This window comes from Kitasatospora sp. NPDC022785 (genome assembly GCF_055561295.1).
The window spans coordinates 149,910-199,406 of record NZ_JBVHHB010000016.1 but is presented as its reverse complement, the minus strand read 5'-3'; the positions used below and the strand labels follow the sequence as shown (position 1 = coordinate 199,406).

The 49,497-nt window shown below is 73.8% G+C and carries 50 protein-coding genes; 12 read left to right on the top strand and 38 right to left on the bottom strand.

The window, feature by feature from the left end; translation table 11 throughout:
- Positions 1 to 123: 123 nt before the first annotated feature.
- Positions 124 to 1,068, bottom strand: coding sequence for a carbohydrate kinase family protein (locus ACZ3YO_RS24305; RefSeq protein ID WP_465572790.1), 945 nt, complete (start codon positions 1,066 to 1,068; stop codon positions 124 to 126).
- Positions 1,069 to 1,130: 62 nt separating this feature from the next.
- The gene (gene metK / locus ACZ3YO_RS24300; RefSeq protein ID WP_465572787.1) at positions 1,131 to 2,336 is read right to left on the bottom strand and encodes a methionine adenosyltransferase; all 1,206 of its coding nucleotides are present in this window, start codon (positions 2,334 to 2,336) and stop codon (positions 1,131 to 1,133) included.
- A gap of 179 nt (positions 2,337 to 2,515) precedes the next feature.
- On the opposite strand from metK, the gene ACZ3YO_RS24295 reads away from it, so the two are divergent.
- A complete protein-coding gene (locus ACZ3YO_RS24295; RefSeq protein WP_465572784.1) occupies positions 2,516 to 3,736 on the top strand; it encodes an FAD-dependent oxidoreductase in 1,221 nt (406 codons plus the stop codon).
- Between the two features lie 84 nt (positions 3,737 to 3,820).
- On the opposite strand, the gene ACZ3YO_RS24290 is transcribed toward ACZ3YO_RS24295, so the two are convergent.
- Together ACZ3YO_RS24290 and ACZ3YO_RS24285 are read right to left on the bottom strand one after the other, a co-directional pair.
- Positions 3,821 to 5,425: a right-handed parallel beta-helix repeat-containing protein gene (locus ACZ3YO_RS24290; protein ID WP_465572781.1), complete on the bottom strand. Its 1,605-nt coding sequence runs from the start codon at positions 5,423 to 5,425 to the stop codon at positions 3,821 to 3,823.
- 140 nt (positions 5,426 to 5,565) lie between these two features.
- Positions 5,566 to 6,318: an SDR family NAD(P)-dependent oxidoreductase gene (locus ACZ3YO_RS24285; RefSeq protein WP_465553244.1), complete on the bottom strand. Its 753-nt coding sequence runs from the start codon at positions 6,316 to 6,318 to the stop codon at positions 5,566 to 5,568.
- Between the two features lie 212 nt (positions 6,319 to 6,530).
- Between ACZ3YO_RS24285 and ACZ3YO_RS24280 the strand changes: the two genes are divergently transcribed.
- A complete protein-coding gene (locus ACZ3YO_RS24280) occupies positions 6,531 to 8,015 on the top strand; it encodes an MFS transporter (protein ID WP_465572778.1) in 1,485 nt (494 codons plus the stop codon).
- A gap of 112 nt (positions 8,016 to 8,127) precedes the next feature.
- Here ACZ3YO_RS24280 and ACZ3YO_RS24275 read toward each other — a convergent pair whose 3' ends face one another.
- The 5 genes from ACZ3YO_RS24275 to ACZ3YO_RS24255 form a co-directional block, all read right to left on the bottom strand.
- The gene (locus ACZ3YO_RS24275) at positions 8,128 to 8,898 is read right to left on the bottom strand and encodes an SDR family NAD(P)-dependent oxidoreductase (protein ID WP_465553248.1); all 771 of its coding nucleotides are present in this window, start codon (positions 8,896 to 8,898) and stop codon (positions 8,128 to 8,130) included.
- 8 nt (positions 8,899 to 8,906) lie between these two features.
- Positions 8,907 to 9,605 carry an SDR family NAD(P)-dependent oxidoreductase gene (locus ACZ3YO_RS24270; protein WP_465572774.1) on the bottom strand — a complete coding sequence of 233 codons (699 nt, stop codon included), beginning with the start codon at positions 9,603 to 9,605 and terminating at the stop codon, positions 8,907 to 8,909.
- A gap of 39 nt (positions 9,606 to 9,644) precedes the next feature.
- Positions 9,645 to 10,871: a cytochrome P450 gene (locus tag ACZ3YO_RS24265; protein ID WP_465572772.1), complete on the bottom strand. Its 1,227-nt coding sequence runs from the start codon at positions 10,869 to 10,871 to the stop codon at positions 9,645 to 9,647.
- A complete protein-coding gene (locus tag ACZ3YO_RS24260; RefSeq protein ID WP_465572769.1) occupies positions 10,868 to 11,551 on the bottom strand; it encodes a TenA family protein in 684 nt (227 codons plus the stop codon). The genes ACZ3YO_RS24265 and ACZ3YO_RS24260 overlap by 4 nt, the downstream gene beginning before the upstream one ends.
- Positions 11,552 to 11,708: 157 nt before the next feature.
- Positions 11,709 to 12,326, bottom strand: a complete 618-nt coding sequence (locus tag ACZ3YO_RS24255; RefSeq protein ID WP_465553256.1) for a PadR family transcriptional regulator — start codon at positions 12,324 to 12,326, stop codon at positions 11,709 to 11,711.
- A gap of 133 nt (positions 12,327 to 12,459) precedes the next feature.
- Between ACZ3YO_RS24255 and ACZ3YO_RS24250 the strand changes: the two genes are divergently transcribed.
- A complete protein-coding gene (locus ACZ3YO_RS24250) occupies positions 12,460 to 12,906 on the top strand; it encodes a hypothetical protein (protein ID WP_396325725.1) in 447 nt (148 codons plus the stop codon).
- A gap of 140 nt (positions 12,907 to 13,046) precedes the next feature.
- Here the strand turns inward: ACZ3YO_RS24250 and ACZ3YO_RS24245 are convergent, their stop codons facing one another.
- Together ACZ3YO_RS24245 and ACZ3YO_RS24240 are read right to left on the bottom strand one after the other, a co-directional pair.
- Positions 13,047 to 14,249, bottom strand: a complete 1,203-nt coding sequence (locus ACZ3YO_RS24245) for a cytochrome P450 (protein ID WP_465572765.1) — start codon at positions 14,247 to 14,249, stop codon at positions 13,047 to 13,049.
- A 76-nt stretch (positions 14,250 to 14,325) separates the two neighbouring features.
- Positions 14,326 to 15,387, bottom strand: coding sequence for a methyltransferase (locus ACZ3YO_RS24240; protein ID WP_465553261.1), 1,062 nt, complete (start codon positions 15,385 to 15,387; stop codon positions 14,326 to 14,328).
- Positions 15,388 to 15,556: 169 nt separating this feature from the next.
- Here ACZ3YO_RS24240 and asnB point away from each other — a divergent pair, with 169 nt between their 5' ends.
- Complete coding sequence (gene asnB, locus ACZ3YO_RS24235; RefSeq protein WP_465572762.1) at positions 15,557 to 17,413, top strand: asparagine synthase (glutamine-hydrolyzing); 1,857 nt, start codon at positions 15,557 to 15,559, stop codon at positions 17,411 to 17,413.
- Between the two features lie 12 nt (positions 17,414 to 17,425).
- Positions 17,426 to 18,118, top strand: a complete 693-nt coding sequence (locus ACZ3YO_RS24230) for a class I SAM-dependent methyltransferase (RefSeq protein ID WP_396325721.1) — start codon at positions 17,426 to 17,428, stop codon at positions 18,116 to 18,118.
- 67 nt (positions 18,119 to 18,185) lie between these two features.
- On the opposite strand, the gene ACZ3YO_RS24225 is transcribed toward ACZ3YO_RS24230, so the two are convergent.
- The 8 genes from ACZ3YO_RS24225 to ACZ3YO_RS24190 form a co-directional block, all read right to left on the bottom strand.
- Positions 18,186 to 19,778, bottom strand: a complete 1,593-nt coding sequence (locus tag ACZ3YO_RS24225; protein WP_465572759.1) for an FAD-dependent monooxygenase — start codon at positions 19,776 to 19,778, stop codon at positions 18,186 to 18,188.
- A gap of 5 nt (positions 19,779 to 19,783) precedes the next feature.
- Complete coding sequence (locus ACZ3YO_RS24220) at positions 19,784 to 20,524, bottom strand: TenA family protein (RefSeq protein ID WP_465572756.1); 741 nt, start codon at positions 20,522 to 20,524, stop codon at positions 19,784 to 19,786.
- Between the two features lie 130 nt (positions 20,525 to 20,654).
- Entirely contained in the window at positions 20,655 to 21,506 is an 852-nt protein-coding gene (locus ACZ3YO_RS24215) for an NAD(P)H-binding protein (RefSeq protein WP_465572753.1), read from the bottom strand.
- Entirely contained in the window at positions 21,503 to 22,717 is a 1,215-nt protein-coding gene (locus ACZ3YO_RS24210) for an FAD-dependent monooxygenase (protein WP_465553272.1), read from the bottom strand. Before ACZ3YO_RS24210 ends, ACZ3YO_RS24215 begins: the two co-directional genes overlap by 4 nt.
- Positions 22,714 to 23,571, bottom strand: coding sequence for an LLM class flavin-dependent oxidoreductase (locus ACZ3YO_RS24205; RefSeq protein WP_465553274.1), 858 nt, complete (start codon positions 23,569 to 23,571; stop codon positions 22,714 to 22,716). The genes ACZ3YO_RS24210 and ACZ3YO_RS24205 overlap by 4 nt, the downstream gene beginning before the upstream one ends.
- A 31-nt stretch (positions 23,572 to 23,602) precedes the next feature.
- Complete coding sequence (locus ACZ3YO_RS24200) at positions 23,603 to 24,952, bottom strand: FAD-dependent oxidoreductase (protein ID WP_465572749.1); 1,350 nt, start codon at positions 24,950 to 24,952, stop codon at positions 23,603 to 23,605.
- Positions 24,949 to 25,200, bottom strand: coding sequence for a ferredoxin (locus tag ACZ3YO_RS24195; RefSeq protein WP_465572747.1), 252 nt, complete (start codon positions 25,198 to 25,200; stop codon positions 24,949 to 24,951). The genes ACZ3YO_RS24200 and ACZ3YO_RS24195 overlap by 4 nt, the downstream gene beginning before the upstream one ends.
- 5 nt (positions 25,201 to 25,205) lie before the next feature.
- On the bottom strand, positions 25,206 to 26,399 hold the full coding sequence (locus ACZ3YO_RS24190) for a cytochrome P450 (RefSeq protein ID WP_396325713.1): 1,194 nt from the start codon (positions 26,397 to 26,399) through the stop codon (positions 25,206 to 25,208).
- A 197-nt stretch (positions 26,400 to 26,596) separates the two neighbouring features.
- Between ACZ3YO_RS24190 and ACZ3YO_RS24185 the strand changes: the two genes are divergently transcribed.
- The 3 genes from ACZ3YO_RS24185 to ACZ3YO_RS24175 all read left to right on the top strand — a co-directional run bounded on the left by ACZ3YO_RS24185 (position 26,597) and on the right by ACZ3YO_RS24175 (position 30,480).
- On the top strand, positions 26,597 to 27,625 hold the full coding sequence (locus ACZ3YO_RS24185; RefSeq protein WP_465572743.1) for a methyltransferase: 1,029 nt from the start codon (positions 26,597 to 26,599) through the stop codon (positions 27,623 to 27,625).
- A gap of 205 nt (positions 27,626 to 27,830) precedes the next feature.
- A complete protein-coding gene (locus ACZ3YO_RS24180; protein ID WP_465572740.1) occupies positions 27,831 to 29,333 on the top strand; it encodes an MFS transporter in 1,503 nt (500 codons plus the stop codon).
- A gap of 136 nt (positions 29,334 to 29,469) precedes the next feature.
- Positions 29,470 to 30,480, top strand: a complete 1,011-nt coding sequence (locus ACZ3YO_RS24175) for a methyltransferase (RefSeq protein WP_465572737.1) — start codon at positions 29,470 to 29,472, stop codon at positions 30,478 to 30,480.
- A gap of 113 nt (positions 30,481 to 30,593) precedes the next feature.
- On the opposite strand, the gene ACZ3YO_RS24170 is transcribed toward ACZ3YO_RS24175, so the two are convergent.
- Positions 30,594 to 31,613 (bottom strand): methyltransferase, encoded by a 1,020-nt coding sequence (locus tag ACZ3YO_RS24170; RefSeq protein WP_396325709.1) that lies wholly within the window; start codon positions 31,611 to 31,613, stop codon positions 30,594 to 30,596.
- 221 nt (positions 31,614 to 31,834) lie between these two features.
- On the opposite strand from ACZ3YO_RS24170, the gene ACZ3YO_RS24165 reads away from it, so the two are divergent.
- Complete coding sequence (locus tag ACZ3YO_RS24165) at positions 31,835 to 33,445, top strand: FAD-dependent monooxygenase (RefSeq protein ID WP_465553290.1); 1,611 nt, start codon at positions 31,835 to 31,837, stop codon at positions 33,443 to 33,445.
- 129 nt (positions 33,446 to 33,574) lie between these two features.
- Here the strand turns inward: ACZ3YO_RS24165 and ACZ3YO_RS24160 are convergent, their stop codons facing one another.
- Positions 33,575 to 34,432, bottom strand: a complete 858-nt coding sequence (locus tag ACZ3YO_RS24160; protein ID WP_465572733.1) for an LLM class flavin-dependent oxidoreductase — start codon at positions 34,430 to 34,432, stop codon at positions 33,575 to 33,577.
- A gap of 146 nt (positions 34,433 to 34,578) precedes the next feature.
- Positions 34,579 to 35,769 (bottom strand): nucleotide disphospho-sugar-binding domain-containing protein, encoded by a 1,191-nt coding sequence (locus ACZ3YO_RS24155; protein WP_465572730.1) that lies wholly within the window; start codon positions 35,767 to 35,769, stop codon positions 34,579 to 34,581.
- A 292-nt stretch (positions 35,770 to 36,061) separates the two neighbouring features.
- Here ACZ3YO_RS24155 and ACZ3YO_RS24150 point away from each other — a divergent pair, with 292 nt between their 5' ends.
- Positions 36,062 to 36,799, top strand: a complete 738-nt coding sequence (locus ACZ3YO_RS24150; RefSeq protein WP_465553294.1) for an SDR family NAD(P)-dependent oxidoreductase — start codon at positions 36,062 to 36,064, stop codon at positions 36,797 to 36,799.
- Between the two features lie 69 nt (positions 36,800 to 36,868).
- Here the strand turns inward: ACZ3YO_RS24150 and ACZ3YO_RS24145 are convergent, their stop codons facing one another.
- Positions 36,869 to 37,201 (bottom strand): antibiotic biosynthesis monooxygenase family protein, encoded by a 333-nt coding sequence (locus tag ACZ3YO_RS24145; RefSeq protein WP_465572727.1) that lies wholly within the window; start codon positions 37,199 to 37,201, stop codon positions 36,869 to 36,871.
- A gap of 157 nt (positions 37,202 to 37,358) precedes the next feature.
- On the opposite strand from ACZ3YO_RS24145, the gene ACZ3YO_RS24140 reads away from it, so the two are divergent.
- On the top strand, positions 37,359 to 39,041 hold the full coding sequence (locus tag ACZ3YO_RS24140) for an FAD-dependent monooxygenase (RefSeq protein WP_465572724.1): 1,683 nt from the start codon (positions 37,359 to 37,361) through the stop codon (positions 39,039 to 39,041).
- Between the two features lie 116 nt (positions 39,042 to 39,157).
- Here the strand turns inward: ACZ3YO_RS24140 and ACZ3YO_RS24135 are convergent, their stop codons facing one another.
- The 10 genes from ACZ3YO_RS24135 to ACZ3YO_RS24090 form a co-directional block, all read right to left on the bottom strand.
- Positions 39,158 to 40,018 carry an NAD(P)-dependent oxidoreductase gene (locus tag ACZ3YO_RS24135; protein ID WP_465572722.1) on the bottom strand — a complete coding sequence of 287 codons (861 nt, stop codon included), beginning with the start codon at positions 40,016 to 40,018 and terminating at the stop codon, positions 39,158 to 39,160.
- 102 nt (positions 40,019 to 40,120) lie between these two features.
- Complete coding sequence (locus ACZ3YO_RS24130; protein WP_465553303.1) at positions 40,121 to 40,429, bottom strand: antibiotic biosynthesis monooxygenase family protein; 309 nt, start codon at positions 40,427 to 40,429, stop codon at positions 40,121 to 40,123.
- On the bottom strand, positions 40,422 to 40,739 hold the full coding sequence (locus tag ACZ3YO_RS24125; RefSeq protein ID WP_396323596.1) for an antibiotic biosynthesis monooxygenase family protein: 318 nt from the start codon (positions 40,737 to 40,739) through the stop codon (positions 40,422 to 40,424). The genes ACZ3YO_RS24130 and ACZ3YO_RS24125 overlap by 8 nt, the downstream gene beginning before the upstream one ends.
- On the bottom strand, positions 40,739 to 41,491 hold the full coding sequence (locus ACZ3YO_RS24120) for an SDR family NAD(P)-dependent oxidoreductase (RefSeq protein ID WP_465553306.1): 753 nt from the start codon (positions 41,489 to 41,491) through the stop codon (positions 40,739 to 40,741). The genes ACZ3YO_RS24125 and ACZ3YO_RS24120 overlap by 1 nt, the downstream gene beginning before the upstream one ends.
- A 33-nt stretch (positions 41,492 to 41,524) precedes the next feature.
- The gene (locus ACZ3YO_RS24115) at positions 41,525 to 41,986 is read right to left on the bottom strand and encodes an anthrone oxygenase family protein (protein WP_465572717.1); all 462 of its coding nucleotides are present in this window, start codon (positions 41,984 to 41,986) and stop codon (positions 41,525 to 41,527) included.
- A 21-nt stretch (positions 41,987 to 42,007) separates the two neighbouring features.
- A complete protein-coding gene (locus ACZ3YO_RS24110) occupies positions 42,008 to 42,466 on the bottom strand; it encodes an SRPBCC family protein (protein ID WP_465572714.1) in 459 nt (152 codons plus the stop codon).
- Positions 42,467 to 42,482: 16 nt separating this feature from the next.
- A complete protein-coding gene (locus ACZ3YO_RS24105; protein ID WP_396323600.1) occupies positions 42,483 to 43,706 on the bottom strand; it encodes a ketosynthase chain-length factor in 1,224 nt (407 codons plus the stop codon).
- Between the two features lie 2 nt (positions 43,707 to 43,708).
- On the bottom strand, positions 43,709 to 44,992 hold the full coding sequence (locus ACZ3YO_RS24100) for a beta-ketoacyl-[acyl-carrier-protein] synthase family protein (protein ID WP_465553312.1): 1,284 nt from the start codon (positions 44,990 to 44,992) through the stop codon (positions 43,709 to 43,711).
- The gene (locus ACZ3YO_RS24095) at positions 44,989 to 45,438 is read right to left on the bottom strand and encodes a cupin domain-containing protein (protein ID WP_396323602.1); all 450 of its coding nucleotides are present in this window, start codon (positions 45,436 to 45,438) and stop codon (positions 44,989 to 44,991) included. The genes ACZ3YO_RS24100 and ACZ3YO_RS24095 overlap by 4 nt, the downstream gene beginning before the upstream one ends.
- Positions 45,435 to 45,770, bottom strand: coding sequence for a TcmI family type II polyketide cyclase (locus tag ACZ3YO_RS24090; protein WP_396323603.1), 336 nt, complete (start codon positions 45,768 to 45,770; stop codon positions 45,435 to 45,437). The genes ACZ3YO_RS24095 and ACZ3YO_RS24090 overlap by 4 nt, the downstream gene beginning before the upstream one ends.
- 164 nt (positions 45,771 to 45,934) lie before the next feature.
- Between ACZ3YO_RS24090 and ACZ3YO_RS24085 the strand changes: the two genes are divergently transcribed.
- Positions 45,935 to 46,315: a SchA/CurD-like domain-containing protein gene (locus tag ACZ3YO_RS24085; RefSeq protein WP_465553317.1), complete on the top strand. Its 381-nt coding sequence runs from the start codon at positions 45,935 to 45,937 to the stop codon at positions 46,313 to 46,315.
- 87 nt (positions 46,316 to 46,402) lie between these two features.
- On the opposite strand, the gene ACZ3YO_RS24080 is transcribed toward ACZ3YO_RS24085, so the two are convergent.
- The 5 genes from ACZ3YO_RS24080 to ACZ3YO_RS24060 are packed head-to-tail and all read right to left on the bottom strand — an operon-like array spanning position 46,403 to position 49,261.
- Positions 46,403 to 46,855 (bottom strand): anthrone oxygenase family protein, encoded by a 453-nt coding sequence (locus ACZ3YO_RS24080; RefSeq protein ID WP_465572711.1) that lies wholly within the window; start codon positions 46,853 to 46,855, stop codon positions 46,403 to 46,405.
- A gap of 34 nt (positions 46,856 to 46,889) precedes the next feature.
- Positions 46,890 to 47,270, bottom strand: coding sequence for a SchA/CurD-like domain-containing protein (locus ACZ3YO_RS24075; RefSeq protein ID WP_396323606.1), 381 nt, complete (start codon positions 47,268 to 47,270; stop codon positions 46,890 to 46,892).
- Positions 47,270 to 47,533 (bottom strand): acyl carrier protein, encoded by a 264-nt coding sequence (locus ACZ3YO_RS24070; RefSeq protein ID WP_396323607.1) that lies wholly within the window; start codon positions 47,531 to 47,533, stop codon positions 47,270 to 47,272. The genes ACZ3YO_RS24075 and ACZ3YO_RS24070 overlap by 1 nt, the downstream gene beginning before the upstream one ends.
- Before the next feature lie 33 nt (positions 47,534 to 47,566).
- Complete coding sequence (locus ACZ3YO_RS24065; protein ID WP_396323608.1) at positions 47,567 to 48,394, bottom strand: AfsR/SARP family transcriptional regulator; 828 nt, start codon at positions 48,392 to 48,394, stop codon at positions 47,567 to 47,569.
- A gap of 33 nt (positions 48,395 to 48,427) precedes the next feature.
- Positions 48,428 to 49,261: a thioesterase II family protein gene (locus ACZ3YO_RS24060; protein WP_465572706.1), complete on the bottom strand. Its 834-nt coding sequence runs from the start codon at positions 49,259 to 49,261 to the stop codon at positions 48,428 to 48,430.
- Between the last annotated feature and the right edge of the window lie 236 nt (positions 49,262 to 49,497).

Sequence of the window (49,497 nt, the reverse complement as noted above, 5' to 3'; positions counted from 1 at the left end):
ACGGATCCTGCGCCTGGAGCATCGTGCCCATCGCACCGTCGGCCACCACCACCCGGCTGGCAAGTGCCTCACGCAACGCATCTGCGCGACTCTGCTGCTGTGCCGTTCCGTTCCGCGGCGTCATCAGGCGCCGACCGGGGTGTCGTCGGTGCGGCCGATCAGCTCCGCGGCCGAGATGCGGTACTCCTGGGTGCCGACCGTCTGCAACACCTCGGTGGCGAGGGCGCAGCCGAGGCGGGCCGCGCGGGGCATCGGCCACCGGCGGGCGAGGCCGGCCAGGAATCCGGCCCGGAAGGCGTCGCCGACACCCGTGGGGTCGGCGACGTGGTCGGTGGGCACGGCGGGGACGAGCAGCGGTGCCGCGTCGCTCCGGAGGATGCGGACGCCGTCGGCACCGAGTGTGGTGATCCAGGTGCCGACCTCCTCGAGGATCTGCCGCTCCGTCCAGCCCGCGGTCTGCTGGAGAAGTGCGGCCTCGTACTCGTTGGTGAAGAGCAGGTCCGCGCCCTGGACGAGGTGGCGGACCGCGGCCCGGTCGAGCCGGGCGAGTTGCTGGGACGGATCGGCCGCGAAGGAGAGGCCGAGGGTGCGGCACTCCTCGGTGCGGCGGATCATCGCCTCGGGGTCGTCGGGGGCGATGACGACGAGGTCGAGCCCGCCGACGCGGTCCACGACGGGGGCGAGGCGGATGTCACGGGCCTCGCTCATCGCCCCCGCGTAGAACGTGGCGATCTGGTTCTGGTCGGCGTCGGTGGTGCAGACGAATCGCGCGGTGTGCCTGGTCCGGCTGATCAGCACGGACTCGGTGTCGACGCCGGCGGCCTGCAACCAGGCGCCGTAGTCGGCGAAGTCGGCACCGGCCGCGCCGACCAGGACGGGACGCAGGCCCAGGCTTCCCAGCCCGAAGGCGATGTTGGCCGCGACCCCGCCGCGCCGGACCTCGAGGTCGTCGGCGAGGAAGGAGAGCGACACCTTGGACAGCTGGCCCTCGATCAACTGGTCCGCGAACCGCCCTGGGTAGACCATCAGATGGTCGGTGGCGATCGAACCGCTGACAGCGATACGCACGGCGGTGCCTCCTCGGGGCAACGGTGGGGCGACGGGTTCGGCGGGACTCGGTTCGGCGGGGCTCAGGTCAGGGCGACGGCCCGCAGCTTCTCCACCCGGTCGGCGCGCTCCCAGGTGAAGTCGGGCAGTTCCCGGCCGAAGTGGCCGTACGCGGCGGTCTGGGCGTAGATGGGCCGCAGCAGGTCGAGGTCGCGGATGATCGCGGCCGGTCGCAGGTCGAAGACCTCGCTGACGGCGTCCTGGATCCTGGCCACCGGAACGGTCTCGGTGCCGAAGGTCTCCACGAACAGGCCGACCGGCTCGGCCTTGCCGATCGCGTACGCGACCTGCACCTCGGCGCGGCGGGCGAGGCCGGCGGCGACGATGTTCTTGGCCACCCAGCGCATCGCGTACGCGGCCGAGCGGTCCACCTTGGACGGGTCCTTGCCGGAGAAGGCGCCGCCGCCGTGGCGTGCGTAGCCCCCGTAGGTGTCGACGATGATCTTGCGGCCGGTCAGGCCGGCGTCGCCCATCGGGCCGCCGATCTCGAACCGCCCGGTGGGGTTGACCAGCAGCCGGTAGTCGCCGGTGTCCAGGGCCAGACCGGCCAGCACCGGTTCGACGACGAACTCGCGGATGTCGGGGGCGAGCAGCGAGTCGAGGTCGATGTCGGCGGCGTGCTGGGTGGAGACCACCACGGTGTCGAGGCGGACGGCCCGGTCGCCGTCGTACTCGATGGTCACCTGGGTCTTGCCGTCGGGGCGCAGGTAGGGGACGGTGCCGTCCTTGCGGACCTGGGTGAGACGCTGGGCGAGCCGGTGGGCCAGCGAGATCGGCAGCGGCAGCAGCTCGGGCGTGTCGTCGCAGGCGTAGCCGAACATCAGGCCCTGGTCGCCGGCGCCCTGTCGGTCGAGCTCGTCGGCCTCCTCCTGACCGGCCCCCTCGACGCGGGTCTCGTAGGCGCTGTCCACGCCCTGCGCGATGTCGGGCGACTGGGAGCCGATGGAGACCGAGACGCCGCAGGAGGCGCCGTCGAAGCCCTTGGCGGAGGAGTCGTAGCCGATCTCCAGGACGGCCTCCCGGACCAGGGCGGCGATGTCGGCGTAGGCGCTGGTGGTGACCTCACCGGCGATGTGCACCTGGCCGGTGGTGATCAGGGTCTCGACGGCGACCCGGGACGTCGGGTCCTCCCGTAGGAGGGCGTCGAGGATGGTGTCGCTGATCCGGTCCGCGATCTTGTCGGGGTGGCCCTCGGTCACGGACTCCGAGGTGAAGAGACGGCGGGACACGCTTCCTCCGAAGGGTCGGCTGCCATGGGCTGGCGGGGCCCGCACAGCCTGGGAGGGCGTTCTTCAGCTCGGCTCGAGCCCGGCTGGAAGAGCCGCCGCGGGCAGGGGCCTCGAGCCGGACCTGAGCGGTGCGGCGCATCGTGCGGGTGTCCCGTACACGGCGGTGAGGAGAGGTTTCCATGGCGACGACGACGGGCCGGCCGGCCTTCCGGGTGCTGGTGATCGGCGGTGGGATCGGCGGTCTCAGCCTGGCGCAACGGCTGCGGCAGGCCGGGGTGGACGTCCGGGTGTACGAGCGCGACGAGTCGGCGGACGGCCGCCGGCAGGGCTACCGGCTGCGGATCAGCCCGGAGGGCGAGGCCGCGCTGCGGGCCTGCCTTCCGGCCCGGCTCACGGAGCTGGTGGCGGCGACGGCCAACACCCGGGACGATGCCGGACTGGCCGCCTACGACGAGCAGCTGACGGAGCAGTGGGCGCCGAAGTTCGAGGATCCGCGGGCGGACCGGGCCGACAAGATCGACGCCGTGGACCGGGTGACCCTGCGCCGGATCCTGCTGGCCGGACTGGCGGACACCGTCCACTTCGGCAAGAACTTCGAGCGGCTCGCGCAGACGCCCGACGGCCGGGTGACGGCCTACTTCGCGGACGGCACCGAGGCCACCGGCGACGTGCTGGTGGCGGCCGACGGCACCAACTCCCGGGTCCGGGCGCAGCTGCGGCCGGGGGACGCTCCCCAGGACCTCGGCATCCGGACGGTGTTCTCCCGGATCCCCCGGGACGCGGCGATCGCGGCCGGCCTGCCGGCGGCGCTGCAGGACCGGTTCTCCTATGTGATCGGCACCGACGGGCATCACCTCGGCCTGATGCCGATGCTGTTCCGCGAGCGCCCCTCGGCCGCCGCCGCGAGGCTGGCGCCCGAGGCGGAGCTGGCGGACGGCGAGGACTACTACATGTCCGTGTTCAACGTGCACCAGCAGGACCTCGGCCTGGCGGAGGAGGACTTCTTCGCGCTGGACGGCGAGGAGCTGTGCGCGCTGGTCGTCGAGCGCACCCGGGCCTGGCACCCGGACCTCCGCGGGATCTTCGGCTTCGCCCAGCCGGAGACGACGTTCGCCGTCGCGCTGCGCGCCACCCGCCCGGTGGAGGCCTGGGAGACCGGCCCGGTGGTCCCGTTGGGCGACGCGGTGCACGCGATGCCGCCGTCCGGGGGCGTCGGGGCGAACACGGCGCTGCGGGACGCGCAGGCGCTCGGTGCGCTGCTGGCCGAGGTGGCGGCGGGCCGGCGGGAGCTGGCGGACGCGGTGGCGGAGTACCAGAAGGGGATGATCGAGTACGCCACGGAGGGGGTCGAGATGTCGCTGAGGATCGCCGACTGGTCGATCAAGAAGGCCGCGGGCTGATCCGGGGCCGGACGACGCGGGAGGGGTGGGCCGGACGATCCGGCCCACCCCTCCCGTTCTATCCGGCCCGCCGGTCGCTCCCGGTCAGGACACCGTGCCCTCGTAGGCGCCGATGTTCGGCGCGGCGTCGGAGGGCACCGGGGCGCCGCCGCAGTCCCGTCCGCCGTTGAGGGCGATCCGGACGCCGGCGCGGACGGCCGGGGACCCGCACGTCAGCCGGTAGCCCTGCGGGCCCGTGCCGGGCGCGGCGAACAGCGGGTCGGCCTTGACCGCGTGGAGGTCGCCGGCGGGGACCTGGTCGATGTTGAAGTACAGGTTGTGGTCGAAGGTGCTCACCGGGTCGGTGATGGTCGAACCACCCGGCCGGCCGTAGAAGATGTTGTTGCGGTAGGAGACCACGGACTGGCCGTAGTTGCCGATCAGCGCCTTGGCGACGGAGGAGTACACCACGTTGTTGTAGAAGGAGAGGTTGGTCATGGTGACGCCGCAGCCGTTGAAGACCACCGGGAAGACGGCGCCGTTGTAGACGGCGTCGTGGTCGTTCTGGCTGATGTTGTAGCGGACGGTCACGCCGTCGCTGAACTGGCCCGGGGCGGTGCAGAAGGCGAGGAAGCCGCCGCCGTTGTCGTGGCTGTAGTTGTACTGGTAGACGACGTCCTGGTTCGAGCCGTCCGCGTCGAAGGCCATCATCGGCGGCGAGCTGGCGCCGTGCGAGACGTCGTTGTACTCCATCACGGAGTGGTCCGCGTTCCACACCCAGACGCCGGAGTGGTAGGCCGTGGCCCGCAGGCCGAACCCGTCGACGACGTTGTGGTCGATCAGCGGGGAGACGGCGTTCTGGACCACTATGCCGTCCCCGCCCATGTCGGCCAGGCGGTTGCCGGTGACCCGGACGTTGGTCATCGGCACGAAGTGGTTGGTGCCGGTCGGGAAGAGGTCCCGCTTGGACCACTGGGAGACGGTGGCGATGCCGTAGCCCTCGGTGGTGGTGACGGTGCTGTTCGCGACCCGGATGCCGTCGAAGGTGGTGGGCGTGGTCGAGCCGGCCGCCTTGAAGACGATGCCGCCGCTGGCCTCGTCGATCGGTCCGGTGCTGTCGATGCTGGTCACGTCGTGGACGTTGACGTTCTCGACGACGTAGTGGCTGCCGGTGCCGTAGTCGGTCAGCAGCACGTAGATGCCGGTGCGGACGGTACCGTCCTGGGCCGCCTTGTTGGAGACGTCGAGGTTGCGGATCTCCCAGCCCTGGCTGTTCTGCAGGAAGACCGCGGCGCGGGCGCCGCCGCCGGTGATCGCGGCGCGGGCGGTACCGCCGTACGAGCCGATGGTGACCGGCCGGTCCGCGGTGCCGGAGCCGAGCGGGGCCAGCTGCCCGGCGCAGGTGGTGCCGCTGCGCAGCAGGATCGAGTCGCCGGGCCGGAAGGTGGCGCCGTTGACCTTGGCGAGGCTGTGCCAGGCGGCGGTGGCGGTGGTGCCCGCAGCCGCGTCGTTGCCCGCCGCACAGTCGACGTAGTACTGGTGGCCGGTGGTGTCCGCGTGGGCGGCCGGCGCGGCGACGACGGCGGGGGCGGCCGCGAGGGCCAGACCCACGACCGCTCTGAGGGTGCCACCGAGGAAGCCGGGGCGCCCTGGCGGCCGGCCGCGCCGGACGCCGGTCCGGTCTCCGGCCAGCGGGTTGCGGATGCTCATGACTGTTCCTTCCGATCGGGAAAACGCGGGACCGCCGGCGGTTTTCCGGCCGGCGGCGCTGCCTGCGAGGATGTGAGGGACCGCCCGACGCGCGCTCGGGCGGCGCTCGAGCGCGCGTCGGGCGCGGGTGGGGCCGGCCGTCAGCGGCCGCCGGCGGGGTGGATGACCTGCCCGCTGATGTTCCCGTTGGCCGCCGAGCCGAGGAAGACGATCAGCCGGGCGACCTCGTCGGCGGTGCTCAGCCGGCCGCTCGGGGTCTCGGCGACGGCCTTCTCCAGCAGCGCCGGGTCGACCGCCTCGAGGCTCTCGGTGATGGTGCCGCCGGGCGCGACCACGTTGGCGAGTACGCCGTCACCGGTCCACATCAGGCCGCGCACGAAGCCGTGCAGGGAGGCCTTGGCCGCGCTGTAGATCTCCGAGCCCGGATTGCCGTGCATCGCGGTGACGGAGGAGAGCAGCACGATCCGGCCGAAGCCGCGTTCGCGCATCCCGCCGAGTGCCTGGCGGACCGTCCACAGGTGGCCCTCGACGTTCTCCCGGTACCGGCCGAGCCAGAAGTCCATCGGGAACTCCTGGTAGGGCACCATGTCCTCGGGATTCATCCACACCCAGGTCTGGGCGTTGGCGACCAGGACGTCGACTCCGCCCCAGGCCTCCTCGACGGCGGCGACCGTCTCCGCGATCGACTGCGGGTCGGCCAGGTCGTAATGGTGGGCGGACGCCCGGTCGGCGCCGCCGAGTTCCTCGACCAGCTTGTCGGCGGCCTCCTTGGACTTCAGGTAGGTGACCGCGACCCGCGCCCCCTCCGCGGCGAACGCCTTCGCCGTTGCCCGGCCTATCCCCCTGGTGGCACCGGTGACCAGCACCCGCTTGTCCGCCAACCCCAGATCCATGACTTGTCCCCTCGTGCTCTGGCGGCGTGGCCCCACAGCCCCGCCGGCACCCCACCCTCGGCAAGGGCGCTCGAACACCGCTCGGGACGCGGTGGAGCGCGGCTCGAGCGGGTCGCCGGCCGTACTCCCCCTCGTGGGTTCCTCGAGTGCTTCTGGAGCGGTCGGGCGCACTGTTCGCGCCGTCCGGCCGTTCCTCGTCGAAAGGCACCACGATGGCCACCTCCGCACCGCCCCTGACCACCGCGCCCGCCCCGGACCGGCTCCGCTGGTTCGCCCTGGCGGCGATCCTCACCACCCACTGCATGGACCTGCTCGACGGCATGATGGTGAACACCGTCGCGCCGTCGATCCGCACCGGACTGCACGGCAGTTACGCGGACCTCCAGTGGATGGCCGCCGGCTACACCCTCGCCTTCGCGTCGCTGCTGATCACCGGCGGGCGGCTCGGGGACGTCCTCGGCCGCAGACGGATGCTGCTGGTCGGCACCGTCGGCTTCACCCTCGCGTCGCTGCTGGCCGCCTTCTCGGTCAACCCGCAGATGATCATCACCGCCCGGATCCTCCAGGGAGGCTTCGCCGCGGTGATGGTCCCGCAGGGGCTCGGCATCATGCGCGACCTCTTCCCCGGCCGTGAACTGCCCAAGGCCATCGGCATGATGGGCCCGGTCGTGGGTATCGCCGCGATCGTCGCGCCGGTGCTCGGCGGCGCCCTGGCCACCGGGGACCTCTTCGGTCTCGGCTGGCGCACGGTCTTCTTCATCAACGTGCCGCTCGGTGTCCTCGCGACCGTCGGCACCCTGCGGTACGTCCCCGCCGGGCAGCCCGTCGAACGGGCCGGGCTGCGCCGGCTGGACGGCGTCGGCACGGTGCTGGCCGCCGGGGCGATGGTCCTGGTGGCCTACCCGCTGATGCAGGGCCGCGGCGAGTCGTGGCCCGCCTGGTGCTTCGTCAGCATGGCGTCCGCGCTGCCGGTCCTGGCCCTGCTCGGGCTGCACCAGCTCCGGCGGGCCCGGGCCGGGCGGGTCCCGCTGATCGAGCCGGCCCTGGTGCGCAACGGGCGGTTCGTCGCCGCCCTGCTGGTCGGGATGTTCTACTACATGGCGCTCAGCGGCATGATGTTCGCCCTGCTGGTCCAGTTGCAGACCGCGCACGGCTTCTCGTCGCTGGGCGCCGGACTGGCGATGGTGCCGTGGACGCTCGCCTCGGCGGTCGGCTCGGCGCTGGCCGGCACGGTGCTGGCACGCCGCTGGGACGGCCTGCGCACGCTCCAGGGCGGGCTGGCGCTGCTGGCCGTCGGAGCGGTCGGGGTGATCGCCGTGGTGTCGGCCGGGCCGGACGTCTCCGGCTGGCAGCTGGCGGTTCCGCTGGTGCTGCTCGGGCTCGGCATGGGCGGGGTCCTGACCCCGTACTACAACCTGGCGCTCACTATGGTCGCGGTGCCGGAGACCGGTGCCGCGTCCGGACTGCTCAACTCGGTGCAGCAGTTGGGCAACAGCATCGGGTACGCGCTGCTGGGCACGGTCTTCTTCAGCTACCTGACGGAGGACCCGGCCAGTGCCGACGACGCGCTGCGGGTGACGTTCTGGCTCGCCGCCGGCCTGCTGGTGGCGGCCGGGGCGGCGGCCTTCCTGATGCGCGGACGGACGCTGCGGGCGCCCCGGGCGGGGCTCAAGGCCCAGCCCGAGGTGCCGGCGTAACGGGCCGGGCCCGGGCCCTCCGTGGGGAGGACCCGGGCCCGGCCGCCGCCGGCCGCGCGGTCGGCGCAGCGCGGGGCGGTCAGCACAGCGCGGGGCGGCCAGCGCGGGGCGGTCAGCGCAGCGCGGGGCGGCTCATCCCGCCGTCGATGGTGTAGTCGGCGCCGGTGATGCTGGGGACCGCGCCGGAGGCGAACAGCACCACCAGGGTGGCGATCTCCTCCGGCTCGATGATCCGGCCGGTGGCCAGCCCGGTCATCCTGGGCACCGCCTCGATGAACTGCTCCGGGGTGAGCCCGGCCTTCTCGGCCGTCGCCGGGTTGGTCCAGACCCTGGTGCGCACCGGGCCGGGCGAGATGGTGTTGACCCGGACGCCGCGCGGGGTGAACTCGGCGGCCAGCGACTTGCCGACGCTGGCGAGCGCGGCCTTGGCGGCCGAGTAGTGGCCGAGCCGCGGGTCGGCCAGGGTGGCGTTCACCGAGCCGATGTTGACCACCGCCCCCCGGCGCTCGACCAGGCTGGGCAGGGCCTCCCTGGTGGTCCGCACGGCGGTGAGGACGTTCAGCCCGAACGCTTCGAGCCAGGTGTCGTCGTCGATGTCGAGGAAGCCGTCGGCCAGCTTCACCCCGCCGCCGACGTTGTTGACCAGGATGTCGATGCCGCCGAACTCGGCGAGCGCGTGCTTCACCAGACGCCGCCCGCCGTCCTCGGTGGCGAGGTCCACGGCGAGCGTGTGGGGTGTGGCGTCGAGCAGCTCCGGACCGACGGTCCGGGAGCCGCCGAGCACGTCCGCGCCGGCGGCTGCCAGGGCCCGGACGCAGGCCAGCCCGATCCCGCTGCCGGCACCGGTGACGACGGCCTTGCGGCCGGTCAGGTCGAATCGCATGGGGTCTCCTACGAGGTGGGTCGGCGTTGTTCGGCGAAGAAGCGGCCGCTCGGGCCGCCGGCCGGGAGGTCGGCCAGGTCCGCGATGAACCGGGCCGCCTCCTCGGGCAGTTGCTGCTGACCGGGCATCATCCGGGTCCGGACCCGCCCGGGGTTGACGGCGTCGACCCGCACACCGGTGCCCTCGGTGTGGCCGGCCAGCAGCGTGGTCAGCCCGTTGAGGGCGCTCTTGGAGAGCGAGTAGCCGGGGGCGCCCGCGAACAGCCGGCCGCCGAACTCGGCGGTCGTGCCGCTGGAGAGCACCAGCACCTGGCCCCGGCCCCGGCGGACCATCGCCGGGACGAACGCCTGGACCACCCGCCAGGTGCCCAGCAGGTTGACCCGCAGCGTCTGTTCGACCAGGTCCAGCGGGACGCTCAGCGGGTCGGTGCGGGCGTCCAGCAGCACCCCGGCGTTGCAGATCAGCAGGTCGACCGGCCCGGCCGCCGCGGCGGCGCGCTCGACGCTCTCCGGGTCGGTGGTGTCCAGGGCCTGCCAGCGGGTGCCCAGCTCGGCGGCGGTCGCGCGGGCGTCCTCGGCGGAGCGGGCGGTCAGCACCACGTCGGTGCCCCGCCGGTGGAGTTCGGCGGCGACGGCCCGGCCGATGCCCCGGTTGGCGCCGGTGATCAGCGCGGTGCGGCGCGCGGGGCCGTCCGGTCCGGCGGTCACGGCTTCACGTCCATGTCACGGTCTCCAGTCCCCGCCGGGTCAGCGGAAGCGCAGCGGCAGGTACTTGACGCTGTTCATGAAGTTGGTCGCCGGCCGGACGGGGTCGGCGGTGAGTTCCAGGCGGGGCAGCAGGTCGACCACGCCGTCCAGGAACTGGCGCAGCTCCATCGCCGCCAGGCCGTTGCCGATGCAGACGTGCGGGCCGCCGCCGCCGAAGCTCACGTGCTGGTTGGGGGTGCGGCCGACGTCGAAGCGGTCCGGGTCGGCGAAGACCGTCTCGTCGCGGTTGGCGGAGCTGTACCAGAGCACCACCGTGTCGCCGGCCGCGACGGGCTGTCCGGCGATCTCGGTGTCGGTGACGGCCCGGCGGGCGAAGTGGGTCACCGGGGTGACCCAGCGCAGCACCTCGTTGGCGGCCGACGGCACCAGGCTCCGGTCCGCGCGCAGCCTGGCGAGTTCGCCGGGTGCCTCCAGCAGGGCGAGGACCGCGCCGGTGACGGAGCAGTAGGTGGTTTCGATGCCCGCGGTGATCAGTGTGGAGGCGAAGAGGCCGACCTCGTCGGCGGTGAGCCGGTCGGGCAGGCCGAGCCGGTCGGCGCCCTGGAGCCGGGCCGCGAGCAGCAGCGAGAGGCAGTCGTCGGCGGGGTGCGCGGCGCGGTGGCGGGCGAAGTCCAGCAGGTACTCGTGGATCAGCTGGAACGGGTTGCCCCCGCCGCCGTCCGCCCCGCCCCCGCCGCCCTCGCCCTCGGCCTCGTCGCCGAGGTTGACCGTGCGCCGGGCCCAGCCGAGCATCATGGCGCGGTCCCGGTGGGGGATGTCCAGCAGTTCGAGCAGCACCTCGAAGGGCAGCCGCAGTGCGATCGTCTCGGCGAGGTCGAAGGTGCCCTGCTCGCGGGCCTCGGCGAGCAGGCTGTCGACGATCCCCCGGACCGGCCCTTCCAGGGCGGCCAGCCGGGCGGGGGCGAAGGCCTTGAAGGTGAGTTTGCGGATCCTGGTGTGGTCGGGGCTGTCGAGGAAGGTGATGATCGGCGGGCTGGGGTCGACCTTGCGGATCGAGGTCATGGTGGTGGGGCTGGAGGAGAAGGTCCTGGCGTCCCTGGAGACGGCGGCGACCTCGCCGTGGCGCACCACGTGCCAGAGCGGTTCGCCGTCGGTGTCGACGCCCTTGACCAGGCCTTCGGTCTGCCGCAGCCGGCGGAAGTACGCGTGCGGGACGCCGTCGGCGAAGGAGGCCGGATCCATCAGGTCGAGGTCCTGGTCGGTCATCGGGCTGCCTTTCCGGCGAGACGTGCCGGCGCGCCGGCGCAGCAGTCGGCGAACGCGATCTCGTGCCCGACGCCCTCGGCGAAGTGGTCGATGAGCAGGCGGCGCTGCGCCGGGGTGGCGGCGGCGCCGGCGCGGTCGGCGAGGTCGCGGAACGCCTGGACGGCGTACCGGTAGGACTCGCCGGGGTGGTAGGCGGTGATCCACGGCAGGTAGCGGGTGCCGGGCTCGGCGTGGTCGCGCAGATGGTCGGAGACCTCGGCGTTGAACCAGACCATGGGCAGCAGGGCGCCGAGGCCCGCGTGGAAGGAGTGCGCGGCGGAGGTGGTGAAGAAGACGGCGTGCGCCGCCACGGCGGGTTCGGCGGGGCCGTCCCCGCCCGGGGCGGGCAGCCGCAGCTCGTCCGCGAGCGCGCCGTAGGCGGCGCGCAGCCCGTCCCGGGCCTCCAGGGTGCCGAGGACGGACTGCGCGAGCAGCGCGGTGTCCGCGTCGTCCCGGGCGGACGCGGCGCAGCGGGCGAGTGCGCGGGCGTAGGCGGGCAGCAGGTGGCCGGTGTCCTGGCGGACGAAGCGGGCCAGGGCCTCGGCGGGCAGGGTGCCGCGCCGCAGGCCGGTCCAGAACGGATGGTCCAGCACCCGGCGCAGGGCCGGTGCGCTGATCTCGGCGAGTTCCCGGTGCAGCATCGCTCTCCCTCTCGGCGTCGTCGGCCCTCGGGTGGGGACGCTAGGCAGACGCGCTCGAAGGAGCCTGGGGCCCGCCTCGACGGCGGGTGGTGCGCGGCGGGTCAGTCGAGGTCGGCGGCGGGGCCGGCGAGTGCGGTGAGCTCCTCCCAGGACCAGGTCAGTCGAGGTCGGCGGCGGGGCCGGCGAGTGCGGTGAGCTCCTCCCAGGACCAGGTGAGCCGGCCGGCCTCGATGTCCTCGACGACGGCGGTGAGCCAGGCGAGTTCGGCGGCGGCCATGGTGCGCTGGTAGTCGGTCTCCAGCAGGACGACCCGGCCGAGTCCGTCGTCGCTCTCCTCGGCGAGGGTGGCCTCCAGCTGCTCCAGGGTGCGGGTGACGGCCCGGACGCGGCGTTCCAGGACGGCGCGGGTCTCGTCCGGGGTGAGCATCAGCGCGAACGAGAGCGCGACGGGGAACTGCGGGAACTCCTGCTTGGGGGTGCCGAGCATGTCGAGCAGCCAGGCCCGGGTGGTCTCCCGGCCGGCCTCGGTGACCTTGTAGAGGGTGCGTTCCGCGTACTGCTGGTCGCGTCCGACCTCGTGCACCTCGACCAGGCCGGCGGCCTGGAGCCGCTCGATGGTCCGGTAGATGCCGGCCCGCTGGTTGACGTTGACGACCTGGTCCTTGCCCCACTGCTTGATCAGCCGCTGCATGCCGTAGGGGTGCAGCGGCTGGTAGTGCAGCAGCGACAGGACGGTCAGGGCGAGCGGGGAGCTGCGGAGTGCGGTGTCGGCCATGGGCGCATCGTACGGCCGCGCCACCGTCCCCCGGCAACTAGTCATCGTCGAACCAGTTGACATGGAACTAGTTGCACTGCAACTATGAAGAAGTCAGCACGGAAGCTCACCCGGACAGGAAGGACCCACCGAGATGACCGCCACCGAGCGCATCCTCGCCGACCACACCGTGACCAAGCGGCTGGGCAACTGGACCGGCGCGGACAGCTTCGACGTCCGCGGCCGCGACGCCAGCATCGTCCTCGACCTCCGCTCCCCGGACGTCCCGGACGACCTCCAGTTCCACCTCGACCTGCACCGGACCACCGTCAAGCTGCTGGTCTCCGACGGCGACACCCTCGACCACTGGGACGTGACCTGGCCGGCCAAGGGCCGGCTCAAGGACGCCCAGGGCCCGACCGGCAAGACCGGCCGCCGGATCCACCTGTACGGCACCGCCGTCAACAGCGAGATCCGGGTCCACCGCGGCGGCGTCGCGATCGTCTCGGCGATGCTCTCCCGGGAGTACCTGGACGACGCGCTGGCCGCCCGCCGCGAGGGCCGGCACACCACCGTCGACGACCCGTCGCGCGCGGTCTGACGGCATGCCGAAGGCCGGCCCGTGGCGGGAGGGGATGCCACGGACCGGCCTCGAATCGGCCTGCGGAAGCGCCTGGGGAACGCGGAACGGCGTTGCGGAACGGCCGGAGGAACGGCGGAACGGCCGGAGGAACGGGCGTACTACCAGGTGACGGGAAGCTCGTGCGCCCCGTGGAACACCTTGGACTCGCCGGCCGTGCGGACCTTCTCGGGCGGCACCGCGAGCCGCAGGTCCGGCAGCCGGCGCAGCAGCGCGCGGAACGCCAGCTTCATCTCCACCCGCGCCAGCTGGGCGCCCAGGCACTGGTGGACGCCGTGGCCGAACGCCAGGTGCGGCGCCTGCGCCCGGGTCAGGTCCAGCCGGTCGGGGTCCGGGTACTGCTCCGGATCCCGGTTGGCGGCGGCCAGCGAGACGATCAGCGTCTCGCCGGCCCGGACGGTCCGGCCCCCCACCTCGAGGTCGGCGCGCGCCGTCCGGGTCAGCCCGAACTGGACGATCGTCAGGTAGCGCAGCAACTCCTCCACCGCGCCGTCCAGCAAGGACTCGTCACTGCGCAGCAGCTCCGCCTGCTCCGGGTGGCTCAGCAGCGCGAACGCCCCGAGGCCGAGCATGTTGGCCGTCGTCTCCAGCCCGGCGATCAGCAGCAGGGCCGCGATGCCCACCACCTCGTCGTCCTCGAGCGGGGTGTCACCGTGCAGCAGATCGCTCAGGATGTCGTCGCGACGGTCGGACCGCCGCTCGCGGACCAGGTCGGCCAGCCCGCCGTAGAGGCCGTCCCGGGCCTCCCGCAGCGGATCCTCGGCGACGTCGAGCGAGAGCATGGTGAGGATCCACCGCTGGTAGTCCGGCCGCTGGTGCTCCGGAATGCCCAGCATGCCGGTGATCACCCGGGTCGGAACGGGCTGGGCGAACCACTCGACCAGGTCGGCGGGCGCGCCGTGCGCGATCATCGCGTCCAGCTGCTCGTCGATGATCCGTTCCAGTTCCGGGGTGATCTCGCGGCACCGCTTGCGGGTGAAGTAGCGGCTCACCAGGCGCCGGTAGCGGCTCTGCTCCGGCGGGTCCAGCGCCGAGAACACCCCGGGCGGGACGTCCAGTTCATCCTCGGGGAGCGGCAGTTCGGTGGCCGGCGTGACCTGGATCAGTGGCGGACTGGTCCTCGGGTCGGCGAGCGCGGCGCGGACGTCGTCGTACCGGGTGGCCAGCCAGCCGACCCGGCCGCCGGGCAGCCGGAGCCGGCTCACCGGCCGCTCGGCGCGCAGCCTCGCGTACTCCTCGGGCGGGTCGAACGGGCACCCCCGCCGCGACGGCAGGGTCATCGGGTCGGGAAGCGGTCTCTCCATCAGCACACCTGTGTCTCGAATCGGCCGGCTCAAGGGGCCGGACGCGTCTCAAGGGCCTCGGCCGGTCGGCCCGCCGTCAGACCGGCCGGTACTCCAGCAGCGCGACGTCGCCGGGGACCGGCTCGTTGGCGCGCGCGAACCCGGCCGCGCCGGCGATCCGGTCCCACTCCGCCAGACCCCGCTCGCGGCCGCCGAGCACGGCCAGCGACTCGACGTCGATCAGCTTGCCCACGTCCCACTCCCCCGGGCCGCGCAGCAGGTTCTCCACGATCAGCAGCCGGGCGTCGCCCTCGCCGACGGCGGCGCGGACGGAACGCAGGATCAGCTCGGCCTTGGCGTTGTCCCAGTTGTGCAGGGTGTTCTTGATGAAGTAGGCGTCACAGCCGCCCGGCACCTCGACGAAGAAGTCCGTCGGCACCACGCTGATCCGGTCGCCCACCCCCGATCCGTCCAGCACCTCCTTGGCCTCGGCGACGGTGTGCGGCTGGTCGGCCAGCACACCGGTGGTGCCGGGGAACCGCCGGAGCAGCTCGACCAGGAAGTGGCCGCGGCCGCCGCCCACGTCGGCGATCCGGCGGAACCGGCCGAAGTCGAACTCGTCGAAGATCCGGTCGGTGCCCGGGTAGCGGTTCTGCAGCATCGCCCGGTCCAGCACCGCGGCCTTGTCCGGGTTGGCCTGGGTGTACTCGTAGAACGGCGCTCCGAAGGCCTCGACGAACGCGGCCTCACCCGTCCGCAGGGAGTGCGCGACGTTCTCGTACGGGCGCCAGAGCATCGGGTCCGAGGCGAACAGGAACATGTCCCGGATACCGCCCTCGGCGTCCGAGACCAGGCCCTCGGAGACCGGCCGCAGCGCGAACCGGCCCTCCCGGTCCTCGTCCAGGACACCGGCGGCGGCGACGGCCCGCAGGACGCGGTAGAGCGCGTCGGCGTCGGTGCCGGTGGCCGCGCTCAGCTCGGCCGCCGTGCGCGGGCCGCCGGCCAGCGCGTCCGGCACGCCGACCTCGACGATCGCGCGCAGCGCGCCGATCGCCCACTTCGCATAGATGAATCCGAGTACCTGCTGGCGCGGTGGCAGGCCCTGGTCGAACCAGCCGGCCATGCCCGGGGTCTCGGGTGTGCTGCCCTGCGCGTTCATCGTCGTACACCTCTCGGTCGGCGCTCCGGCCGCCCCAGAGTCCGGCCGCCCGCTCGAAGCGGCGTCGCGCAGCGGTCGAGCGCCGGACGGGTCCACCGGCGGTCGAGGGGTTCTCGAAGCACCCCCCGCACGCTGCCGGGGCTACCCCTACCGACGGAAGGAGACGCCCGTGTGCGGTATCACCGGCTGGGTGGACTTCGGGCAGGACCTCGCACAGCGGCGGCCCGTACTACGGGCGATGACCGCGGCACTGGCCGACCGTGGTGTCGACGGCGAAGGCCTCTGGCTGGGCGGCGCCGCCGCGCTCGGTCACACCCGTACGGCCGTCATCGACCTCGACGGCGGCGCGCAGCCGCTGGCCGCCGAGGAGGACGGCCGGACGGCCGCCGTGATCGTCCACAACGGTGAGATCTACAACTTCCGGCAGCTGCGCGACGAACTGACGGCCCGCGGCCGCCGGTTCCGCACCCGCTCCGACACCGAGGTGGCCCTCCAGGCGTACCTGGAGTGGGGGCCCTCCTTCGCCGAACGGCTGGAGGGCATCTTCGCGTTCGCCATCTGGGACGTACGCCGGAACGAACTGGTGCTGGCCCGGGACCGGTTGGGCGTCAAGCCGCTCTTCTACGCCGAACTGCCCCAGGGCGTGCTGTTCGGCTCCGAGCCGAAGGCGCTGCTGGCGCACCCGCAGATCCGCCCCGTGGTGGACGGCGACGGGCTGCGCGAGCTGTTCTCGGTCGCCAAGCAGCCCGGCCGGGCGGTCTTCCGCGACATGCGGGAGCTGCTCCCCGGCCACACCCTGACGATCGGCCGCGGCGTCGCCCGGCTGCGCCCCTACTGGACGCTGACCGCCCGCCCGCACACCGACGACCTGAAGGACACCGTCGCCACCGTGCGCGACCTGCTGCACGACATCGTGTCGCGCGAACTGGTCGCCGACGTGCCGCTGTGCACCGCGCTCTCCGGCGGCCTGGACTCCAGCACCGTCACCGCGATCGCGGCGGGCCTGCGCCGGGACCGGGACGGCGAGCGCACGCGCACCTTCGTGACCACCTTCGACGACTACGTCGAGCGATTCCAACGCGACGACGTCCGCTTCTCCCCGGACGAGCCGTACGCGATCGAGGTCGCCCGGCACGTCGACTCCGACCACGTCAACATCCGGCTGGACCCGAAGACCCTGATGGACCGCCGGACCAGGCTCGACGTGGTGCTGGCCCAGGACGGCCCCTCCACCCTCGGGGACATGGACACCTCCAACTACCTCACCTCGCGCGAGATCAAGCGGCACTCCACGGTGGCGCTGGTCGGCGAGGTGGCCGACGAGATCTTCGGCGGCTACAACTGGATGTTCAAGCCCGAGTGCATCGCCGCCGACACGTTCCCGTGGGTGGTCAACGAGGGCCTGCACCCCAGCAACCGGGGCGGCCAGGGCCGTGACCTCTTCGGCACCGGCTTCCTCGACAAGCTGGACATGGCCGGCCACTACGCCGACACCTACCGCGAGGCGGCCGCACAGGCCCCGCACCAGGACGGCGAGAGCCCCGAGGAACACCGGATGCGCACCATCGGCTACCTCACCCTGACCCGGTGGCTGCCGATGCTGCTGGACCGCGGCGACCGGCTCTCCATGGCGAACGGCCTGGAACTGCGGGTGCCCTACGCCGACCACCGGCTGGTCGAGTACCTCTACAACACGCCGTGGAGCCTCAAGACCCACGACGGCCGGGAGAAGTCCCTCCTGCGGGACGTCGCCCGCGACCTGCTGCCCGTCTCGGTCCTGGAGCGCAAGAAGAGCCCGTGGCCGGTCACCCAGGACCCGGCGTACACCCGGATGCTGCACGCCGAACTGGCCGCGCTGGTCGCCGACGACAGCGCGCCGATCCTGCCCTACCTCAACCTCGACGCGGTGCGGCGCACCCTGGCCGCGCCCGGTGAGGCGCACGACTGGCCGAGCCGGATGCACCTGGAGATGGCGCTGCAGTTCAACACCTGGCTCACGCACTACGACATCGAGCTGGCGCTCTGAATGGAGACCGAGATGACCGACCCCGCCGGCGGCCCGATCGCCGACGAACGCCTGGACCCGCGGATCGCGCACGCCCAGGAGGTGTACACCAAGGGCAAGCTGGCCATCTACGACAAGTGGGTGCTCGGTCTGTTCTGCTCGGCGGTCTGGCGCTGCCCGGCGCACGTGATGCGCCGGCTGTACGACACCGAGGCCGGCCGGCGGCACCTGGACATCGGCCCCGGCACCGGCTACTTCGTGGACCGCTGTGAGTTCCCCGTCCCCGACCCGGAGATCACCCTGCTCGACCTGAGCGAGGAGTGCCTGACCATGTCGGCCCAGCGGCTGGCCCGCTACCGGCCGCGGACCTGCCAGGCCAACCTGATGAACCGGCTGCCGCTGCCCAAGGGGCACTTCGACTCGGCGGCGATGAACCTGGTCTTCCACACCATCCCCGGCGGCTGGGACACCAAGGGCGTCATCCTCGGGCACGTCGCCGAGACGCTGCGGCCCGGCGGGGTGCTCTTCGGCACCACCGTGCTCGCCGAGGGGGTGCCGATGAACCGCTTCACCCACAAGCTGCTGCTGGAACAGCACCGGCGCGGCAACTTCCAGAACCAGGGCGACGACCCGCAGGGCCTGGAGCGCCAGCTCGCCAAGTACTTCCCGGACTACACGGTGCGGATCCGGGGCGCGGTGGCGGTCTTCAAGGGCATCGCCGGCTGACGGCGCCCACGCCGAAGGCGCCGGCCCCCGGAAGGGGGCCGGCGCCTTCGGCGTCCGCCGGGCCGGATCAGGCCTTGGCGGACAGCACCTCGCGCAGCGCACCGGCCAGCGCGGCCGCCGGATCGGCCGGCAGCTCCTCGCTGCGCCAGGCCACGTACCCGTCGGGGCGGACCAGCACCGCGCCGCCGTGCCCGAGCCGGTAGCGGGCGGCCCAGTTGGCCTCGACGTCGACCAGGTCGGCACCGGCCGAGGCGGGACCGACCCGGTAGGCCCGCACCGGGACGGACGTGTGCGCCGACGCCTCCGCCGCCGCCCGCGTCCACTCGTTCCCGGCCGGGCCGGTGACCAGCGTGAACGCGTCGTGGAAGAGGTCGTGCACGCCGATCCGGCGGCCCTCGTGGTCCAGCCACAGGTGCGGTGCCCGGGAGCCGGGCCGCGCCCGCTGCTCCACCTGCTCGCCGATCACGCCGGTGTGCTCGGCCCCCAGGGTCGCCGAGGAGCTGTACAGCTGCGCCAGGATGCACAGCGTCGGCTCCAGCGGGTCCTCCTGCGGGGTGGGCCCGAAGCGGGACTCCTGGCTGCGCACCGTGAGGTCCGCCAGTTCGACCGCCACCGCGCGCCGCTCGGCCTCGTAGCTGTCGAGCAGCGCGTCACCGGCCTGGCCCTTGACCACCGCGGCGAGCTTCCAGGCCAGGTTGTGCGCGTCCTGGACGGCCGAGTTGGCGCCCAGCGCGCCGGCCGGCGGCCAGACGTGCGCGGCGTCGCCGACCAGGAAGACCCGGCCCGCCCGGTAGGCGTCGGCGACCGCCACCGCCTCCTCCCAGGCGGCCTTGTCCAGCACCTCGACCGGCTGGTCCCGGCCGATCAGCGCCTTCGCGGCCTCGGCGCACCGCTCGACGGTGTAGTCCTCCGGGGACTCCACCGCCGGGTCGTAGGTGAGCGCCACGCCCCACTGGCCGGGCACCGCGTGCGTCACGAAGCCGCCCGACGCGCCCGCCCCGCCGATGATCCAGAACAGCGCGGTCTTCGTCATCAGGTCCGACAGGTCGGCCTTGATCACGAAGGAGACGTAGGAGCGGATCGCTCCGCGGCCGGAGCGGGCGATGCCCACCTGCTCCCGGATGGTGCCCCGGTAACCGTCGCAGGCCACCAGGTACTGGGCCCGCACCGTGCGCCGGTCTCCGGTCGCCCGGTCCTCGACCACCGCGGTGACGCCCTCGTCGTCCTGCTCGATCTCCACGCACTGGGTGTAGTGCCGGATCTCGGCGCCCTTCTCCCGGGCGGCGCCGGCCAGCACCGGCTCCACGGTGCTCTGGTCGGCCATACCGAACTCGCCCGCGGTGAACTCGGGCAGCGCCCGCGGCGAGTCCTGCTGCATGATCCAGTTCCACTCGGAACTCAGGTTCGCGCAGCGCACCACTCCGGAGTCGGCGTCGAACGGCCGGCCGGCCTCCTTGATCAGCGGCTCGATGCCGAGCGGACGGTAGATCTCCATGGTGCGCGGGTTGATGCCGCGCGCACGGCCCTGGACGGCGACGCCAGCGTGCCGGTCGACCAGGAGGGAGCGCACGCCGTGGTGCGACAGGAACAGCGAGGTCGCCAGACCCGCGTACCCGCCGCCGACGATCAGTACGGGCACGGTGTCGTCGTAAGAGCTCACGTTCGTCATTTCCTTTCCGATGGGATTTCGGCCCAGCTCTGCAACTGCCAGGCCGCCTCGCAGAAGGCCAGCTCGTAGCGCGCGCCGTGCAGGAAGCTGTCCACGAGGACGGACACCTCGGCGCCGGACGCCCGGCGGCCGAAGTCGTCGATCACCCCCAGGTAGGCCTCCACGTAGCCGTGGAAACCGTCCTCCGGGCAGTACTGGTCGATCCACTCGGCGTAGCGGGCCCCGGGGACCGCCCGCGCCCGCAGATCGAGGCACACCTTCTGGTGGAACCAGATCATCGGCAGCAGACCGCCGAGGCCGGCGGCGTACGAGGCCGTCGAGACGGAGGTCAGGAACGACGTCTGCGCCAGCGTCGCCGGTCCGATGCCGCGCACCGGCCCGAAGCCCCCGAACCGCTCGGCGAGCGCGGTCAGTTCGCGGTCCATCCGGGTGAGCGACCCGAAGGTCGCGGCGGCGGCCCCGGCGAGCAGCTCACCCGCTCCGGCCGGCTCCGCCAGGGCCGCCGTCCGCGCCAGCGCGCGCGCGTACGCGGGCACGGCCCAGTGGAAGTCCTGCTCGGCGAAGTGCCACAGGACGGCCGGCGGGAGGCTCCCCTCCCGCAGCCCGGCCCAGAACGGATGCTCCACCACCTGCGCGACCAAGGGCTCGGCGCAGAGCCACAGTTGCTCCCGCAACGCCACCGGCACCGCCCCCGTCGTACCGCTCTCGCCAGCCGTCAGCGGATTCGTACCAGTCATCGTCAACCTCGAAACTCGACCATGGCGCTAGAGCGCCGCTTGAGCGGTCCTCGAGCCGCGCCGGGAGCCCCGCCCCTCGGCGGGGCGCGCCACCCGGGCCGGCGGACCGCGGGACACCCGGGCGGTGCGGTCAAGGGGCCGTGAACGCCGCCCGGTGGCGCGCCAGCCAGGCGTCGAAGGTGCCCGGCGGCCGGCCGGTGAGGTCCTGGACGGTGGGCAGCGGCGTGCCTCCCCGGGCCGGGTCCGGATCGGCCAGCGCGTCCAGCAGCCCGTCCGCGAAGGCGGGCGGCAGGCCGCCGCCGGTCATCGCCTCGAAGGCGGCCCGCCGCGGCGCCTCGACGTACCGCAGCGGGTGCCCGAGCAGCGCGGAGAGCCGCTCCGCCTGCTGCGGCGCGGTCAGGGCCTGCGGCCCGGTGAGCCGGTAGACCCGGCCGCCGTGGCCGGCGGTGGTCAGGCAGACCACCGCCGCCGCCGCGACGTCCGCCGGGTCGACGACCGCCCGCGGGACACCGCCGTACGTCTGGTGGACGGCCCGTTCGGCCAGGACCGAGCCCCGCCACTGCAGGACGTTGGACATGAAGCCGGCCGCGCGCAGCGCCGTCCACTCGGCGCCCGTCCGGGCGAAGTCCCGTTCGGCCGTGGCGTGGGCGAGCCCGTAGGAGCCCGCCGCCGGGCGGTCCGCCGCCACCGAGGAGAGCTTGACCACCCGGCGGACCGGGCGGCGGCGCAGTTCGGCGGCGAGCAGGGCCTCGTGGCGCGGGGCGTCCGGCCCGGCCGTGAGGACGAAGAGGGCGTCGACGCCGTCGAGCGCCGCCCGCACCGACTCCGGCCGGTCCAGGTCCCCCTCGGCCACCTCCACGCCGGGGCCCAGGCCCGCCCGGGCGGCGTCGCGGGTGAAGGCCCGGACGGGCCGCCCGGCGGCGGCCAGGCCGGCCGTCACCAGCCGGCCCACCGTGCCGGTCGCACCGGTGACCAGGATCATCGCGGTTCGCCTCCCGCCACGGGCGTCCGCCCCGGGACCGCCGGCGGGTGCCACCCGCCGACCGCGGCCAGGCCCCGCTGGCTCTCCCGGGGCTCGGCGCGGCGCAGGCCCGCGTTGCGCCGGAGCAGCCGCCAGCGGCTCTCGGTGAGTTTGAACTCGCCCATCCGGCGGGAGGATTCGGCGATCGACTGGGACCGCGGGCGGCGCTGCGCGTCGTACTCCGCCAGCGCCGCACCGGGATCGTCGGCGCCGGCGAGCAGCGCGCTGAGCACGGCCGCGTCCTCCAGCGCCTGGCAGGCGCCCTGGCCGAGGTCGGAGGTCATCGCGTGGGCCGCGTCACCGAGCAGGGCGACCCGGCCGCGGACGTAGCCGGGCAGCGGCCGGGCGAGTTCGAAGACGTCGTGGTGGAGCACCCGGCCGGGCGGGGTGGCCCTGATGAGCCGCGGGATCGGCCGGTGCCAGGAGCCGAAGCGCCGGGCCACCTCCGCGTGGTTGTCCGGGTAGCGGGCTCCCTCGGGGGTGTTGGCGACGGCGAACCAGTAGACGCGGTCCGGGCCGAGCGGCATCCGGCCGAACTCCAGGCCGCGCCCCCAGGTGCTGCCGCCCGGCTCACCGCCGCCGTCCACGCCCTCCGCGATGCCGCGCCAGACGCTGTGCCCGCTGTAGACGGGCGGCGGCACCTGCGGCCAGAGCTCGGCGCGGATCCGGCTGAACGCCCCGTCGGCGGCGATCACCACGTCGCCGGCGGCGGTCCGTTCGCCGTGCGGCGTGCGGTAGACGGCGGCGGCGCCGTCCCCGAGGCCGACCACGCCGGTGACCTCCGCGCCGGTGTGCAGCGCGCCGTCCGGGAGGGCCGCGCGCAGTGCGCCGTGCAGCTCGGGCCTGGTCAGCACCGCCAGCGAGAGGCCGTGCTCCCGCAGGAAGTCCGGGTCGGCGGGCGGCTGGAGGCGGCGCCCGGAGGCGAGCCGCAGGCCCTCGCCGCCGGGCGCCATGGTGGCCGCCGTGCGCAGGACGTCCCCGGCGCCGAGTGCGGTCAGGGCGCGCTGGGCGTTGCTGAGCAGGGAGAGGCCCGCGCCCGACTCACGCGGCTCGGGGGCGCGTTCCAGGACGGTGACGTGCCATCCGGCCCGGTGGAGGCCGACGGCGGCGGCGAGGCCGCCGATGCCGCCGCCGACCACGACCGCGGTGCGGCCGGTCCGGGCGGACGTCACCGTAGGACCGCCTCGGCGAGCAGGTCGAGCTGCCCCGGGTCCGCGGTGACGGGGAGCAGGAACAGTTCGTCGCAGCCGGCGGCGGTGTAGCCGTCGACGACGGCGCGCAGGGTCTCGGCCTCGGTGATCGCACCGGCCGCGAGGTGCTCGGCGAGCTTGCCCATGTAGGCGTAGTAGCCGAGCATGTGCTCGCGGGCGTGCTCCTTGCCGCCGGGCCCGAGCGCCACGTAGCAGTTGGCGCCCATCCGGGGCGTGCCGGTGCGACCCTCCTCGTCCCAGAGCGCGCGGAAGCCGGCCACCTGGTCGGCGAAGCGCTGCGGCGGGCCGCCGGGCGAGATCCAGCCGATGGCGTGGCGGGCGGCGCGGCGAAGGCCGGCCGGCGAGTGGCCGCCGCCCCAGAGCGGGATGTCGCCGTTGACCGGGCGGGGGCCGACGCCGGGGGTGGGGCCCTTGCCCGCCCAGATCTCGCGGAGCTCGTCGAGCATGGTGTCCAGCCGGCGGCCGCGGGTGGTGAAGTCGGTGCCGGTGGCGGCGTAGTCGTCCTCGCGCATGCCGGCCGAGACGCCGAGCACCAGGCGGCCCTCGGAGATCCGGTCCAGGCTGGCGAGCTGCTTGGCGAGTTCGACGGAGCTGGGCCGGTAGGCGGGCAGCAGGATGGCGGTGACCAGCTTGATCCGGGTGGTGACCGCGGCGGCGGCGGAGAGCGCCACCAGCGGGTCGTAGCTGTCGTACACCACGCGGTCGGTGACGGTCAGGCTGGAGAAGCCGAGGCTGTCGGCGCGGCGCGCGTACTCGACCAGTTGGCTTCCGGCGGCGCCGGGCACGCCGGTCGGCAGGCAAACCCCGATGTCCACTGTTGTTCTCCTCTGGCTGTGGGCGGGCGGGTCAGTCGTCCCGGTCCGCGCTGCGGTAGGCGTGCATGGCGTCGGCCATCCGCTGTCTGCGGGCCGGCACCCTGGCGGTGAGGGCGAGTTGGGCGCGAAGCCCGGCGAGCACCAGGCGGCCGAGGTAGGGGCGGTGGATCGGCTGGTCCCCGCCGGTCTGCCGCTTGGAGGCCAGTACGGCGTCGAAGCCGTACCGGATCATCCTGGTCTCGTAGCCGCGGACGGCGTCGTGCAGGCTGAGCCGGCCCTCGCGGAAGGCGGTGAGCTCACGGGTGAGCAGGGCGGCGTCGCGCAGCGCGGTGTTGGCGCCGACGCCCTGGCCGGGCGTCATGGTGTGGATGGCGTCGCCGAGCAGGGTGACGTTGCCGGTGGGCCACTGCGGGACCGGCACCGAGGTGCGGATGTTGATGGGGAAGCAGGTGCTCGGGTCGGCGCGGCGGAACAGCTCGCGCAGGTCCGGGTGCCAGCCGCGGGTCATCTTCAGGACGAGGCCGATCAGCTCCTTGCCGTCGAGCGTGAGCACGTCGGCGGGGAACTTGTCGGTCGCGGCCCAGAAGCCCCAGTTGAGGTAGTCCCGGGTGTTGTCGAAGAGCAGCCCCGGCCACTGGGCGACGAGTTCGGCGTCGTTGCCGCCGATCCCGTCCTTGGGCCGGCCCTCGCGGTCCCAGGGGAACTCCATGGTGTGCAGGATGCAGGTGTGGCCCTTGGGGGCGAGGACCAGGCCGATGCCCTGGCGGACCGGCTCCGGGAGCAGGGCCAGCGTCTCCGGGGTGGCGGGCACCTTGGCGGCGATCGAGATGATCCCGGCGTCCTCCACCCGGGCGTGCGGCAGGAACTGCCGGCGCACCCGGGAGCCCGCGCCGTCGGCGGCGACCAGGAGGTCCCCGGTGTCCTCGTCGCCGCCCTCGAAGTGGGCGGTGATCCGGCCGTCCGGGCGCTGCTCGTAGCGGGTGAAGGCGTGGTCGAAGGTGACCACGTCCTCCATGCCGGTGAAGAGCACCTGACGCAGCGTCATCCGGCTGACCGAGCGCTCGCCGCTCTCCTCGTCGACGGCGGGACGCACCGGCAGGTCGATGCTGGTGCGCAGCTTCTCGGTGAGCATCACGAAGTGGCGCGGCGGACGGGCGCAGGTGGCCTTGAAGGTCTCGTACAGCTCCGGGGCCAGCAGCCGCTTCAGTGCGGTGCTGCCGTCCGGGCCGATGCCGACGCGGTAGCCGTGCAGGCCGGCCGAGCGGGTGCGGTCGCGTTCGTGGACGGCGACCTCGAAGCCCGCCCGGCGCAGGCCGTGGGCCAGTGCCATGCCGCCGGTTCCGGCGCCGATGACCAGGACCTTGAACGGTGCCGCGGTCACCTCGCCCCACCGCCCCGGGGGCCCGTTCCGTCCTCGCCGTCCACGCCGGGGCCCTCGACCCGGATCGAGCGGGTCGGGCAGCCGCGCCGCGCGCGCAGCAGCTCCCGGCGCAGCCCGTCCGGCGGCGTCCCGTCCAGGACCACGACACGGCCCTCGGCGTCCTGGTCGAACACCTCGGGGAGCCGGTAGACGCACAGGCTGCTGGTGACGCAGCTCTCCCGGTCGGCGGTGACCCTCAGCGCGCCCATCGCCGTCACCAGCTGACCGGGATCTCGGTGTACCCGGCGAGGAAGCCGCCCTCGGGGCGCTTCAGGTCCTCGCCGGGCACCGCGAGCCGCAGTCCGGGGAAGCGCCGCAGCAGCGCCTCGGTGGCCTCCTGGAGCTCCATCCGGGCGAGCGCGGCGCCGGCGCAGAAGTGGATGCCGGCGCCGAACGTCAGGTGGTGGTTGTCGGTGCGGCGGATGTCGAGGGTGAGCGGGTCCTCGAACTCCTCGGCGTCCATGTTGGCCTCCTGCGAGAGCAGCACGGTGGAGTCCTTGGGGATGACCGTGCCGTCGAGCAGTTCGATGTCCTCCTCGGCGTAGCGCAGGGTGCCGAGCGAGGTGCCCATCATCTGGTAGCGGAGCAGCTCCTCGACGGCGGAGGGCACCAGCGACAGGTCGGCCTTGAGGTCGGCGGTGACCTCGGGCCGGTGCAGCAGGACGGCCATCCCCGTGCCCAGCTGGGAGGCGGTGGTGACGTAGCCGGCGATGAGCAGGGTCTTGACCCAGTGCTGGAGCTGGTAGTCGGTGAGCTTCTCCGGGTCCTCGCGGCTGATCTCGATCAGCTCGCTGATCAGGTCGTCCCCGGGGGCGCTTCGCTTGGCCTCGATCAGCTCGGAGAGGTAGTCCCAGTACTGCCGGCGGCACTCGTCGACCTGGTCCTCCGGCAGCCGGGAGACGGAGAGGAAGCCGTCGATCAGGCGGCGGAATTTCGCGCGGTCCTGCGGGGGGACGCCGAGCATGTGGCAGATGACGAGGATCGGCAGCGGGTAGGCGAACGCCTCCATCAGCTCGGCCGGCCGCGGCCCGGCCTCCATGCCGTCCAGCAGCTCGGCGACGATCTGCTTCACCACCGGGCGCAGGGCCTCCAGCCGCCGGGCGCTGAACGCGCGCATCACCACGGCGCGTTCGGTGAGGTAGCGGGGCGGGTCGTTGTCGATGTTGGGGTCGCCGAACAGGTCGTTGCTGGCGGAGACCCGGGAGGCCCGGCCGAAGGTGTTGCGGCTGAGCCGCACGTCCGCGAAGAGCCGTCGGACGTCCTTGTAGCGGGTGACCAGCAGGGCGGGCTCGCCGCTGGGCAGCTCGATCTCCAGCAGCGGCCGCTCGCGCAAGGTCGTCCACGACGCCGGGATCTCCGGTGCCGGGGCCCACGCAAGGGGATACCCGACGGGGCACGACTCGGTCATGGCTGAACCGCCCTCTCCTGCACGATTGTTCGGACCGGGCCAGCGTGCTGACAGGCCCTGGGGGGAGGCTCGAACGCCGGTCAAGCGGCGAGGTGACCGGGGGTGCTCCGACGGCGGCCCAGCGGCGGTCGAGCGGTCCTCCATCGGGCGCTGCCAGATTCCGGCCGGTATCTCCGAACGGAATCCAAGGGAGCGCTATGACCAGCCAGATCCCCACCCAGCCGGCGACCGCGGCGGAGTACCTGCCGCTGGCCTTCGGATTCGCCCTGCACCAGATCGGCGCCACGGTGTCGAGTCTCGGCATCCTGGCCGCGGTCGCCGAGCGGCCCCGTACCGCCGAGGAGCTGATCGAGGCCACCGGCGCCCACCCGCGCAGCCTGCGCCGGTTGCTGCACGCCGCCGTCAAGGCCGGGCTCCTCGCCCTGGACGGCGACGGCTACCGGGCCACCGCGGTGGCCGCGCACTTCGGCCCCCTCTCCGACATGCACGCCGCGCCGCCGGTGTGGCGGGCCTGGGAGGTGCTGGAGGAGTCGGTGCGCACCGGCCGGTCGGCCTTCGACATCGCCAACGGCGCGCCGCTGTTCGACCACTTCAAGACCGATCCGAAGCTGGCCGCCACCTTCCACGCCGCGATGACCGGCGGCAGCGACGTGCAATCCCCGGCGATCGTCGACCACTTCGACTTCTCCCGGTTCGAGCACGCGGTGGACGTCGGCGGCGGGCGCGGGACCCTGCTGGCTGCCGTGCTGGGTGCCAACGCCGGTCTGCGCGGCACCGTGTTCGACACCGCGAACGGCGTGGTGGAGACCGCCGGGGTGCTCGCCGAGGCCGGCCTGCAGAGCCGCTGCGGGATCACCGTCGGCTCGTTCTTCGAGTCCGTCCCCGCGGGCGGCGACGTCTACCTGCTGAAGAACATCCTGCACGACTGGAACGACGAGGAGTCGGTGCGGATCCTGGGCAACATCCGCGAGGTGCTGCCGGAGGGCGGCCGGGTCGTGGTGTTCTCCTCGGTCCTCTCCGAGGGCGGCGCGGACGAGGACCCGGCCGACGCGCTGGGCGCGGCCATCTCCGACATCGAGATGCTGGTGATGACCACCGGCCGGGAGCGCACCCTGGCCGAGTACCGGGCCCTGTTCGAGGCCGCCGGGCTGGAGCTGACCGCCGCCACCCCGCTGCCCTGCCCGTACCAGTACCACGCGCTGGAGGCCGCGCCCGCCGCGTCCTGACGGCCTCCCGGCGCCGCCCCACGCCGCGCCCCGCCCCTCACCGGGCGGGGCGCGGCCGTGCCGGGCGGCGGCCGGGCTGCTCGACCGCCGCCCTAGCCGGTCCTGCCAGCATCGCCCCGGTTGCGGGAGCCCCCGGAATCCGGCCCACGGCCCCTCCGGCGCCGACACCCGTGGGCCCGGCCAGCGGCGCCGGCGGAGGGACCACATGACGACTGCTTCCGAGGACGCCCAGGGCCTCGACCCGAGGCGCTGGCGCGCGGCGGTCTTCGTACTGGCCGCGATGGCGCTGGACCTGATCGACACCTCCATCGTGGTGGTGGCGCTGCCCGGCCTGCGGGACCGTCTGCACGCGGACGGCGCCGAGCTGCAGTGGGTGGTTGAGGCGTACACCCTGAGCTTCGCGCTCTGCCTGGTGACGGCCGGGCGGATCGGGGACCTGCTGGGCCGCAAGCGGGTCCTGCTGACCGGCATCGTGGTGTTCGTGGCCGCCTCGGTGGCCTGCGGTCTGGCGGCGGACCCGACCATGCTGATCGCCTCGCGGGCGGTGCAGGGCGTGGGCGGCTCACTGGTGGTGACGCAGGGCCTGTCGACCTTTCAGGTGGCCTTCCCGGAACGCGAACGGGCCCGGGTCTTCGGCCTGTTCGGCGCGCTCTCGGGGCTCGCGACGGTGCTCGGGCCGGTGCTCGGCGGGCTGCTGATCAACGCGGACCTCTTCGGCCTGTCCTGGCGGCCGATCTTCCTGATCAACGTGCCGGTCGGGCTGGTGGCCCTGCTGGGCGTCGCCCGCAACACCCGGGAGTCCAGGGCCCCGGACGCCCGCCGGCTGGACGTGCCGGGTGTGCTGCTGGTGACGGCGGCACTGCTGGCGGTGCTCTACCCGCTGGTCGAGGGCCGTGAACTCGGCTGGCCCGGCTGGACGTTCGCCGCGATGGCCGGCTCCGTTCCGCTGTTCGTGCTGTTCGCCCGGTACGAGCGGGCCAAGCAGCGCCGGGACGGCTTCGCCCTCGTCCAGCCGGCGCTGTTCGCCGGCCGGCAGTTCACGGTGGGGCTGGTGCTGCTGCTCTTCTTCTTCGCCGGGGTCGCCGGGTTCTTCTTCCCGTTCACCTTCTACCTGCAGAGCGGCCTGGGGTTCTCCGCGGCCGGCGCCGGTCTGGCGCTGGTGCCGTACTCGCTCGGTGCGATGGCCACCTCCTCGTTCTCCCCGCTGGCGGTGAAGCGGCTGGGCCGCTCGGTGCTGAGCGGCGGCATCGTGGTGATGATCGCCGGCACCGTGGCGCTGCTGCTGACGGTCGGCCACTACGGCGCCGCCGCCTCCACGCCGGTGCTGGCGCCGTGGCTGGCCCTGACCGGGCTCGGGATGGGACTGGTGGCCTCGCCGATGATCGGCCTGGTGCTGTCGGACGTCCCGCCCGAGGACGCCGGCTCCGCCTCCGGCATCCTCAACACCGTCAACCAGCTGGGCGCCGCGGCCGGGGTCGCGGTGCTCGGGGTGCTGTTCTTCGGGCTGCTCGGCGGCCCCGAGCCGGCGGGCGCCGGAGCGGCGCGGTCCGCGTGGGCGCTCTCCCGGGTGCTCTGGTACGAGACCGGCATCCTCGCGGTGGCCCTGGCGCTGACCCTGCTGCTGCCGTCGGCGCCGGACGGCCCCCGCGGGGCCGACGCCCTGCCCGACGGCCTCCCGGAGCCGGCCGGAGCCCCGGGGGCGCCGTAGGCGCGCCCGCGGGACGGGGTAGGCACGCCCGCGGGACGGGGTGCCGCCCTGCCGAGGCCGGGTCGAGCCGTCCTCCATCCGGTCCTGCGAGATTCCCGTGCTCAGACCCGTCCCGGACGACAGAGGAGACCTGACCGTGACAACAACCGCATGGGACGTCGGAACGGCGGGCGGCATCCTGCGCCTCGGCAACCGGTTCTGCGACGCCAAGGCGCTGCTGACCGCCGTCCGCCTCGACCTCTTCACCCTGCTGGACGAAGGCCCCGCGAGCACCGAGGAGCTGCGCGACCGGCTCGGGCTGCACGGCCGGGGCCTCGCCGACCTGCTCGACCTGCTCACCGCGCTCGGCCTGCTGCACCGCGACGCCGGCCGCCGCTACCGCAACGCCGAGGGCGCCGACCGCCACCTGGTGGCCGGCCGCCCCGGCTCCGTCACCGGCTTCCTGCGCGGCTCCGACCTCAACCTCTACCCGGTGTACGGGCAGCTCGCCGAGGCCCTGCGCACCGGGCGGCCGCAGGGGTACACGGACTACCTCGGCATGCTCGAGGACCCGGTCGCCACCGGCCACTTCGCCCGGATGATGGACGGCCTCACGCAGGGGCTCGGGGTCCGGCTGCTCGACGCCCTGGACGGCACCGCGTTCGGCTCGGTGCTGGACGTCGGCGGCTGCCGGGGTCACCTGCTCGGGCAGCTCCTCGCCGCCCGGCCCGCCCTGACGGGCCACGTGTTCGACCTGCCGCAGCTGGAACCGTTCTTCCACGCCTACCAGGCCGAACTCGGGCTCACCGGCCGGTCCGCCTTCCACGCCGGCGACTTCTTCACCGACCCACTGCCCCCGGCGGACGTGGTGATCCTCGGCCACGTGCTGCACGACTGGGACCAGGGGCAGCGGCAGCTGCTGCTGGACAAGGCGTTCGACGCGGTGAACCCGGGCGGCACCCTGCTGGTCTACGACCGGATGCTCGGTGAGCGGGCGGACGACACCGAGAACCTCGTCGCCAGCCTCAACATGCTGCTGGTCACCGACGGCGGCGCCGAGTACACCGTCGCCGAAATCCGGGAGCAGGCCGGGGCGGCCGGCTTCACCGGGCTCACCCAGCGGCCGCTGGCCGACTTCGACACGCTCCTGGTCTGCCGCAGGCCGTAGGACGGTCCTGCCGGCCGGGGGCCGCCCCCGGCCGGCAGGACCCACACCGGCGCCGCGACGCCGACGCGCCCCCGGTCCGCCGCAGCGGACCGGGGGCGCCGTCGTACCACCCGTCAGGACGCCTTGTGGCAGGCGACCAGGGTGTCGTAGTCACCGAGCGGGGTGACCTCGGTGCGGGCGAATCCCGCCCGGCCCGCGTACTCCACGATCTCGGCCGCCGGGTACTCCGAGCCGCCGTCGGTGACCAGCAGCATGTCCAGGCTGATCACCAGGTTCTCCGCGTGCTCCGGCTCGTCGTCCAGCATCCGGTCGTAGACCAGCAGGGTCCCGCCCGGGTTCACCGCGTCGAACGCCTTGTGCACCAGCAGGCTGCGCTGCTCCGGGTCCCAGTCGTGCAGGACGTGGCCGAGGATCACCACGTCCGCCGGGGGCAGCGGGTCGGTGAAGAAGCTGCCGCCGTGGAACTCCAGCCGGTCGGTGAGGCCGAGGCCGGCGATCAGCTCCTTTGCGAAGGGCTCCATCTCCGGCAGGTCGAAGACCTTCCCCGACAGGTGCGGCCGGGCGCGGACGATCTGCGAGGCGAGGTTGCCCCGGGCGCCGCCCACGTCCACCACCGAGGCGTGGCCGGACCAGTCGTACGCCTCGATCAGCTGGGCGCCGAGCACGTTGGTGAAGGCGTCCATGCTGCCGATGAACTGGCGCAGGATCTCCGGGTTCTGGGTCACCTCGTCGTAGTGGCTGCCGGACTGCTGCTGCCCGGTGCGCAGCGCCTCCTCCAGCCGGCCCCAGGCCGGGTAGAGGTTGCGGCTGGAGCGCAGCAGGAAGCCGCCGACGTACTCCTCGCCGCCGCGCACCAGGTGCCGGGTGGTGCCGGGCGCGTTGCGGTAGCGGCCGTCCGGGCGCTCCAGGATCCGCAGGGCCACCAGCAGGTCGAGGAAGTCGCGCAGCCCGCGGCCGTGCAGCCCGAGCAGCTCCCTGACCTGGTCGGCGGAGGCGGTACCGCCGGGCGCGTTGTGCAGCTGTGTGAACAGGTCCAGTTCCACAGCGGTCAGCAGAGCCTTGGCATCGCAGAACGCGTTGCCGAGGCGAAGAATCCCGGCGGCGGTGCCGACGTCCGGGGCCTTGGTCGTCATCGGTGAGACTCCTTCCTGGACGCCTGCCAGCCAGGCGGCCAACCTGTCGCGCTGTGACGCTGTCAGGCGGAGATGGAGCACCCCTCGAACGTCCCTGGAGGACGGCGGACGCATCCCGGTCCGACCGGGATGCCAGGAATCCTCGAGGCGGCGTCGGTACCCCTGACGCAGTGCCGCGGACCGACCCCCGTCACTGTCCATCCGTTCATGAGGGGACACGCATGTATGACGTGAACATCCCTGTGCTGATCGTGGGAGCGGGGCCGGTCGGCCTCTCCACCGCTCTTTTCAGCGGTCGCCACGGGATCCGCACGATGGTGCTGGAGAAGCGCGACGGCACGTCGCTGCTGCCGCGTGCCCCGGGTCTCCAGGCCCGCACGCTGGAACTGTTCCGGGCGGCCGGCATCAGCGCCGACATCCGGGCTCTGGAGATGGGCGACTCCCACCCGTACTTCGAGGGCGGGATCATCCAGACCAGGACCTTCGCCGAGATCGACGACGCAGTGGTGCTCGAGGCACCCTCACTGGACGGGCCGACCGTCAGCCCGGAGCGGGTGATGGGCTGCGGGCAGGACCGCTACGAGAAGGTGCTGGTCGCCAAGGCCCGCGAGTTCGGCGCGGACGTCCGCTTCGGCACCCGGCTGATCGAGTTCAGCCAGGACGAGGAGGGTGTCACCGCCGTCGCCGAGTCCAACGCCACCGGCGAGCGCTTCACCATCCGCGCCCGGTACCTGGTCGGCGCGGACGGGGCCAACAGCAGCGTGCGCCGGCTGCTCGGGGTCGAGCGGGAGGGCCGCGGCACCGTCTTCAACGCGCTGAGCATCTACTTCAAGGCTCCGGAGCTGGAGACCCTGCTCAAGGGCCGCAAGTTCATCCTCTGCTACGCCAGTGTCAACGACACCCTGATGGGCCTGTCCCGGCTGCACGGCTGCGACCCGTACCTCGCGGCCCCGATCTACCACCCCGAACTCGGCGAGAAGCCCGAGGATTTCACCGACGAGCGCTGTGTGGAGATCGTCCGGACGGCGGCCGGCAAGGCCGACCTCGCGGTCGAGATCGTCGACAAGGTGCCGTGGCAGGGCGCCCAGCTGGTCGCCGAGCGGTTCCGCACCGGCCGGGTCTTCCTGGCCGGCGACGCCGCCCACCTCCACCCGCCGGCCGGCGGCTTCGGCGCCAACACCGGCATCCACGACGCCCACAACCTGGCGTGGAAGCTGGCCGCTTCGGTCAAGGGCTGGGCGGGCGACGCGCTGCTCGACACCTACGACGCCGAGCGTCGCGCGGTCGGCTCGGCGATGGCCGCCCAGGCGATGGTCCGCAACCGGATCCGGCACGGCTACGCCACCGACCAGGACCGGGCCGAGATGGTGGACGACATCATCATCACCCTCGGGTACCGGTACACCTCCACCTCGATCACCGGTGAGGGCACGGGGCCGGTGCTCACCCCCCGGCTGCAGCTCACCGGCGAACCCGGCACCCGGGCCCCGCACGTGTGGCTGGAGCGGGACGGCGAGATCATCTCCACCGTCGACCTGTTCTGGGACGCGTACGTGCTGCTCACCGACGCGAGCGGCGACGCGTGGGCGGAGGCCGCCCACCGCGCCGCCGGTGAGCTGGGCGTGCCCCTGCGGGTGCACCGGGTCGGCCCGGAGAGCGAACTGCGGCCCAAGGACCGCGACTTCGCCGAGGCGTACGGGATCGGCGCGGGCGGTGCGGTGCTGGTGCGGCCGGACGCCTTCGTGGCCTGGCGCACCGGCGGCCCGGCCGGCGCCGACGGCGCCGCGGCGCTCACCGGCGCCCTGCGCCGGGCGGCGGGGCTGACGGACTGACGGCACCCGTGCCGGAAGGGCGGCCCGCTCCTCTCGACGAGGAGCGGGCCGCCCTTCCGGTGGTGCGTCAGAAGCTTCCGGTGGTGCGTCAGGACTTTCGGCGGCGCGCCGGAAGCTTCCGGTGACGCGTCAGAGCGCGGCGTCCGACAGCAGGCCGACCTGCTTGAGATCCGCCGTGCAGGGCAGCAGGATCAGCTCGTCACAGCCGGCCTCCCGGTAGGCCTCGACGGCCTCCCGGATGCTCTGCGGCTCGACCAGCACCCCGGAGGCCGTCCGCTCCGCCTTCGGGCCGACGAACGAGTAGTAGGAGCGCAGGTACGAGCCGGCCACGCGCGCGGCGTCCGGGCCCAGGTGGGCGTAGAGGATCGCCACCATCCGGGGGTGCTCGGCGCGCCCCTCGTCGGCCCACACCTGCCGGGCCCGGCGGACCAGCTCCGCGTACGCCGTCACCGAGTTGCCGCCGGCGATCCAGCCGGTGCCGAACCGGGCCGAACGCCGCATCGCCCGCTCCGAGTGCCCGCCGACCAGCAGAGGCACGCCCTCCGGGCGCACCGGCGCGGGCCCGATCCCGGGCACCCGGCCGCGGCCTGCCCAGATCTCCCGCAGCTCGGCGAGCTGGGCGTCCAGCCGGGCGCCCCGGTCGTGGAACCCGGTGCCGGTGGCCGCGAAGTCGTCCTCGCGCCCGCCCGCCGCGACGCCCAGGACGAGGCGGCCCTCCGAGATGGCGTCGATGGTGGCGGCCTGCTTGGCGAGCAGCGCGGTGTCGCTGCGGTAGCCGGCGATCAGGATGGTGGTCACCAGCCTGATCCGCTCGGTCACCGCCGCCGCGGCCGCGAGCGAGACCAGCGGCTCGAAGTTGTCGTACACCAGCCGGTCGAGCACCCCGAGGCTGGCGAAGCCGCACTCCTCGGCCCGCCGCGCCCACCGGGGCACCGCGGGGCCGAAACTGTCGGGCACGGTGGTGGGCAGCCCCACTCCGATCTCCAAGGCTCTCTCCTTCGTCTTCGTCGTCGGTGTCGGTGGTTCGGTGTCGGTGTGTCGGTGTCGCCGACGCCGCGTCGGTGCGTCCGCCTCGGTGCGTCCGCCTCGTGACTCCGCCGCCGCGGCGGTACCGCTGTGGTGCCGGCGGACGGTCAGCGGACCGCCGCCACGCGGCGGTCGGCGAGTTCCTCCAGCGCCGCGACCAGCTCCGCCGGGGCCGGCCGCTCCCCGTTGAGTTCGGCCAGCCGGGCGGCCGCCACCCGCTCCGGGGCGGAGTCCAGCAGCCGGCGCACCTCGTCCCGCAGCCGCTCCGGCCCGGCCTCGTCACGGCTGAGCACCTCGCCGCAGCCGGTGGCCAGCACCCGCGCCGAATGGCCCGCGTGGTCCGGGAGCTGCGGCACCAGCAGCAGCGGCACCCCGGCCGCCAGCGCGGTCAGCACCGTGCCCGCGCCGCCGTGCGACACGACCAGCGCGGCGTCGTCGAGCAACCGGCAGAGCGGGGTGTCCACGGTGACCGTGACGTCGCCCGGCAGTTCGCCGATCAGCGGCAGCTGGGCGGCCGAGACGGCGAGCACGACCTCGGTGCCGCCGTCGCCGCCCGCCTCGTGCGCGGCCAGGGCGGCCTGCGGGGCGAGGAAGTGCGCCGGCGAGAGCTTCGCCATGGTGTGGCCCCAGGTCACCACCACGCGCCGACGGCCGGCGGCCGGGCCGGGCAGCGGGGTGCCGGTGCCCGGGCCGTTGAACGGCAGGTACCGCATCGGGAGCCGCCGGTAGTCCACCGGCACCTGGAACTCGTCCGGGCACGGGTCCACCGTGACGGCCCCGAACGGGTCGACCGGCCCCGCCACGCCGTTGCGCTCGGCCAGCGGCGCCAGCACCCCGGGCAGCACGCCCCGGGCCCGCAGCAGCAGGTCCGTGCCGTAGAGCAGCCGGACGGCGGGCACCCCGGCCGCCGCCGCGGCGATCGGGCCGGCCAGCGCGGTCGGCTCGAACACGACCAGGTCCGCCCGCCAGTCCCGGGCCAGCGCGGTGAGCCCGTCCACCATCGAGTCGGCGTGGGCGTGGAACATCTGCATCGCCCGCGGCCCGCGCCCGGCCGGCACCGCCGGAGCCACCGGCGCGGGCACCGCCTCGGAGGGCAGGAGATAGCCGCGGACGAGCCCGGCCGCGTCCACGTCGTGCCCCACCCGGGCGGCCGGCAGACCGGTCCGGACGATCTCCTCGTACAGCTCCGGCTGACTGGCGATCAGCACCTCGTGGCCGGCCGCCCGGCAGGCCCAGGCCAGCGGCACCAGCCCGTACAGGTGCGAGGGCCACGCCCAGGTTGTGAACAGTACCCGCATCGATCCGCCCCACCCTCCTCGGGAACGACAGTCCATCTGCCGCCCCGAAACGTCCCCGACGCTCCTCACGCCCCGATCGCGCCCCACTCGAACCGGCGCCGAGCACCCCTCGGCCGCACCCGCCCGCCCCTCCGCCGGTGGTGGGCCCGGCCGCTCCCCCGTACCGCGACCGCCCGGGCGCCCGCCGCGCCGCGCCCTCCGAGCGGGTGTCGAGGGGGCGTCGAGGGGGCCGCGAGCCGGGCACGGGAGGGTGACCCGGCCGATGTCCGGCGGCGGAGAAGGAGAGGCAGCGATGGACCAGGGACTGCACGGCAAGCGGGTGCTCGTCACGGGCGGCACCAAGGGAATCGGACGGGAGACCGTGCTCGCCTTCGCCCGGGCCGGGGCGACGGTCGCGGCGTGCAGCCGGGGCAGCGGCGCCGAGGCCGACGCGCTCGCCGAGGATCTGAAGGAGACCGAGGGGAACCACCTGCTGGTCCAGGCCGACGTCACCACCAGGGCCGGCGTCACCGAGCTGGCCGAACACGTGCGGGCGACGCTCGGCGGCCTGGACGTGCTGGTCAACAACGTGGGCTCGGACGGCCAGGTCTGGTTCACCGACCTGCCCGAGGACGAGTGGTACCGGGTGATCGACCAGAACGTGACCTCGGCGTACCTCGTGACCCAGGCCGCCCTGCCGCTGCTGCGCGACGGCGGCTCGATCGTCAACGTCGGCTCGTCCGTCGCCCTGCGCGGCCGGGTCCGCGGCGTCCACTACACCACGGCGAAGGCGGCCCTAATCGGCTTCACCCGGGCGCTCTCCAAGGAGCTGGGCCCGCGCGGGATCCGGGTCAACACGGTGGCGCCCGGCCTCACCGAGACCGAGCCGGGTGCCGGGCTGCCGCCCGAGGCGGTGGAGCGGATCGTCGGGATGACGGCGCTGGGCCGGATCTGCCAGCCCTCGGACGTCGCGGGCGCGGTGCTGTTCCTGGCCGGTGACACCTCCGCCTACATCAGCGGCGTGACCCTGAACGTCGACGGCGGCGTCTGAGACCGAGGCGGGCGGCCCCGGACGTCGCGTCCGGGGCCGCCCGCGTGCTCCGCCACCGGCGGAAACCGCTCAGTCCACGGCCGCGGCCCGCAGGTCGTGGACGATCCGGGTGACCGTCATCCCGCCGCCGGCCCGCAGCGGCCCGAGCCGGCGCCGGTGCTCCACGTGCGCCTCGCTGAGCTCGAACTCACGGAAGCTCGCCTCGTCGGCCCAGTCGGTGAACACGTGGTAGACCTCGCCGCCGCCCTCCTCGGCCTCCCGTACCAGTACCTGCCCCCGGTTGGCCGGGTGGGCCGCGATGAGCGTGCCGATCTCCAGCCAGACCCGTTCGAACTCGCGCTCCCGGCCCGGAACGATGTCCATCCGCAGGATCACCCGGACCGGTCCGTAGTGCTGCGCCATCCCCGCCGCCTCTCTTCCGGTCGCCGGGCCGGGCGGCCCGGACCGGGCCAGTGTGGCCGGGCGCGCTCGAATCCCGGTCAATGGGGCCCGTCTTGAGCCGGACCCGATGCCCGGTGGCGATCCTCTGCCTCCAGCCACCGCAGCAGAGGAGTACGGGATGACCGAACATCCGCACGTTCCGGTCCTGATCACCGGAGGCAGTCTGGTGGGGCTCTGCACCGCGCTGTTCCTCGCCCGGCGGGGGGTGCCCTGCCTGGTGGTGGAACAGCGCACCGGGCTCTCGTCGCATCCGCGCACCCGGGGCGTCAACCCGCGTTCGATGGAGCTCCTACGGGAGGCGGGGCTGGAGGAGGAGCTGCGGGCGCTGCCGTCGGCGCGCGCGCTGGCCCGCAACAGCGGGATGCTGCTGGCGACGTCGCTGGCCGGCCGGCAGCTGGGCGCCTTCCAGGAGGAGTACTACCGCGAGGTGGCCTCCGACCTGAGCGCGCTGTCGCCGACCACCTGGTGCCTCTGCCACCAGAACGAGCTGGAGGCGGTGCTGCGTTCGGCCGCGGCCCGGGCCGGGGCCGGGTTCCGGTTCGGCTCCGAGCTGGTCGGGCTGGAACAGGACGACACCGGGGTGACGGCCCTGCTCCGGGACGGTGCGGGCCGCACCGCCCCGGTCCGGGCGGACTACCTGGTCGGGGCGGACGGGCCGCGCAGCACCGTGCGGCGGGAGCTGGGCATCCCGTTCGGCGGCACCGGGCAGCTCGGGCGCTTCGTCGCGATCCACTTCCGGGCCGACCTCTCCGCCGAGCTGGGCGACCGCCGGTTCATCATGTGCTACACCTTCAACTCCCGTGTGCGCGGGGCGTTGATCCCGCTGGACAACGCGAGTGAGTGGCGCCTGGACGTCATCGTCGACCCGTCGGTCGCCGACGACGTGGCTGCCGCCTTCCCGCCGGAACGCTGCCTGGAGCTGATCCGGGCGGCCTCGGGCGTGGACGGCCTGGCGGCGGAGGTGCTCGGGGTCGTCCCGTGGGAGGCGGCGGCGAAGGTCGCGCTCCGCTTCGGCTCGGGCCGGGTGTTCCTGGCCGGGGACGCCGCCCACGTGATGCCGCCGAGCGGCGCGTTCGGCTCCAACACCGGGGTGCAGGACGCCCACAACCTGGCCTGGAAACTGGCGGCGGTGCTCGCCGGGCAGGCCACGCCGGAGCTGCTGGACAGCTACGAGGCGGAGCGGCGGCCGGTCTGCGCGGCCACCGTGCGCCAGGCGGTGCTGCGCCAGCAGGACCGGCCCCGGGGCGGGGACCGCCACGGCCGGCGCGGGGTCCCGCCGGGGGTCGTGGAGGACGTCACGCTCTGGTTCGGCTGGCGCTACCCCTCGCTCGGGCTCCCGGCCGCGGCGCCGGACGGGCCGGTGACGGCGGACGGTGAACCGGACGGGCCGGTGACCGCGGACGGTGAACCGGAGGTGTGGGCCGTCGACCCGCGCGGCCTGCCGGGAAGCCGGGCCCCGCACGTGCGGCTGAGGCGCCCCGGCACCGGGGAGCTCTCCGCCCTCGACCTCTTCGGCCGCTCGGCCGTGCTGCTCACCGGCGCCACCCCGGGCCGCTGGCCGGCCGCGGCACGGGCGGCCTCCCGGCTGCTCGGCGTCCCCCTGACGGTGCACGGCATCGGCGGCGCCGGCGAACTCTCGGACCCGGACGGCACCTGGGCCAAGTCGTACGGGGTGAGCGAGGCGGGCGCGGTGCTGGTCCGGCCGGACGGGGTGGTGGCCTGGCGCTCCCCCGGTGCGCGGGAGGACGCGGAGCACGCGTTGGGCGCGGCGCTGGCCCGCCTCTACGCCCGGACCGCGTAGCACCGGCGGGCGGGACGCACGGAACGGGCCCGCGCCGGCTCGGCGCGGGCCCGTCGGGGGATCGGCGGGACCGGGGCCACCGGGAGGATCGGTGGCCTGTCGGCCCGTCGGGGTCCTCAGATGTGCTCGATCACGACCGAGGCGTCCTTGTCGCCGTCGCCGGCCTCCACGACGGCGGCGAAGCGGGCCCGCACGGTCTCCAGCACCGGCATCGCCACCCCCGCGTCGGCGGCGTCGGCGACGGCGAGGCGCAGGTCCTTCTCCATCAGTTCGGAGCGGAAGAAGGCCGGCCGGTAGCTGTTCTTGCGCATCAGTTCGGCCCGGAAGCGCATCACCTGGGAGCTGAAGCCGCTGCCCGCGATGGAGGCGAGCAGGCGGTCCCGGTCGAGGCCGGCCCGTTCGCCGTAGGTCACGGCCTCGGCGAGCGAGGCGACCTGGGCGCCGAGCAGCAGGTTGAGGATGAGCTTGGCGGTGGCGGCGGAGCCGGGGGCGCCGAGCGGGACGAGTTCGGAGCCGATGGTCTCCAGGACGGGCCGGACGGCCTCGACGTCCCGGTCCTCGCCGGAGAGGAACACCCGCAGCTGCCCCTCCTGTGCCTGGATCGGGTTGCCGACGACGCACGCCTCGACCCGCCGGAGCCCCCCGGCGGCCAGCCGGGCGGCGGCCTGCCGGGCGTACTCGGGCGAGACGGTGGAGGTGTCGATCACCAGGGCGCCGGGGGCCAGCACCGGGACCACCTCGCCGAACAGCACCTGCTCGACGGCGGCCTCGTCGCTGAGGCTCAGCAGCACGGTGTCGGCACCGGCGGCGGCCTCGGCCGCCGTCGCGGCCACCACCGCGCCCTCGGCGCGCAGCGGCTCCGCCCGGCTCGCGGTCCGGTTGTGCACGGTCAGCGGGTGTCCGGACCGGAGCAGGCGGTGGGCCATGCCGCCGCCCATGCTGCCGAGTCCGATGAACGCCAGTCTCGCGCGGCTCATAGTGCTGCCTTTCTTCATCCGTCGTGCTGGTGGGAACGTGCGGGCAGAAGGCTGTCCCCGGCACCGGGGGTGAGCGCCGGGGACAGCGGTTCGGGGCGGCGGTCAGTACGCCGCGTCGACCTGGTAGATCGCGAAGGGGGTGCCGGTGCGGTTGTCCCGGAAGGGCCGCAGCGGCGCGGTGTCGTCGCGGTGGCCTGCACCGCGCTCCCACGCCTCGAACGCGGACCAGCTCTCCCAGCGGCTGACCACGACCAGCGAGGACGGGTCGTGGTCCTGCCGCAGCAGTTCGTTCCCGAGCATCCCGGGCACCGCGGCCAGCCGCCGGCTCACCTGGTGGTAGGCGGCCCGGACGGCCGCCAACTCCTCCTCGTCGCGCGCGATCTGGTACACCAGGACACGCACCTCAGGCATGGGCGGCCGCCCGGCCCCGGATGTGCGAGACCACCTCCATGGTGTGGAAGGACGCGCCGCTGCGGTACGGGTACAGCCGGGCCCGGTGCTCCAGGTGGGCCTGGCTCTCCTCGAACTCACGGAAGCGCGGCTCGTCCAGCCAGTCGCTGACGATCCAGTAGACCCTGTCCTGGTGGCTGTCCTTGGACAGCCACTGGCCGAGGTTGGCGGGGTGGCCGGTGACGGCTTCGGTGCCGCGGTGCCACTCCTCGACGAACGCGGTCTCGGCCTCGGGCCAGATCTCCATCCGCAGCATGACCCGGAACGTCATCAGGAGATCCCCCCGTCCACGCTGACGGTCGAGCCGGTGACGTAACGGGAGAGGTCGCTGGCGAGCCAGAGGACCGCGCCGGCCACCTCCTCCGGGGTGCCGAGCCGGCCGAGCGCGGTCTTGGCGCTGTACCGCTCGACCATCACCTGCTGCTGCTCCTGCGGCATCCGGTGCAGGTTCTCGGTCTCCACCACGCCGAGCGCGACCACGTTGAACCGGATGCCCCTGGCGCCGAACTCCTTGGCCAGCGAGCGGTTCAGCCCGACCAGCGCGGCCTTGGTGGCGGTGTAGTGGGAGCGCAGCGGGATGCCCGCGTCGACCGCCTTGGAGCCGATGCTCACCACCGAGGAGCCGCCGTGCAGCAGCGGCAGCGCGTGCTGGATCACCAGGTGCGCGGCGGTGACGTTGGTGGTGAAGACCCGCTGGAACTCCTCCAGCGGCAGCTCGGCGTACGGGATGTGGCTGATCGCCCCGGCGTTGTTGACGACCAGGTCGAGCCGGCCGTACGCCTCGCCGGCGCGCGCCACCAGGTCGGCGACCTCCTCGGGCCGGGTCACGTCGGCCCGCAGCACCAGGTGGTTGCCGCCGGTCTCCTTCAACTCGCGCTCCAGCGAGCCGACGTAGTCGCTCTGCTGCTGGTAGCAGGTCACGACATCGACGCCGGCCCGGGCGAGGGCGAGCACGATGCCCCGGCCGACGCCTCGGGTACCGCCGGTGACGAGGGCCTTCTTGCCCTCCAGGGCCAGATTCATGGTCTTCCTCCGTGTGGCTGTGGGGGTCGGTGGTCAGAGCAGGGCGGCCAGCGCTGCGCAGTTGGCGACGAAGGCGAGGATGGCGAGCAGGCTGCGCCTGCGGTTCCACGGCCCCCAGACCGCGCGCGGGTCGAGTTCGGCGAAGTTCTCCGGCAGGTTGTCCGGGTCGATGCCCTGGATCCACTTGTTGACCGGGACGTTCTTGGTGAGCGAGATGGCGATGGTGACGGCGGCGAGCGCCGCGGCCGCCAGGCAGAGCAGCCGGGCGGCGGTGCCGGAGCCGCCGGCGGCCAGCGCCACGTCACCGGCCAGGGTGCCGACCAGGCAGATCGGCATCAACGGGTCGTAGCGGGTGGCGAAGAACGCGTGGGCGTGCACGTAGCGGTCCGGTGGCAGCGCGGCCAGCAGCGGCCAGCCGCCGAGCTGGGTGCCCAGGAGCACCCCGGCGGCGAGGCCGTTGAGCAGTACCACCAGCGGGGCGAGCAGTGCGGTCACCGGAGGTCCCTTCCCGGGGTGTCAGGCGCGGGCGCGGGCGGCGGCCTCGACCTTGCCCTTGATCAGGTCCATCTGGACGGCGGTGTTGCGGTTGAGCCGGTCGGTCATGGCCGCGTCGTCGACCGGGGCCTGCGGCTTCATGTGGAAGTCCTGGATCCAGCGCATCCGGACGCCGGACGCCTCCTCGGTGTACTCCCAGCGGATGTCCATGTACTCGAACGGACCGGTCTCGACCCGGTGCGCCGTGACGGTGCGGGTCAGCGGGTCGGGGGTGCGCCGGGAGACCCAGCTCCACACCGCGCCGTTCTCGTCGGGGTGCATGGTGAGCCGGAAGGTGACGGTGGCGCCGTCGCGTTCGAGCACCTCGGCGGAGGCGTACTCGCTGAACAGCCGCGGCCAGTTCTCCAGGTCGTTGGTGATCTCCCAGACGGTCTCCAGGGGGGCGTCGATGACGATCGAGTTGTCGGTGTGACCGGCCATGGCGGGTCTCCTTCCGTCAGCGTCCGAGGATCAGGGCCGAGGCGAACCCGCCGTGGCCGCGGGCCAGCACCAGGGCGTGCCGGAGCGGGCCGGTCCGGGGTTCGTCGGTGACGAGGTCGAGGTCGCAGCCGGGGGCGAGCGCCTCGACGCCGGGGGTGTGGGGGATGACGCCGTCGCGCAGCGCGAGCAGTGCGGTGGCGACGTCCAGCGGCGCGCCGCCGCCGTAGAGCCGGCCGGTGAGCACCTTGGGGGCGGTGACCGGTACGGCACGGGGGCCGAAGACCCCGCTGATCGCCCGGGCCTCGGCGAGGTCCTCGGCCGGGGTCCCCGCGGCGTCGGCGAAGACCACGTCGATGTCCCCGGCGGTGAGCCGGGCGTCGGCGAGCGCGGCCTCGACGGTGCGGCGCAGCGCGGGCGGGCGGCCGGAGCCGGGTGCGGGGTCGAAGCCGGCCGCGTAGCCGAGCACCCGTCCGTAGCGCTGTCCGGCGCCGCGCTCGTCAGCCGTGGCGGCCCGTTCCATGACGAGGATCGCACCGCCCTCGCCGGGCAGGTAGCCGGCTGCGGAACGGTCGAACGGCAGGTAGGCGCGGGCCGGGTCGGGCACGGTGGAGAGCTTGCCGGTGGAGAGCTGGGCGGCGAACCCGTACGGGCAGAGCGAGGCGTCGGTGCCGCCGGTGACGACCAGCCGGGCGTCCCTGCGGGTGAGCCGGCGGGCCTGGCCGATGACGTCGAGCCCGCCCGCCTGTTCGGCGCAGAGCACGCCGCACGGGCCGCGCAGCTTGTGCCGGATGGAGATCTGGCCCGTCGTGGCGGCGTAGAACCAGGCGATCGACTGGTACGCGCCGACCCATTCGGGTTCGTGCTGGTAGAGCGCCTCCATCTCGTGCTGGCCGAACTCGGTACCACCGGAGGAGCTGGCGGTGACGACGGCCATCTCGTACTCGGGGAGCGCGGCCGGGTCGACGCCGGCGTCGGCGAGGGCGGCCTCGGAGGCGGCGAGCGCGAGGTGGGTCCAGTGGTCGGTCTGCGGGATGAGCCGGCTGGACACCGTGTCGGCGGCGCTGAAGCCGGTGACCTCGCCGGCGAACCGGACGGGGTAGGGCTCGGGGTCGAAGCGGGTGATCCGTTCGATGCCGGACTTGCCGGCCAGGACGGCGGCCCAGTGGGCCTCGACGCCGATGCCGGTGGGGGCGGTGATCCCGATACCGGTGATCACCGGGGGCTGGTCGTCGGCGGGCATGGTCAGCTCCTCCCGTGGCCGGCCGCGCCGGGCCGGGCCAGGACCATCGCGCTCTGGAAGCCGCCGAATCCGCTGCCGACGGTGAGCACCACGTCGGTGCGGTGCTCACGGGCGGTCAGCGGGACGTAGTCCAGGTCGCAGTGCGGGTCGGCGTTGTGCAGGTTGGCGGTGGGCGGCACGACCTGCCGGTCCAGGGCCAGTGCGCAGGCGGCGACCTCGATCGAGCCGATCGCGCCGAGCGAGTGCCCGATCATCGACTTGATGGAGCTGACCGGGATGTCGTAGGCGTGGTCGCCGAGTGCGCGCTTGAACGCCGCGGTCTCGTGCCGGTCGTTCTGCTGGGTGCCGGATCCGTGCGCGTTGATGTAGTCGACGGCGGTGGGGTCGAGCCGGGCCCGGTCGAGGGCGACCGAGATGGCCTCGGCCATCTCCCGGCCGTCCCGCTTGAGGCCGGTCATGTGGTGGGCGTTGCTGCGCCCGGCGCTGCCGGCGATCTCGCCGTACACGTGGGCGCCGCGTGCCTCGGCGGCGGCCTTCTCCTCCAGGACCAGGACGGCGGAGCCCTCGCCGAGCACGAAGCCGGCCCGGTCCCGGTCGAACGGCCGGGAGGCGTGTTCGGGGTCGTCGTTGTGGGCGGTGGTGGCCCGGATCGCGTCGAAGCAGGCGGCGCTGATCGGCGAGATCGGCGCGTCGGTGGCGCCGGCCAGCGCGACGTCGGCGCTCCCCTCCTCGATCAGCTGGACGGCGTGCGCGACGGCGTCGATGCCCGAGGTGCAGCCGGTGGAGACCAGCGAGACCGGGCCCTCGGCGCCGGCCGCCCACGCGACCTCCACGGCGAGCGTGGACGGCACCATGTAGCCGTAGAGGTGCGGGACGCCGTAGGTGTGGTCGACGAGCCACTGCCGGCCGCGGTCGCTGAGGACGAGGTACTCCTCCTCCAGGCCCATGGTGCAGCCGACGGCGCTGCCCACGCCGACGGCGATCCGCTCCGGCCGGACGGTGGCCAGGTCGAGGCCGCTGTCGGCGATCGCCTCGCGGGCGGAGACGACGGCGAACTGGGCGGCCCGGTCCATCCGCCGGATCTCGCGGGCCTCCAGGCCGGCCGCGGCCGGGTCGAAGTCCACCTCGGCGGCGACCTTCGAGCGGAACCCGGCCGGGTCGAAGAGGCTGAGCCGCCGGGTGGCGGTGCGGCCCTCGGTGAGCAGCTGCCAGAACGCCTCCCGGCCGACCCCGCCGGGCGCCACCACGCCGATCCCCGTGATCACCGCCCGCCGTTCGGCGGTCATCGGGAACCGCCCACCTGCGGGTTGGCGGCCGCCGGGTGCTGGGCCGGCTCGGTGTCCACGTGGCCGAGTTCGGGGCGCGGCGCGAGCGGCGACAGGTGGAAGGCGCAGTTCGCTGTGGTCTCACCGGTGTTGACGAGCCGGTGCCGGACGCCGATCGGCACCAGCAGCGAGTCCCCGGCGCCGAGGGCGACCGTCTGGCCGTCCAGGGTCATCTCCAGCACGCCGGAGACGACGTGGATGAACTCCTCGGAGTAGGGGTGGTAGTGCTCGGTGACGTGGTCCCCGGGGGCGAGGCGCAGCACGCCGCCGAAGCCGGAGGTGCAGCCGACGGTCTTGGGGCTGAGGGTCACCCGGATGTCGCCGCCGCGCTTGACGTTGGCCTCGACCTGGTCGGCGGAGACCTTGACGGTGCGGGTGATGGTGTCGCGGTCGGTCTCGGTGGTCACTGGATCCGCCCCTCGTCCTTGGTCCACACGTAGAAGGGGGTCGCCATGGCGTCCTTGGGCTCCTTCCAGTTCGGGTCGTACGGGTTCACGCAGGCGGCCAGCCGGGTGTTGATCTCCTCGTAGAGCGGGTGGCTGCGGGCCCGGTAGAGATCGGGCGTGATGTCCTGGTCGGCCTCGACCAGGTGGAAGTAGAGGTCGTGGAACCGGAACAGGGTGCGCCGGGAGACACCGACCAGGTGGGGCAGTTCGGTGGCGTCCGAGTCGCCGAAGATGCCCGCGATGTCGTCCGCCTTGCCCGGCTGCAACTTCGCCACGATGAGGGTTCGGTGCATTGCTGTCCTCCTGCCGCTGGGTGCCCTTCCGACACGCCGGACTGTTGCAGCGGCAACTGGAGCCAGGCTCAAGAGGCCGTCCAGGCAAGCGACTTGAGGAGAATACGAGCCGCCGGTGGTGGCCTTGGGGGGTTCACCGCCCACCGCACACGCAGGAGCCACCCATGCCGTTCGCCGCCATCACGTACGACATCAAGCCGGGCTTCGAGGCCGAACTCACCGAGATCTTCGGCAGCTTCCGCCGGGTGAGGTCGGACCGGGTCCGCACGGAGAGCGGTGAGGAGGCCGGCCGGATCCTGGCCACCGCCGTGTTCATCCGGGACGACACCCTGGTGCGGGTGATCGAGTACCAGGGTGATCTGGACGCGGTGGCCCGGCACATGGCCGGCCAGCCGGGGGTGCGCGAGGTGGAGCTCAGGCTCAAGCCGTACCTGAGCCGGCCCCGGGACACCGACACGGTCGAGGGGTTCGTGGCGACCTTCCGGCGCAGCCTGCTGCGGACGGTCGCGCAGATCTCGGTCCGGGACGCGGCGCCCGCGTCCTGACCGGGCGGCGTCGCGCCGCACCGCGCGGCACCGGAACAAGGGCCGGGCCGGCCTCCCCACGGGGAGACCGGCCCGGCCCTTCTCCGCTCATCGCCCGAGTGCCGCGACGGTGTTGGCGATCAGTGCGGCCACCGCGAGGGCGGTGCGCAGCAGGTGCCAGCGCCGCCAGAGCGGGCGCGGGTCGGTCCAGTCGGCGGGGAGTCGCTGCGGATCCTCGACCGCCTTGACCCGCCGGTTGATCGGGACGTTGCACAGGTGGGACACGGCCGAGACGCCCAGCAGCAGGACCGCCGCGGTCACGGCCGCGGCCCGGACGGCGGAGCCGCCGAGGACCGCCCAGAGGACGTCCGCCAGGGTGGATCCCAGCACGATGGCCGGCATGGTCGGATCCCAGTTCCGCCCGAGCAGCTGATGGGCGTACACGTAGGTGCTGGTGGGCATCGCGAAGAGCGCGGGGAGCACGCTCAGCGCGACGGCGAAGAGCACTCCGGCGGTGACTCCGCTGCCGAGCAGCGCGAGGACGCCCAGTGCCGTGGTCATGGTGGGGCCGCCTTTCCTCGGGTGACCGGGGCGGTCAGGCCCGGTTCGGGTGGGTGTCCACGGTGAGCTGGGAGATCGAGCGCATCAGCGCGTTGCGGAAGTACGCGGCGAAGCCCTCGGCGCTGGTGGTGTCCCGCTCCTCGGCGAGGTAGGGGGCGAGCTTCTCCTCCAACAGGTGGACGCCCCGCTGGGCGGCCATGTGCCGGCCGACGGCGGCGAACTCGCCCTCGTAGTGGATGACCCGGATCAGGACGTCGTCCTTGATGAAGACGCCGGTGCCGAGCAGCCGCCCGGCCTCGCTGCCGTCGGCGGCGGCGTAGTCGGGGGTGTCGACCCGCTGGAACGAGGCGAAGATCGCGGCGATCTCGTCCTCGTGGCCCGGCTTGACGCGGTAGGTGATGGCTGCGTACGGCATCAGGCGGCCCGCGTGGCGAGGCTGTGGTTGATCAGGTCGAGGAGCACCCGGGGGGTCTCGGCCGCGATCACCTCGTCGTCCGGGATCACGATCCCGCGCTCGCGCTTGAGCACTCCGGTGACCTGGAGCAGCGCCAGCGAGTCGTAGCCGAGTTCGAGGAACGGGACGTCGGTGACGTCGTCGGTGTCCAGGTCGTAGCCCTCGGCCTCGCCGGCGCAGTCGCGCAGCTTGCCGGTGAGCTCGGACAGGGAGAACTCGCTCATCGTATGCCTCTCTCGTGGGGTGGTGACGGTCGGTCAGATGGCGCGCAGCAGCCGGCCCGGGGTGACGGTGCCCACCAGGTCGAGGCCGGGGTCGGCGTCCAGCAGGGCGCTCTGGAGTTCGCGAAGCTCCGGGGACGGGTCCAGGCCGAGTTCGCGGCTGAGCACGGTGCGCAGCCGCTGGTAGGCCTCCAGGGCGGTGGAGCGGCGCCCGGAGCGGTAGAGGGCGATCATCAACTGGCCCTGGAGCCCCTCGTGCAGCGGGTACTGGGCGCAGAGGCCGGAGAGCTCCCCGACCAGTTCGTGGTGGCGGCCGAGCCTCAGGTCGGCCTCGATCCGGCGGCCGAGGATGCTCAGCCGGGACTCCTCCAGGGAGCGCGCCTCGGCCTCCAGCAGCAGCCCGCACTGGACGTCCACCAGGGCCGGCCCGCGCCAGAGTTCGAGCGCCTTGCGGAAGGTGGCGGAGGCGGTGACGTGGTCCCCGACGTCCATCGCCCGGTGTCCGCGGCGGCAGAGCAGGGCGAATTCGGTGCTGTCCAGGGTGCCGCCCTGGGTGTCCAGCAGGTAGCCGCCGGCCTCGGTGACCAGGACGCTCTTGGCGCCGAGCGGCAGGCCGACGGGGGCCGGCCCGTCCAGCGCGGCCGCGATGCAGCCGCGCAGCTGGAGGACGTAGGTCTGGAGGGTGGTCTGGACGCTGCGTGGGGGGTGTTCGCCCCAGACCTCCTCGATCAGTGCTTCCACCGACACCAGCCGGTCGGCCCGGCAGGCCAACAGGGCCAGGACCTTCCGTGGCTTGCCGGCCGTCGGAACGATGGACACCCCCGACTGGTCGACCCTCAGCGGGCCGAGCAGGCCGATATCCATATCGCCTCTCCCTTCAGGGTTGGGATGCTCTGTTCACTCACCGGCGCCGCGGAGGCCGCGGATGCCGTCCCGGGCGGCGCCGGCACCGAGAGGTTCGAACGTGCGTGGCGTTTCCCGGTGCTCGGCCGCGAGCACCGCCGACGGGTTGAGCAACTCGCCCAGCAGCAGCGGAAGTTCGCCGTCGCGGACGAAGAAGTGGCCGCCGGCCAGGGTGCGCAGGTGGAAGGCCGAGGTGGTCCACCGCTCCCACGCGGCGACCGCCGTGGGGGTGGCGATCCTGTCCTCCGACCCGGCGAACGCCCAGATCGGGCAGGGCAGCGGCGCGGTGGCGCCTTCCCTCAGCGCGCGGCCGAGGACGAGGTCGGCGCGGGTGGTGGCGAGCATCTCGCGCAGCCAGGCCGGGCGGGCGAGCAGTTCCTCGGGCACCCCGCCGAGGCCGGAGAGCAGGCCCAGCAGCCGGGTGTCGTCGGCGTCCGCGGCCGAGATCAGCGGGTTCGGCAGATGGGGAGCCATACAGGCGCCCACCAGGACCCCGGCGGGGGCCCGCCGCCCGGAGTCGATCCGGTGACCGGCGAACCGGTGGGCGACGAGCGCGCCGAGGCTGTGCCCGTAGAAGGCGTAGGGGCCCTCGTCGAGCAGCGGGCCGAGGTGTTCGTCGAGCTCCCGGAAGAGCCGGTCCACGTCGGTGATCCGGTCCTCGCCCAGCCTGGTCTCGCGGCCGGGCAGCCGGACCGGCACCACCGAGACCAGCGGCCCGATCCGGGCGGACCAGCCGGCGAAGGTCAGCGCGCCGGCCCCGGCGTGGTGGAAGCAGATCAGCCGAAGGGGTGCCCCGGGCCGCGGTCCGGCTGCTACGTACTGGTTCACGCGGCCTCCATCGCTCCAGCTGCACCACCGGACGGCGGTGCCCGACGATGGTGGCCAGCGGCTCTGGAAGGTCGCTGGACGTGGGCTGGAGCGGCGACGGAAGGCCCGCAGACCCCGGGGCCCGCCCCCCCGCCCGGCCGGGCGCCGGGGGGGCGGGGGGGCGGGGGGGGGGCCCCGGGGGGGGGGGGGGGGCGGCCCCCCCCCCCGCCCCCCCCCCGCCGCGGGGGGGGGGGCCC

What these genes read in the sequence shown, in the direction of transcription:
- ACZ3YO_RS24295 (WP_465572784.1), top strand. Translation starts at nt 2,516, where the DNA reads ATGGCGACGACGACGGGCCGGCCGGCCTTCCGGGTGCTGGTGATCGGC.
- ACZ3YO_RS24290 (WP_465572781.1), bottom strand. Translation starts at nt 5,425, where the DNA reads ATGAGCATCCGCAACCCGCTGGCCGGAGACCGGACCGGCGTCCGGCGC.
- ACZ3YO_RS24285 (WP_465553244.1), bottom strand. Translation starts at nt 6,318, where the DNA reads ATGGATCTGGGGTTGGCGGACAAGCGGGTGCTGGTCACCGGTGCCACC.
- ACZ3YO_RS24280 (WP_465572778.1), top strand. Translation starts at nt 6,531, where the DNA reads ATGGCCACCTCCGCACCGCCCCTGACCACCGCGCCCGCCCCGGACCGG.
- ACZ3YO_RS24275 (WP_465553248.1), bottom strand. Translation starts at nt 8,898, where the DNA reads ATGCGATTCGACCTGACCGGCCGCAAGGCCGTCGTCACCGGTGCCGGC.
- ACZ3YO_RS24265 (WP_465572772.1), bottom strand. Translation starts at nt 10,871, where the DNA reads ATGACCGACCAGGACCTCGACCTGATGGATCCGGCCTCCTTCGCCGAC.
- ACZ3YO_RS24260 (WP_465572769.1), bottom strand. Translation starts at nt 11,551, where the DNA reads ATGCTGCACCGGGAACTCGCCGAGATCAGCGCACCGGCCCTGCGCCGG.
- ACZ3YO_RS24255 (WP_465553256.1), bottom strand. Translation starts at nt 12,326, where the DNA reads ATGGCCGACACCGCACTCCGCAGCTCCCCGCTCGCCCTGACCGTCCTG.
- ACZ3YO_RS24250 (WP_396325725.1), top strand. Translation starts at nt 12,460, where the DNA reads ATGACCGCCACCGAGCGCATCCTCGCCGACCACACCGTGACCAAGCGG.
- ACZ3YO_RS24245 (WP_465572765.1), bottom strand. Translation starts at nt 14,249, where the DNA reads ATGGAGAGACCGCTTCCCGACCCGATGACCCTGCCGTCGCGGCGGGGG.
- ACZ3YO_RS24240 (WP_465553261.1), bottom strand. Translation starts at nt 15,387, where the DNA reads ATGAACGCGCAGGGCAGCACACCCGAGACCCCGGGCATGGCCGGCTGG.
- ACZ3YO_RS24230 (WP_396325721.1), top strand. Translation starts at nt 17,426, where the DNA reads ATGACCGACCCCGCCGGCGGCCCGATCGCCGACGAACGCCTGGACCCG.
- ACZ3YO_RS24220 (WP_465572756.1), bottom strand. Translation starts at nt 20,524, where the DNA reads ATGACTGGTACGAATCCGCTGACGGCTGGCGAGAGCGGTACGACGGGG.
- ACZ3YO_RS24215 (WP_465572753.1), bottom strand. Translation starts at nt 21,506, where the DNA reads ATGATCCTGGTCACCGGTGCGACCGGCACGGTGGGCCGGCTGGTGACG.
- ACZ3YO_RS24195 (WP_465572747.1), bottom strand. Translation starts at nt 25,200, where the DNA reads ATGGGCGCGCTGAGGGTCACCGCCGACCGGGAGAGCTGCGTCACCAGC.
- ACZ3YO_RS24190 (WP_396325713.1), bottom strand. Translation starts at nt 26,399, where the DNA reads ATGACCGAGTCGTGCCCCGTCGGGTATCCCCTTGCGTGGGCCCCGGCA.
- ACZ3YO_RS24185 (WP_465572743.1), top strand. Translation starts at nt 26,597, where the DNA reads ATGACCAGCCAGATCCCCACCCAGCCGGCGACCGCGGCGGAGTACCTG.
- ACZ3YO_RS24180 (WP_465572740.1), top strand. Translation starts at nt 27,831, where the DNA reads ATGACGACTGCTTCCGAGGACGCCCAGGGCCTCGACCCGAGGCGCTGG.
- ACZ3YO_RS24170 (WP_396325709.1), bottom strand. Translation starts at nt 31,613, where the DNA reads ATGACGACCAAGGCCCCGGACGTCGGCACCGCCGCCGGGATTCTTCGC.
- ACZ3YO_RS24165 (WP_465553290.1), top strand. Translation starts at nt 31,835, where the DNA reads ATGTATGACGTGAACATCCCTGTGCTGATCGTGGGAGCGGGGCCGGTC.
- ACZ3YO_RS24155 (WP_465572730.1), bottom strand. Translation starts at nt 35,769, where the DNA reads ATGCGGGTACTGTTCACAACCTGGGCGTGGCCCTCGCACCTGTACGGG.
- ACZ3YO_RS24150 (WP_465553294.1), top strand. Translation starts at nt 36,062, where the DNA reads ATGGACCAGGGACTGCACGGCAAGCGGGTGCTCGTCACGGGCGGCACC.
- ACZ3YO_RS24145 (WP_465572727.1), bottom strand. Translation starts at nt 37,201, where the DNA reads ATGGCGCAGCACTACGGACCGGTCCGGGTGATCCTGCGGATGGACATC.
- ACZ3YO_RS24140 (WP_465572724.1), top strand. Translation starts at nt 37,359, where the DNA reads ATGACCGAACATCCGCACGTTCCGGTCCTGATCACCGGAGGCAGTCTG.
- ACZ3YO_RS24135 (WP_465572722.1), bottom strand. Translation starts at nt 40,018, where the DNA reads ATGAGCCGCGCGAGACTGGCGTTCATCGGACTCGGCAGCATGGGCGGC.
- ACZ3YO_RS24130 (WP_465553303.1), bottom strand. Translation starts at nt 40,429, where the DNA reads ATGCCTGAGGTGCGTGTCCTGGTGTACCAGATCGCGCGCGACGAGGAG.
- ACZ3YO_RS24125 (WP_396323596.1), bottom strand. Translation starts at nt 40,739, where the DNA reads ATGACGTTCCGGGTCATGCTGCGGATGGAGATCTGGCCCGAGGCCGAG.
- ACZ3YO_RS24120 (WP_465553306.1), bottom strand. Translation starts at nt 41,491, where the DNA reads ATGAATCTGGCCCTGGAGGGCAAGAAGGCCCTCGTCACCGGCGGTACC.
- ACZ3YO_RS24110 (WP_465572714.1), bottom strand. Translation starts at nt 42,466, where the DNA reads ATGGCCGGTCACACCGACAACTCGATCGTCATCGACGCCCCCCTGGAG.
- ACZ3YO_RS24105 (WP_396323600.1), bottom strand. Translation starts at nt 43,706, where the DNA reads ATGCCCGCCGACGACCAGCCCCCGGTGATCACCGGTATCGGGATCACC.
- ACZ3YO_RS24100 (WP_465553312.1), bottom strand. Translation starts at nt 44,992, where the DNA reads ATGACCGCCGAACGGCGGGCGGTGATCACGGGGATCGGCGTGGTGGCG.
- ACZ3YO_RS24090 (WP_396323603.1), bottom strand. Translation starts at nt 45,770, where the DNA reads ATGCACCGAACCCTCATCGTGGCGAAGTTGCAGCCGGGCAAGGCGGAC.
- ACZ3YO_RS24085 (WP_465553317.1), top strand. Translation starts at nt 45,935, where the DNA reads ATGCCGTTCGCCGCCATCACGTACGACATCAAGCCGGGCTTCGAGGCC.
- ACZ3YO_RS24080 (WP_465572711.1), bottom strand. Translation starts at nt 46,855, where the DNA reads ATGACCACGGCACTGGGCGTCCTCGCGCTGCTCGGCAGCGGAGTCACC.
- ACZ3YO_RS24075 (WP_396323606.1), bottom strand. Translation starts at nt 47,270, where the DNA reads ATGCCGTACGCAGCCATCACCTACCGCGTCAAGCCGGGCCACGAGGAC.
- ACZ3YO_RS24070 (WP_396323607.1), bottom strand. Translation starts at nt 47,533, where the DNA reads ATGAGCGAGTTCTCCCTGTCCGAGCTCACCGGCAAGCTGCGCGACTGC.
- ACZ3YO_RS24065 (WP_396323608.1), bottom strand. Translation starts at nt 48,394, where the DNA reads ATGGATATCGGCCTGCTCGGCCCGCTGAGGGTCGACCAGTCGGGGGTG.